The 54634-nt window shown below is 63.1% G+C and carries 59 protein-coding genes and 4 pseudogenes (1 of these 63 cut by a window edge); 27 read left to right on the forward strand and 36 right to left on the reverse strand.

The window, feature by feature from the left end; all coding sequences use genetic code 11:
• The 14 genes from JO965_RS46995 to JO965_RS47060 form a co-directional block, all read left to right on the forward strand.
• Positions 1–200, forward strand: the 3' portion of a protein-coding gene (locus tag JO965_RS46995) for a carboxymuconolactone decarboxylase family protein (RefSeq protein WP_203448103.1). The gene continues 133 nt to the left of window position 1, outside the view; 200 of the gene's 333 nt are visible here — the last part of the coding sequence; its start codon lies beyond the left edge, outside the window; the stop codon is at positions 198–200.
• A 124-nt stretch (positions 201–324) separates the two neighbouring features.
• A complete protein-coding gene (locus JO965_RS47000; protein ID WP_203448105.1) occupies positions 325–702 on the forward strand; it encodes a DUF488 domain-containing protein in 378 nt (125 codons plus the stop codon).
• A gap of 157 nt (positions 703–859) precedes the next feature.
• The gene (locus JO965_RS47005) at positions 860–1552 is read left to right on the forward strand and encodes a CBS domain-containing protein (RefSeq protein WP_203448107.1); all 693 of its coding nucleotides are present in this window, start codon (positions 860–862) and stop codon (positions 1550–1552) included.
• Positions 1553–1776: 224 nt separating this feature from the next.
• Entirely contained in the window at positions 1777–2109 is a 333-nt protein-coding gene (locus JO965_RS47010) for a hypothetical protein (protein WP_203448109.1), read from the forward strand.
• 13 nt (positions 2110–2122) lie between these two features.
• On the forward strand, positions 2123–4627 hold the full coding sequence (locus JO965_RS47015; protein WP_203448111.1) for a vitamin K epoxide reductase family protein: 2505 nt from the start codon (positions 2123–2125) through the stop codon (positions 4625–4627).
• Positions 4628–4741: 114 nt separating this feature from the next.
• Positions 4742–5161: a DUF5602 domain-containing protein gene (locus tag JO965_RS47020; protein WP_203448113.1), complete on the forward strand. Its 420-nt coding sequence runs from the start codon at positions 4742–4744 to the stop codon at positions 5159–5161.
• Positions 5161–5688, forward strand: a complete 528-nt coding sequence (locus tag JO965_RS47025) for a plastocyanin/azurin family copper-binding protein (protein ID WP_203448114.1) — start codon at positions 5161–5163, stop codon at positions 5686–5688. The genes JO965_RS47020 and JO965_RS47025 overlap by 1 nt, the downstream gene beginning before the upstream one ends.
• Positions 5689–5780: 92 nt before the next feature.
• Positions 5781–7580, forward strand: coding sequence for a family 1 glycosylhydrolase (locus JO965_RS47030; protein WP_246777352.1), 1800 nt, complete (start codon positions 5781–5783; stop codon positions 7578–7580).
• Entirely contained in the window at positions 7573–8118 is a 546-nt protein-coding gene (locus JO965_RS47035; protein ID WP_203448116.1) for a hypothetical protein, read from the forward strand. Before JO965_RS47030 ends, JO965_RS47035 begins: the two co-directional genes overlap by 8 nt.
• An 80-nt stretch (positions 8119–8198) precedes the next feature.
• Complete coding sequence (locus JO965_RS47040; RefSeq protein ID WP_203448118.1) at positions 8199–8909, forward strand: RNA polymerase sigma factor; 711 nt, start codon at positions 8199–8201, stop codon at positions 8907–8909.
• A gap of 147 nt (positions 8910–9056) precedes the next feature.
• Entirely contained in the window at positions 9057–9533 is a 477-nt protein-coding gene (locus JO965_RS47045) for a DUF2231 domain-containing protein (RefSeq protein ID WP_203448120.1), read from the forward strand.
• Between the two features lie 40 nt (positions 9534–9573).
• On the forward strand, positions 9574–10014 hold the full coding sequence (locus JO965_RS47050; RefSeq protein WP_203448121.1) for a PAS domain S-box protein: 441 nt from the start codon (positions 9574–9576) through the stop codon (positions 10012–10014).
• Between the two features lie 5 nt (positions 10015–10019).
• Complete coding sequence (locus JO965_RS47055) at positions 10020–10559, forward strand: DUF488 family protein (protein WP_203448123.1); 540 nt, start codon at positions 10020–10022, stop codon at positions 10557–10559.
• 71 nt (positions 10560–10630) lie between these two features.
• Positions 10631–10798 (forward strand): hypothetical protein, encoded by a 168-nt coding sequence (locus tag JO965_RS47060; protein ID WP_203448125.1) that lies wholly within the window; start codon positions 10631–10633, stop codon positions 10796–10798.
• Here the strand turns inward: JO965_RS47060 and JO965_RS47065 are convergent.
• The 7 genes from JO965_RS47065 to JO965_RS47095 form a co-directional block, all read right to left on the reverse strand.
• Entirely contained in the window at positions 10761–11585 is an 825-nt protein-coding gene (locus JO965_RS47065) for a pseudouridine synthase (RefSeq protein ID WP_203448127.1), read from the reverse strand. The two genes, JO965_RS47060 and JO965_RS47065, sit on opposite strands and share 38 nt — an antisense overlap.
• Before the next feature lie 19 nt (positions 11586–11604).
• Entirely contained in the window at positions 11605–12852 is a 1248-nt protein-coding gene (locus tag JO965_RS47070) for a Glu/Leu/Phe/Val dehydrogenase (protein ID WP_203448476.1), read from the reverse strand.
• A gap of 324 nt (positions 12853–13176) precedes the next feature.
• Entirely contained in the window at positions 13177–13842 is a 666-nt protein-coding gene (locus JO965_RS47075) for a 3-oxoacid CoA-transferase subunit B (RefSeq protein WP_203448129.1), read from the reverse strand.
• Positions 13842–14552, reverse strand: coding sequence for a CoA transferase subunit A (locus JO965_RS47080; RefSeq protein WP_203448130.1), 711 nt, complete (start codon positions 14550–14552; stop codon positions 13842–13844). The genes JO965_RS47075 and JO965_RS47080 overlap by 1 nt, the downstream gene beginning before the upstream one ends.
• 227 nt (positions 14553–14779) lie before the next feature.
• Positions 14780–15697 (reverse strand): DUF6282 family protein, encoded by a 918-nt coding sequence (locus tag JO965_RS47085; RefSeq protein ID WP_246777353.1) that lies wholly within the window; start codon positions 15695–15697, stop codon positions 14780–14782.
• 57 nt (positions 15698–15754) lie between these two features.
• Positions 15755–16675 carry a hypothetical protein gene (locus tag JO965_RS47090; RefSeq protein ID WP_203448131.1) on the reverse strand — a complete coding sequence of 307 codons (921 nt, stop codon included), beginning with the start codon at positions 16673–16675 and terminating at the stop codon, positions 15755–15757.
• 59 nt (positions 16676–16734) lie between these two features.
• A complete protein-coding gene (locus JO965_RS47095; RefSeq protein ID WP_203448132.1) occupies positions 16735–17517 on the reverse strand; it encodes an HpcH/HpaI aldolase/citrate lyase family protein in 783 nt (260 codons plus the stop codon).
• A gap of 162 nt (positions 17518–17679) precedes the next feature.
• Here JO965_RS47095 and JO965_RS47100 point away from each other — a divergent pair, with 162 nt between their 5' ends.
• Positions 17680–18468, forward strand: coding sequence for an IclR family transcriptional regulator (locus JO965_RS47100; RefSeq protein WP_203448133.1), 789 nt, complete (start codon positions 17680–17682; stop codon positions 18466–18468).
• Between the two features lie 42 nt (positions 18469–18510).
• On the opposite strand, the gene JO965_RS47105 is transcribed toward JO965_RS47100, so the two are convergent.
• Entirely contained in the window at positions 18511–18744 is a 234-nt protein-coding gene (locus JO965_RS47105; RefSeq protein WP_203448134.1) for a hypothetical protein, read from the reverse strand.
• Positions 18745–18911: 167 nt separating this feature from the next.
• Entirely contained in the window at positions 18912–20249 is a 1338-nt protein-coding gene (locus JO965_RS47110) for an MFS transporter (RefSeq protein WP_203448135.1), read from the reverse strand.
• Positions 20250–20546: 297 nt separating this feature from the next.
• Here JO965_RS47110 and JO965_RS47115 point away from each other — a divergent pair, with 297 nt between their 5' ends.
• The 3 genes from JO965_RS47115 (at position 20547) to JO965_RS47125 (ending at position 22004) form a co-directional block, all read left to right on the forward strand.
• Positions 20547–20741, forward strand: coding sequence for a hypothetical protein (locus tag JO965_RS47115; RefSeq protein WP_203448136.1), 195 nt, complete (start codon positions 20547–20549; stop codon positions 20739–20741).
• A gap of 358 nt (positions 20742–21099) precedes the next feature.
• The gene (locus JO965_RS47120; RefSeq protein ID WP_203448137.1) at positions 21100–21549 is read left to right on the forward strand and encodes a GreA/GreB family elongation factor; all 450 of its coding nucleotides are present in this window, start codon (positions 21100–21102) and stop codon (positions 21547–21549) included.
• A gap of 14 nt (positions 21550–21563) precedes the next feature.
• The gene (locus tag JO965_RS47125) at positions 21564–22004 is read left to right on the forward strand and encodes a GreA/GreB family elongation factor (protein ID WP_246777354.1); all 441 of its coding nucleotides are present in this window, start codon (positions 21564–21566) and stop codon (positions 22002–22004) included.
• A 312-nt stretch (positions 22005–22316) separates the two neighbouring features.
• Here the strand turns inward: JO965_RS47125 and JO965_RS47130 are convergent, their stop codons facing one another.
• From JO965_RS47130 to JO965_RS47160, 7 genes are all read right to left on the reverse strand, one after another.
• A complete protein-coding gene (locus JO965_RS47130; RefSeq protein WP_203448138.1) occupies positions 22317–23042 on the reverse strand; it encodes a uroporphyrinogen-III synthase in 726 nt (241 codons plus the stop codon).
• Complete coding sequence (locus JO965_RS47135; protein WP_203448140.1) at positions 23042–23503, reverse strand: transcription elongation factor; 462 nt, start codon at positions 23501–23503, stop codon at positions 23042–23044. Before JO965_RS47135 ends, JO965_RS47130 begins: the two co-directional genes overlap by 1 nt.
• Positions 23496–24014: a RidA family protein gene (locus tag JO965_RS47140; protein ID WP_203448142.1), complete on the reverse strand. Its 519-nt coding sequence runs from the start codon at positions 24012–24014 to the stop codon at positions 23496–23498. Before JO965_RS47140 ends, JO965_RS47135 begins: the two co-directional genes overlap by 8 nt.
• A 112-nt stretch (positions 24015–24126) precedes the next feature.
• Complete coding sequence (gene speE, locus JO965_RS47145; RefSeq protein WP_203448144.1) at positions 24127–25011, reverse strand: polyamine aminopropyltransferase; 885 nt, start codon at positions 25009–25011, stop codon at positions 24127–24129.
• Positions 25008–25526, reverse strand: a complete 519-nt coding sequence (gene speD / locus JO965_RS47150) for an adenosylmethionine decarboxylase (protein WP_203448146.1) — start codon at positions 25524–25526, stop codon at positions 25008–25010. The genes speE and speD overlap by 4 nt, the downstream gene beginning before the upstream one ends.
• Before the next feature lie 110 nt (positions 25527–25636).
• The gene (rnk, locus tag JO965_RS47155) at positions 25637–26065 is read right to left on the reverse strand and encodes a nucleoside diphosphate kinase regulator (protein ID WP_203448148.1); all 429 of its coding nucleotides are present in this window, start codon (positions 26063–26065) and stop codon (positions 25637–25639) included.
• Between the two features lie 557 nt (positions 26066–26622).
• The gene (locus JO965_RS47160; RefSeq protein ID WP_203448150.1) at positions 26623–27168 is read right to left on the reverse strand and encodes a PTS sugar transporter subunit IIA; all 546 of its coding nucleotides are present in this window, start codon (positions 27166–27168) and stop codon (positions 26623–26625) included.
• A 540-nt stretch (positions 27169–27708) separates the two neighbouring features.
• Here JO965_RS47160 and rnk (JO965_RS47165) point away from each other — a divergent pair.
• Positions 27709–28110: pseudogene (gene rnk / locus JO965_RS47165) on the forward strand (nucleoside diphosphate kinase regulator); the annotation flags it as partial.
• 118 nt (positions 28111–28228) lie between these two features.
• Here the strand turns inward: rnk (JO965_RS47165) and hpf are convergent.
• Positions 28229–28576, reverse strand: coding sequence for a ribosome hibernation-promoting factor, HPF/YfiA family (gene hpf, locus JO965_RS47170; RefSeq protein WP_203448152.1), 348 nt, complete (start codon positions 28574–28576; stop codon positions 28229–28231).
• A gap of 340 nt (positions 28577–28916) precedes the next feature.
• Entirely contained in the window at positions 28917–29105 is a 189-nt protein-coding gene (locus tag JO965_RS47175) for a hypothetical protein (RefSeq protein WP_203448154.1), read from the reverse strand.
• A gap of 647 nt (positions 29106–29752) precedes the next feature.
• On the opposite strand from JO965_RS47175, the gene JO965_RS47180 reads away from it, so the two are divergent.
• From JO965_RS47180 to JO965_RS47195, 4 genes are all read left to right on the forward strand, one after another.
• Positions 29753–30265, forward strand: a complete 513-nt coding sequence (locus tag JO965_RS47180; RefSeq protein ID WP_203448156.1) for a helix-turn-helix domain-containing protein — start codon at positions 29753–29755, stop codon at positions 30263–30265.
• 435 nt (positions 30266–30700) lie between these two features.
• Positions 30701–31600 carry a CBS domain-containing protein gene (locus JO965_RS47185; RefSeq protein ID WP_203448158.1) on the forward strand — a complete coding sequence of 300 codons (900 nt, stop codon included), beginning with the start codon at positions 30701–30703 and terminating at the stop codon, positions 31598–31600.
• A gap of 17 nt (positions 31601–31617) precedes the next feature.
• Positions 31618–31833 carry a hypothetical protein gene (locus JO965_RS47190; RefSeq protein ID WP_203448160.1) on the forward strand — a complete coding sequence of 72 codons (216 nt, stop codon included), beginning with the start codon at positions 31618–31620 and terminating at the stop codon, positions 31831–31833.
• 120 nt (positions 31834–31953) lie between these two features.
• The gene (locus tag JO965_RS47195; protein WP_203448162.1) at positions 31954–32259 is read left to right on the forward strand and encodes a hypothetical protein; all 306 of its coding nucleotides are present in this window, start codon (positions 31954–31956) and stop codon (positions 32257–32259) included.
• 144 nt (positions 32260–32403) lie between these two features.
• Here the strand turns inward: JO965_RS47195 and JO965_RS47200 are convergent, their stop codons facing one another.
• The 7 genes and pseudogenes from JO965_RS47200 to JO965_RS50005 all read right to left on the reverse strand — a co-directional run.
• Positions 32404–33840 carry a homospermidine synthase gene (locus tag JO965_RS47200; RefSeq protein WP_203448164.1) on the reverse strand — a complete coding sequence of 479 codons (1437 nt, stop codon included), beginning with the start codon at positions 33838–33840 and terminating at the stop codon, positions 32404–32406.
• A 716-nt stretch (positions 33841–34556) separates the two neighbouring features.
• Positions 34557–34685: pseudogene (locus JO965_RS47205) on the reverse strand (SDR family NAD(P)-dependent oxidoreductase); the annotation flags it as partial.
• A 110-nt stretch (positions 34686–34795) separates the two neighbouring features.
• Complete coding sequence (locus JO965_RS47210) at positions 34796–35995, reverse strand: ABC transporter substrate-binding protein (protein WP_203448166.1); 1200 nt, start codon at positions 35993–35995, stop codon at positions 34796–34798.
• 163 nt (positions 35996–36158) lie between these two features.
• Positions 36159–37091, reverse strand: coding sequence for a 3-keto-5-aminohexanoate cleavage protein (locus JO965_RS47215; RefSeq protein ID WP_203448168.1), 933 nt, complete (start codon positions 37089–37091; stop codon positions 36159–36161).
• A gap of 327 nt (positions 37092–37418) precedes the next feature.
• Positions 37419–38090 (reverse strand): 3-oxoacid CoA-transferase subunit B, encoded by a 672-nt coding sequence (locus JO965_RS47220; RefSeq protein ID WP_203448170.1) that lies wholly within the window; start codon positions 38088–38090, stop codon positions 37419–37421.
• Positions 38090–38824 carry a CoA transferase subunit A gene (locus tag JO965_RS47225; RefSeq protein ID WP_203448172.1) on the reverse strand — a complete coding sequence of 245 codons (735 nt, stop codon included), beginning with the start codon at positions 38822–38824 and terminating at the stop codon, positions 38090–38092. The genes JO965_RS47220 and JO965_RS47225 overlap by 1 nt, the downstream gene beginning before the upstream one ends.
• 30 nt (positions 38825–38854) lie before the next feature.
• Positions 38855–38938, reverse strand: a pseudogene (locus JO965_RS50005) (4Fe-4S dicluster domain-containing protein); the annotation flags it as partial.
• Between the two features lie 93 nt (positions 38939–39031).
• Between JO965_RS50005 and JO965_RS47235 the strand changes: the two are divergent.
• Both JO965_RS47235 and JO965_RS47240 read left to right on the forward strand, forming a co-directional pair.
• Positions 39032–40126 carry an IS1595 family transposase gene (locus JO965_RS47235; protein ID WP_203448176.1) on the forward strand — a complete coding sequence of 365 codons (1095 nt, stop codon included), beginning with the start codon at positions 39032–39034 and terminating at the stop codon, positions 40124–40126.
• A gap of 381 nt (positions 40127–40507) precedes the next feature.
• A pseudogene (locus JO965_RS47240) lies at positions 40508–40780 on the forward strand (IS3 family transposase); the annotation flags it as partial.
• On the opposite strand, the gene JO965_RS47245 reads toward JO965_RS47240, so the two are convergent.
• The 5 genes from JO965_RS47245 to JO965_RS47265 form a co-directional block, all read right to left on the reverse strand.
• On the reverse strand, positions 40746–41087 hold the full coding sequence (locus JO965_RS47245; RefSeq protein WP_246777355.1) for a GGDEF domain-containing protein: 342 nt from the start codon (positions 41085–41087) through the stop codon (positions 40746–40748). The pseudogene JO965_RS47240 and the gene JO965_RS47245 overlap by 35 nt on opposite strands.
• Before the next feature lie 96 nt (positions 41088–41183).
• Positions 41184–41582 carry a hypothetical protein gene (locus JO965_RS47250; RefSeq protein WP_203448178.1) on the reverse strand — a complete coding sequence of 133 codons (399 nt, stop codon included), beginning with the start codon at positions 41580–41582 and terminating at the stop codon, positions 41184–41186.
• Positions 41583–41776: 194 nt separating this feature from the next.
• Positions 41777–43150 carry an HlyD family type I secretion periplasmic adaptor subunit gene (locus tag JO965_RS47255; RefSeq protein ID WP_203448180.1) on the reverse strand — a complete coding sequence of 458 codons (1374 nt, stop codon included), beginning with the start codon at positions 43148–43150 and terminating at the stop codon, positions 41777–41779.
• Between the two features lie 49 nt (positions 43151–43199).
• Positions 43200–45029, reverse strand: coding sequence for a type I secretion system permease/ATPase (locus tag JO965_RS47260; RefSeq protein WP_203448182.1), 1830 nt, complete (start codon positions 45027–45029; stop codon positions 43200–43202).
• A 32-nt stretch (positions 45030–45061) separates the two neighbouring features.
• Positions 45062–47968 (reverse strand): calcium-binding protein, encoded by a 2907-nt coding sequence (locus JO965_RS47265; protein WP_203448184.1) that lies wholly within the window; start codon positions 47966–47968, stop codon positions 45062–45064.
• A gap of 213 nt (positions 47969–48181) precedes the next feature.
• Here JO965_RS47265 and JO965_RS47270 point away from each other — a divergent pair, with 213 nt between their 5' ends.
• Positions 48182–48337, forward strand: coding sequence for a hypothetical protein (locus JO965_RS47270; RefSeq protein WP_203448186.1), 156 nt, complete (start codon positions 48182–48184; stop codon positions 48335–48337).
• A gap of 68 nt (positions 48338–48405) precedes the next feature.
• Here the strand turns inward: JO965_RS47270 and JO965_RS47275 are convergent, their stop codons facing one another.
• On the reverse strand, positions 48406–48702 hold the full coding sequence (locus JO965_RS47275; RefSeq protein WP_203448187.1) for a hypothetical protein: 297 nt from the start codon (positions 48700–48702) through the stop codon (positions 48406–48408).
• Positions 48703–49046: 344 nt separating this feature from the next.
• On the opposite strand from JO965_RS47275, the gene JO965_RS47280 reads away from it, so the two are divergent.
• Positions 49047–49775, forward strand: coding sequence for a hypothetical protein (locus JO965_RS47280; RefSeq protein WP_203448189.1), 729 nt, complete (start codon positions 49047–49049; stop codon positions 49773–49775).
• A 93-nt stretch (positions 49776–49868) separates the two neighbouring features.
• On the opposite strand, the gene JO965_RS47285 is transcribed toward JO965_RS47280, so the two are convergent.
• The 5 genes from JO965_RS47285 to JO965_RS47305 form a co-directional block, all read right to left on the reverse strand.
• Positions 49869–50192 carry a hypothetical protein gene (locus JO965_RS47285; RefSeq protein WP_203448191.1) on the reverse strand — a complete coding sequence of 108 codons (324 nt, stop codon included), beginning with the start codon at positions 50190–50192 and terminating at the stop codon, positions 49869–49871.
• Between the two features lie 30 nt (positions 50193–50222).
• On the reverse strand, positions 50223–50702 hold the full coding sequence (locus JO965_RS47290; protein ID WP_203448193.1) for a hypothetical protein: 480 nt from the start codon (positions 50700–50702) through the stop codon (positions 50223–50225).
• 48 nt (positions 50703–50750) lie between these two features.
• The gene (locus JO965_RS47295) at positions 50751–51671 is read right to left on the reverse strand and encodes a response regulator transcription factor (RefSeq protein ID WP_203448194.1); all 921 of its coding nucleotides are present in this window, start codon (positions 51669–51671) and stop codon (positions 50751–50753) included.
• A 454-nt stretch (positions 51672–52125) separates the two neighbouring features.
• Positions 52126–52629 carry a response regulator transcription factor gene (locus tag JO965_RS47300; protein WP_203448196.1) on the reverse strand — a complete coding sequence of 168 codons (504 nt, stop codon included), beginning with the start codon at positions 52627–52629 and terminating at the stop codon, positions 52126–52128.
• Between the two features lie 392 nt (positions 52630–53021).
• Positions 53022–54464 carry a calcium-binding protein gene (locus JO965_RS47305; protein WP_203448197.1) on the reverse strand — a complete coding sequence of 481 codons (1443 nt, stop codon included), beginning with the start codon at positions 54462–54464 and terminating at the stop codon, positions 53022–53024.
• Positions 54465–54634: the final 170 nt, after the last annotated feature.

Raw genomic sequence — 54634 nt, forward strand, 5'->3', positions numbered from 1 at the left:
CGAAGCAGTTGATTGCGGTTGCCGTTGCCCATGTCACCCAATGCCCCTATTGCATCCAAGGGCACACCAAGGCCGCTCAGCGGGCCGGCGCCACAGCACAGGAACTGATGGAGGCCGTCTGGGTGGCCGCCGAGATGCGGGCCGGCGGAGCCTTTGCTCACGCCAGCCTCATGATCGCGTCCTTGTCCGAAGATCGGTAAGAAATACGCGATTCCGGTGCTCGACTGCTACCCTTGGGGACCATCTGCGGTTTCTGGGGGCGCAAACCGGAGAGGTGATCCGGTCGTGCCAAGTGCCGCCGATGACCGGCATTGGAGCATACCCATGAGCACACAGGTTCCAGAAAACAATGTTCGGTTGAAGCGGGCTTATGAGCCGTCGTCGGCCGATGACGGGGCCCGCATTCTCATCGACCGGCTCTGGCCTCGTGCGATTTCCAAGCACGCCCTTGCGCTCGATCAGTGGATGAAGGACATCGCGCCGAGCACCGAATTACGCCGCTGGTTTGGGCATGATCCCGGACGATGGCACGAATTCTGCCGCCGCTATGCAGCCGAGGTGCATGAACACCAAGATCTGTTGGAAGAGTTGCGGTCCCGTGCCTGCAAGGCCCGGATTACCCTCGTGTTCTCCGCCCGCGACGAGACGCACAACGATGCCGTTGCCCTCCGGAGCTTTATTCTGCACGGCCTGGTGCATTGAGAAGCAGTCCAAGTGCAAAGAAAGTGATTTGAACCTGCAAATCTATTCGTTTGTCACGGACCCTGTTCACACATACCCTTCTTCTGTCGACCGATGGCGCCGATGACCGGCCTGCCTTCACAAGCCTCTTGTCAGCGCACACCCAGAGGAGGCAGGGATGCTCACCGCCGCGGATTTCATGACGCCTGCCGTCGTCACAGTCAGGCCCGAGACGTCAATCCACGAGATCGCCAAGTTGCTCTGCGACCATCATATCAGCGGCGTTCCGGTGATCGATGACGAGGAGCGGCTGCTCGGCATCGTCAGCGAAGGCGATTTGATCGGGCATGCCCAACTGGCCGGTGAACAGCGTCGATCCTGGTGGCAAACTTTCCTCAATGGCCCGACGGTGCTGGCTCAGCACTACGCCAAATCACATGGCCGGACGGCCAGCGACGTCATGACGAAAGAGGTGGTCACGGTCCTGGAGACCACGTCAGTCGCCGACACGGCCCGCGCCCTGGAGCAACACCGGATCAAGCGTGTGCCCGTGTTGCGGGACGGGAGACTCGTCGGCATCGTGACCAGAAGCAACCTGCTTCAGGTGCTGGCAACCACCGACGCGTCGAAGCCGATGAACGTTGTCGACCGCATCATCCGGGAGCGGCTGAACGACGAACTTGAGGATCAGCCCTGGGCCTGCCTCCTGTCGAAGAATATCGTCGTCGAGAATGGCGTCGTTCGCCTGTTCGGCATTGTCCAGTCAGAGGAGGAGCGACACGCCATCCGCCTCGCTGCGGAAAATCAGGCCGGGGTGAAGGCGGTGGAGGATCACCTCTCGATCGTGCCTGCCGCCGCCTACGTTTTCTAAGCGGCTGAAAGTGGGAAATCACGGAGCCCGCAAGGGAGCTCACGCCAGCCAGATGTGTCCTGCCTCACTCCTCGACGAGGCCGGATTCGCCATGGAACTGCTATTGTTGAGGGTGCTGTCCTTCATGCTCATTCGCCTTGGAAATTGTCGGCCCTTTCAGGTGCTCGGCCCCTGTGGCTCGATGACTCGGCATAATCAGGCTTTCAGAACATAATGGTGTAGACATGACACCGACTCAGAGTGAAACGGCGCTATCACCGACCTTCAAAGCGGTCCTGTATGGCATTGCGCTCACGGCACTTGCCAGGGCTTCTCTTGTGCTGGCCGTCTGCATCATCATGGATGCGTTCGGCGGCCAGGATCTCGGACTGAGTCTGCGGACAGCGGTCCTCGCCTTCGGCCTCCTTGGAGGAGCCGCGCTTGGCCGCGGGCTGAGAGCGGAGCGGGCTTCAGAATTTGATCCGGCAAGCCGTTTCTATGCCCTCGCCCTTGTGAACTACTTCATCTGCTATGCGGCACTGCTGGCTGGTAGCTTCTTGAAACCCGGTGGCACTTGAGGGGTCGCGAGCTTTGCATGGCAGTCACCTCTCGACCTCATCCACCGATCAACGTCCCGTCGTCCTCATCACCGGCGCAACCGGCAATCTGGGCCGCTCTCTTGGCAAGGTGTTCGGTCGCGATTACCGCACCGTTGGTCTCGACCGTGTCGCGGAAGGGGCCGACTTCCCGGTCATCCCAGTCGACTTCACCTCCGACGCGTCGATGCAATTGGCGTTCCGCAAATTCCGCGACATCTTCGGGTCACGCATCGCCAGTGTCATCCACCTTGTCGCTTATTTCGATTTTACGGGTGACGATCACCCTCTCTATCAATCCGTCACGGTCGAGGGCACCCGCCGCCTTCTGCGTACCCTGCAGGAGTTTGATGTCGAGCAGTTCGTCTATTCGAGCACGATGCTGGTGCATGCGCCGTGCCGTCCCGGCGAGCGGATCGACGAACGCCAGCCGATTGATCCGCGCTGGGCTTACCCCAAATCGAAAGCCGCAGCCGAGGAAGTGATCCGAGCGGAGCACAATAAGATCCCCTATGTCATTCTGAGGCTGGCCGGCGTCTATGACGAGCACACCACGGTGCCCACGATGGCGCAGCAAATCGCGAGCGTCTACGAGCGCAACTTCCAGAGCCACTTCTACTCCGGCAGCACGCTCGTTGGACAAGCCATGCTGCACCGGGCGGACATGCTCGATGCGTTCCGTCGTACCGTTGACTGTCGCGAAGCATTGCCGCCCCATACCGAGATTTTGATCGGTGAGGCCGATGCTGTTGGATATGAGGCGCTCCAGGACGAGCTCGGCCGGCTCCTCCACAGCGAAGACAACTGGCCGACGCTGCGTCTGCCAAAGATCGTGGCTGCTGCCGGGGTCTGGGCGCAGGATGAGCTGGAGCCGGTTATCCCGGACCTGATCGACGGAGGCAAGGAGCCGTTCATCAAGCCGTTCATGGTCGCCATGGCCGATGATCACTACGCTCTCGACGTCGGGCGTGCTCGCAAGCTCCTGGGATGGGAGCCCAGGCACCGGCTGAAGGATGAGCTGCCAAGGCTTGCCGATGCCCTTAAATCGGATCCAGCCGGATGGTACAAGGCGAACGGGGTCACACCCCCGGCCTGGCTGAGCGATGCGGCCGATCTGGGGGAAAACCCGGACGAGGTGAGCGCCCGGCACAGCGCGAAGATCGAATCCGAGCATCGTGCCAACCGCTGGGCGCACTTTGCCAATATCGGTCTTGGCACCTGGCTCATCACCCAGCCGGTGCTGATCGATGTTCCGGAGCCACTCCTGCGCTGGAGCGAAATCATTCTGGGCTGCGCCCTCGTCGTGTTCGCGGCGGCGGCCCTGTCCTGGCGGGCGCGGTGGGCCCGTTGGATCTGTGCGGGCATTGGCGCAGCCGTGATGGCGATGCCCTTCCTGTTCTCGACACAAAGTGCCGCCGCCTATCTCTCCGACACGCTTGTCGGCTTCCTGATCTTCGCCTTTGCTGTCGGAACGAAGCCCGAACCCGGGTCCTCAGCCGTCGCCGCACTCACCGGGCCAACCATGCCGCCCGACTGGAGCTACAACCCATCCAGTTGGGTGCAGCGCCTGCCGATCATCATCCTGGCGCTCGTTGGCCTCTACGTCTCACGCTACCTGGCAGCCTACCAGCTCGGTCACATCCCTGATGTCTGGGATCCTTTCTTCTCCGGTGCGCCTTCCGATCCCCAGAACGGAACCGAGGAGATCATCACCTCACCAGTCTCGACGGCATGGCCGGTGTCTGATGCGGCGCTGGGCGGTTACACCTACCTGCTGGAGATCCTCACCGGTTTGGTCGGCTCGCGATGCCGTTGGCGCACCATGCCCTGGTTGGTGATCCTCTTCGGCCTGATGATCGCGCCTCTGGGTGTCGTCTCGATTGTGTTCATCATCATCCAGCCGATCGTCATCGGCACCTGGAGCATCATCGCCCTGATCGGCGCCGCCGCGATCCTGGTCCAGATTCCCTATTCTCTCGATGAGATGATCGCGACGTTCCAGTTCATGCGCCGCCGGATGAAGAGGGGCCGGAACGCGCTCCGCGTGTTCCTCCTGGGCGACACCGATGACATGCAGGAGGCACAGGACACGGATTCGACTGCCGATGAGTTTGCCAGACCACCCGGCACCGTGATCAAGGATATGGTGAGCGGAGGTGTCAGCCTGCCATGGAACCTCGCCCTCTCGGGACTGGTCGGCTTGTCCCTGCTGTTCACACCCATCACGCTCGGGGCGGAAGGCAGCATGGCAAACTCCGATCATTTGATCGGCTCGCTTGTCCTGACCGTGATCTCGCTTGCTGCGGCAGAAGTCGCAAGGCCGTTACGATTCCTCAATATCCCGCTTGGGCTCGCGCTGTTCGCCACCCCGTTCATCTACGGGGCAAGCATGACGGCAACCATAGCCAGCGTCGCCTGCGGCGCCGCCCTTGTAGCACTCAGCATCCGCCGTGGCCCGATCCGGGAGAGGTATGGATCCTGGAGCCGGTTGGTGGTGTAGCAAAATGGTTGGCCCCGGGGCGCGGTTGCTTCTGCCGGGAACCTTTTGGGGTTGCCCCCATCCAATGGGGACGCGCGGGCCGCGGATGGATCCGGCGCGTCACCGGAGGATGTCATGAGAATTGCTTTCGCCACACTCGCCCTGGCTGCCGCCTTCAGCCTGCCGGCGCTAGGCGCCGACCAGGTCGAAAAGGCGCCGCCCACAGGCGCCTATAAGAAGGTGAGCGAACTTGTGAAGATACCCGACTTCCTGCCGGGGCTTGGTCAGCTCTACGTCGATCCGAAAACCCTGCCGGCCGGCCCGTTCCTGGCCTACGACCGCGACGGGCGTCTCGTCAGCACGGTCTACATGCTGCCCATTGAAGACCTTTCGAACAAGGACAAGCGCTTCGACGATCTTTCCGCGCCCGGCGGCAAGGTCGATCATGTCGACGTCTACTTCAACGCTGGGCATCCCGGTGTCGAGAAGCCCCATGCTCACGTGGTCCTGTGGCACGTTCCGAAGGCCGACGAGCAGCGGGTGGCCGCGAAGTGATGGTCTCGCGCAGACATATCCTGCGGATCGGCGGGGGACTCCTCGCCGGTCTCGCATGGCCCCGGCTCCCACTCGCCGCTGAGGCAGTCGAAATCCGGATGCAGGGCAATGCGGACGGCTCGCAGGTCTGGTTCAATCCGATTGGCCTTCGCATCAAGCCGGGTCAGACGATCCGCTGGGTCAACCTGGACCCGGGGAATTCCCATACCGCGACAGCCTACCATCCGAAGAACTTCGAGCGCCCGTTGCGTATCCCTGAGGGTGCCGAGCCCTGGAACTCGGACTACCTGCTGCCGAGCGAGAGCTTCTCGGTCACGGTCAAGGATGAAGGCGTCTACGATTTCTTCTGCGTCCCGCACGAGCATGCCGGCATGGTGGGGCGGATCATCGTCGGTCAACCGGACAGGTCTCCCGCTGCCGACCCGTCGGGGCAAGTGGCCGGCGGGGAGCCCATCCCCGAGATCGCCCTCCGGGCCTTCCCGTCCGTCGCCGAGATCATGCGCCGCGGCATCGTCAGGCCCGCATAGATGCCGCCTCCGCCAGCGGCGGGAACCGTTTGGACTCCCGCCGATCCAATGGTCAGCCACCGAGGCCCCTGACAGACCTAGATGAGGGCGCCATGATCCGCTCAGTTGCCTACGCGAAGGCGGTTCTCGCCGGCATGGCGGGAGCCATCGCCTGGGAGATCGTTGCCCGGCTGCTGATCTGGGCCGGCGTGCCGTTCTTTGACCTTGTCATGACGCTCGGGACTTTGGTCCTCCCCCATGCGCCGGCATGGGAGGCCTGGCTGGCCGGCATGCTGCTGCATCTGTTGGTCGGCGCGATCTGGGCTGTGTTCTACGCCTACTTCTTCTGGTCCGTCCTGCCGCTGCGCCCTGCCCTGCAGGGCTTGGTGTTCGCCTTCGTGCCGATGCCCCTGGCGATCTTCATCATGCATCCGCAGTTCGACCTCATGCATCCGCTCGTCCAAAGCGGCGAGATGCCCTCATCCGGCCTGTTCGGCTTGGGCGGCGGGGCGCACGAGCCGCTCTCCATCGCAGTTGGCCATCTGATCTGGGGCACCGTGCTGGGCCTGCTTTACACCCGGCCTGTCGGCTTGCCGGCAAACCGTTCCCTACGCCTGACCCGCCCGCCTGTCAGATCACATCCATCCTCCAATTTGGCTCCCGATCCGGTCGAGCACAGGTTCATGTTCGCCACCGGCATCGAGTGCAGCTACCCCACCCTGGAGGGCGGGCGGTGGCGCATGGACCAGATGGCGGCCTGCGGCCATTACCGCCATTGGCGCACCGACCTTCACCTCGTGCGGGATCTCGGCCTACGCTACCTGCGCTACGGCCCTCCCCTGCACCTGATCCATCGCGGCGCTGGCCTCTATGACTGGGCCTTCCTCGATGAGGTCGCCGCCGAGATGCAGCGGCTCGGCATCGTGCCGATCATGGACCTGTGCCATTTCGGCCTGCCGGACTGGCTACAAAACTTCCAGAACCCGGAGGTGCCGCAGGCGCTTGCTGACTATGCCCGGGCGTTTGTCCGACGCTATCCCTGGGTGCGGTTCTACACCCCCGTGAACGAGATGTACGTGTGCGCCAAGCTCAGTGCTCTCGAAGGGTTATGGAACGAGCAATGCCGGGACGAGCGCGCCTTCGTCACGGCTGTGCGCCATCTCGCCAAAGCCAACGTCCTGATGATGCAGGCGATAGCGGCCGAGCATCCCGATGCCGTGTTCGTCAACAGCGAGAGCGGCGAGTTCTATCAGCCCTGCTGTCCCGATCCCGAGATCCGCCGCATTGCGGCCTTCGAGAACGAGCGTCGCTTCCTGCCGCTGGATCTCCTATACGCGAGGCCCCTGCACGAGGACACGCGCGCCTATCTCCTCCAGCACGGCATGCCGGCGGAGGAATATGCCTGGTTCATGCAGCAGGATGTGCGAAGGCGGGCAATCCTCGGGGTCGACTACTACGAATGGAACGAGAAGCTCATTGACAGCAATGGCCATGCACAGGCGCTAGGCGAGCTGTTCGGCTGGTATGCCATTGCCGGTCAGTACTACCGCCGTTATCGGCGGCCGATGATGCACACCGAGACCAACCGCATGGACGCCCGCGACGGGCCGCGCTGGCTCTGGCGCCAGTGGCACAACGTACAATTCATCCGCCAGACAGGTGTGCCAGTTGTCGGCTTCACATGGTATTCACTGACCGATCAGGTCGACTGGGACATTGCGCTGCGGGAGCCGCTCGGCAACGTCAATCCTGTCGGCCTGTTCGACCTCAACCGCGATCCTCGAACCGTTGGCCTCGCCTACCAGCACCTCGTGCGGCGCTTCGGGGCCGACCTCAGCGAGGCGCCATCCATCGAGGCGGTGCTGGACGAAGCGTCGAAGGTCGCAGCACAAAAGGTGAGGCTCCATGCTTAGGATGCTGCAGGCCCACGGCCTCGATGCCGGTCCGACCCAACGGCCGCTTCTCGCAGGGGCCATCGCAGGCGTGTCGGCAGCGATCCCGGCCCTGTCGGTCCTGGCCGGCTTTCAGTCCCTGGATGCACCTGCCCGAGCTATCGGCACGTCCGCGGGGGCTGCCGGTCTCGTCTATGCCGGCCTGATGCTTCTCGGCGGGATCTTGTACGGCTGGCTGTTCCAGCGAGCGGCCAATGATCCTCGCGGAGGCTGGCTCTTCGGGATGGCGTTCGGTTTCGTCCTCTGGATGCTCGGGCCCGTCCCGCTGCTGCAATGGCTACCGGACCAGCCCATCCTGCGCGGCTATCCGGCCACCGGACTGCTGTTGGCTCAACTGCTCTGGGGTTTGGCAATGGGGGTGGTGTTCCCCCTCATCCACCGTCACCTCCACGTCAGCCTGGAGAACGGATCAGGCTCCGCATTCCAGTCTACCGGTCCGGAGGCGGTGGCCCCGACGCAGATGCTTCGGCCGCTCCCACCTTCCCAGCGCCCGCGCTGAGACGACCTGCCCATCCCGTCTTTGGCCCGGGAACCTTTGTCCGGATGTCCCATCTAATAGGCAGCAACAGGAGCTTGGCCATGCAGACGGCAACGGTCGCGGCAACACGGTTGGACGGGCTTGATGATGGGGCGCTGGTGGCGTTGGCCCGAAGCCGGGACGGGGCTGCGGTCCGGCTCATCATGCAGAGGCACAACCGTCGGCTCTTCCGGGTTGCCCGCGGCGTCCTGCACGATGATGCTGAGGCGGAGGACGTAGTTCAGGAGACCTACGTTCGCGCCTTCACCCATCTCGACGGCTTCCGCGGCGAGGCGCAGCTCTCGACCTGGCTCACCCGCATTGCGCTCAATGAGGCACTCGGACGACTCCGACGACGGCGCCTTACCGTTGGATTGAAGGACATCGATGCCATCAACGACCAAGGGGGAGCCCGCGTGATCTACCTGCCGTCGGCCCGCCAGGACAGCGATCCGGAAGCCGCCGCCACCCAAGCCGAGGTGCGGCGTCTGCTCGAACGCGCCGTGGACGAACTGCCCGAGCCCTTCCGCATCGTCTTTGTCCTCCGAGACATCGAGGAGATGAGCATCGCGGAGACCGCCGCCCACCTGTCCCTTCGCCCGGAGACAGTCAAGACAAGGCTCCACCGTGCCCGGCATCTCCTGCGTCAGTCCCTCGACCGGACCCTGTCCTCCGCCGTGAGTGATGTCTTCCCGTGCGCCGGCGCCCGCTGTGCCCGGATTACGGAGACCGTGTTGGAACGGCTCGGCTTGTCGGAGCTCTCTGAAGAATGACCGTGTCAAGGACAGAAGCATCACGGGCGTCGGACATTGGACGTCGCGACGATCCTTGCCGGCCCAAAGCCACCAATGGGTCGAGACACCTTTGGATGATGAGGGGCAAAATTACTGCGGAGCTTCCTGCTGAACGAGGAGAATGCCATGCGAGCCGAGAACCCTGTACGAGACCGCAATCCCCAAAGCACCGCACAGATTGCCGGACATCCGCTGCACCCTATGCTGATCCCGTTCCCAGTCGCCTTTCTCGTGGCCACCCTCGTGTGTGACCCGCTCTTCTGGAACACCGGCAACAGCGCTTGGAGCACGGCCTCGCTCTACCTCTTGGGCGCCGCGCTCGTCATGGCGGCCCTCGCAGCTGTTGCTGGTCTGACCGACTTCCTGGGTGACCGGCGCACCCGCGATCTGTCGGCGGCCTGGCACCACATGCTCGGCAATGTGGTTGTGGTCCTCCTCTCCTTTTGGAACTGGTATCGCCGCTACGAGGCCGGCGACGCCGCCGTGCTGCCCATGGGGCTTCTGATCTCGCTCGTCGTCGTTCTCCTCCTGCTCTACACTGGCTGGCGCGGGTGGGAGATGGTCTACCGCCACCGGGTCGCCGTCTCGGACCGGGGAGCCTGATCCAAATGCTCCACTCGGCGAGGACTTGATGGAGCCTGAAATGGATCTGACCCGGCTTGTGGCCGACGCCATTGTCCCCGCGGCCGCCGACGCGGTGGTGGCATCGGACCGCGAAGGGATCATCCGCGTGTGGAACCCAGCCGCAGAGCGGATCTTCGGTCATCGCGCCGACGAGGCGCTGGGGCAATCGCTCGACCTCATCATCCCGGAGCGCCTGCGCCCGCGCCACTGGGACGGCTTCCACCGCGTCATGGCAACCGGTCAGAGCCATTACGGCGCAGGCGACCTCCTGTCGGTGCCGGGCATCCGCAAGGACGGCCAACGCATCTCGCTGGAGTTCACCATCGTGCCGCTCAAGGACGAGCGGGGACAAATGCAGGGCCTCGCCGCGGTGATGCGGGACGTGACCAGCCGGTTCGAGGAGATCAGAGATTTGAAGAAAAAGCTGGCGGATGCAACCGCACCTCCGAGCCCCCACTGACCGGCATGGCAAACCCGTTCTACACCATCGGGCACTCCACCCGCACCATTGCGGAATTCGTGGACCTGCTCCGCGAGGCGCAAGTCGCTCTTGTGGTGGATGTTCGAACGGTTCCACGCTCCCGGGCGAACCCGCAGTTCAACCGTGATGTTCTGCCCGAGAGTCTTGCCGGCTACCAGATCGGGTATGAGCACATCGCCGAACTCGGCGGGCTGCGTGGCAAACAGCATCTGGTTCAGCCCTCACCCAATGCGTATTGGGAGAACACGAGCTTTCGTAACTATGCCGATTACGCCCTGACGGGCCGGTTTCGCGAGGGGCTCGACCGCCTGACCGACCTGGGCGGCCGGAGCGTCACGGCGATCATGTGCGCCGAGGCGGTGTGGTGGCGCTGCCATCGCCGGATCATCGCCGATTACCTGCTCGCCTCCGGCCATGCGGTGTTCCACGTCCTTGGTCCCGGCAAGATCGAGCCGGCGTCGGTCACGCCTGGAGCCCACCCGTCCGGCAACGGGATCCTCTATCCGGCTGCCGTATCCGGATGAGCCCGAGCCGTTGGATTTCCCATGCCCCATCCTATCTCTTGAGGAAACGTGGCCCATAGCTGGAGGAGATCATGAACCCGACCGAGTCCTACTGGTCCTATGAAGCCGTCCAAGCGCTGATTTCCCTGGTCAGGGAAGGGGCGCCCGCCTCGGTGATCAGCCTCAAGCTGAAGCGCTCGATCACAGAGGTCCGGGCCAAGATCAACGACCTTGGATTGACCCCGCTGGCCGAGGCCTGAACAGGCTGGAGGAGGCAAGGACTGGAACATCCAACATCGCCTTCTCAGCGGGCGTGAGGTGCCGGACCGCGCCCCTTGGCAGCTCCCCCAATTGCAGGCCGCCGACTTCGATCCGGACAAGGCGAAGCACGTCCGCTCCCACCGCACCGAGCAGGCGACGGATTTGGCGATTTTTACCTTCGCTGAGGACGACCTCAAGCCATGCGGTCCGGGGACCAGCACGGAGCACGCGGACTGATTTCGCGCCGAGACGCTCGCCGTCGAGCTCCATGCCTGCTTCAAGCCGTTCCAACATGTCCTCGCCCGGCAAGCAGTTAACCTGGACGTGATAGACCTTCTCGACATTCGACGCGGGATCCAGGACACGCTGGGCCCACCGAGTGTCGTTGGTCATGAGCAGCAGGCCCTCGCTCGCCTTGTCGAGCCGACCCACGGGCGCAACGAATGGGAGGTCGAGCCCTTCCAGGCAGTCGTAGACCGTTGCCCGCTCCTGTGGATCGTCGCGGGTCGTGACCAGGCCGCGCGGCTTGTTGAGGATCAGGTAGACCTTGCGCTCGGCCGCGACCGGCTGGCCATCGACGGTGATGCGAGCGCGTGCGGGATCGACACGGAGCGTCACGTTGCGGACAATCCGGCCGTCGACGCACACGCGTCCCTCGGTGATCAGGGTTTCGGCCTGCGTGCGCGAGCAGAACCCGAGCTTCGACAGGGCGCGTGGTAGACTGACCACAGCGCCGTTTTGACGCCGCGGGCTACCCGCGCCCCGCAATCGGGGCGGTGGTTTCATGATGGTGTCGACTCGGACGTCAGCTGGTGAAGAACTGCTGCGTGCCGTGGGCCTCGATGGCGCCCGCAAGCCGCGAGAGCGCGTGCACGTAGGCAGCGCTACGCAGGGGAATGCCTCTGTCCTGGGCAAGCGCCCAGATGGCGTCCCCTTCCCGCTCCATCATCGTCTTCAGCCGTGCATGCACGTCCTCGACGGGCCAGTAGTAGCCTTGCCGGTTCTGCACCCACTCGAAGTACGAAACGGTGACACCTCCCGCGTTCGCCAAAATGTCCGGCAGAACGACGATGTTCCTGGCGGCGAGGATTTTGTCGGCCTCGGGCGTGAGCGGGCCATTGGCGAGTTCGAGAACGACGCGAGCCTTTACACCGGGAGCATTGCCTTCATGGATCATGTCCTCCAGGGCGGCCGGGACGAGCAGTTCGCAGTCGACCGAAACGAGATCGTCGGCGGGAATGGTGGAGATGCCGTCAGTCCCGGCAAGGCTCGTGACGGATCCCTTCCTCTTGCCGACCATCAACTTCTGGATGTCGAGCCCGGAGGCGCAATGGATCGCCCCCTTCGAGTCCGAGACCGCCACGATGCTGTACCCATTGGCCGCCAACAGGCGCGCGATATGCTGGCCCGCATTGCCGAAGCCCTGGATCGCTACCCGTGCTCCCGACTCCAGCCCGAGCTTCAGGGCCAGGCGCTGAACCAGATAATAACCGCCGCGGGCGGTGGCATCGTCACGCCCCAGCGAGCCGCCAAGGGCAATGGGCTTGCCGGTGATCACCGCCGGCGTCGCCTCACCCACGATGGAGGCATACTCGTCGGCCATCCAGCCCATGACCATGGAATTGGTATAAACGTCCGGTGCCGGGATATCCCGGTCGGGCCCGACGATCTTGGAGAAGGCTTGGATGTAGGCGCGGGAAAGACGCTCCAGTTCGGCCTTCGACAGGGTGTGAGGATCGACCTGCACGGCGCCCTTGCCACCACCGTACGGCAGGTTCAAAACCGCGCACTTGAAGGTCATCCAGAAGGCAAGCGTTTCCACCTCCTCCATGGTCGAGTCCGGATGAAAGCGGATGCCGCCCTTGGTCGGGCCGCGGGTATCGTCGTAGCGGCAGCGCCAGGCCATGAAGGATTTGCGCGAGCCGTCATCCATGCGGATCATCAGACGGACCTTGGTGGTCTCACGCGGGTACTTCAATTTTTCGAGAACGTCCGCGTCGAGGTCGAGGTGCCGGGCTGCTTCGTCGAGGCGTGTCAGGGCCTGGTCCAGCATGGAGGCTGCATGCAATTGATCTCACTCCTGTGTGTTTGTTGACTCGATGCAGTTTGCCGCTGGGAAGCCTTCATGGCGGCTCCCGCTACGGAACGCAACATCGTGGTTAAGCGCTGCGTCGATTCTGAGCAGGCTGCGTCCTTTCGCTGTTCTTGCCGGTCGCCGATTCCCTTCGCATACGCGCCTGCAGTGCCAGCAACCTTGCATTCTGCCTTTTCAGACAGCCGATATCGCACGACGGCTTCGATACTGAAGCGAGCTGTCTCAGGTCCCAAAGATGACCCATAATGTGTATTCAACGAACCAAGCTCGGGCCGCGTTGGACTAGGCACCGTTCAGGGCGACCTTGAACTCGGCTTCCGTCTTGGCCTGGATCTCGTCCACGCTCACGCCGTCGGCGAGCTCGATCAGAGTCATGCCGGTGCCGCCCTTCTTGTCGATGGCAAACACGCCCAGATCGGTGATCACGAGATCGACCACCCCGGTGCCGGTGAGCGGCAGGTTGCACGCCGTCAGGAGCTTGGGATCCTCCGAGCCGTCCTTGGCCTTGGCCACATGCTCCATGACCACCACGACGCGCTTGACGCCCGCCACCAGATCCATGGCGCCGCCCATGCCCTTGACCATCTTGCCCGGGATCATCCAGTTGGCGAGATCGCCGTTCTCGGCCACCTGCATGGCGCCCAGGATCGACAGGTCGATATGGCCGCCGCGGATCATGCCGAAGGAATCGGAGCTGGAGAAATAGCTCGTCGTCGGCAGCTCGGTGATCGTCTGCTTGCCGGCATTGATCAGGTCCGCGTCCTCCTCGCCCTCATAGGGGAATGGGCCCATGCCGAGCATGCCGTTCTCCGACTGCAGCTGCACGCGCATGCCCTTCGGGATGTAGTTCGACACCAGCGTCGGAATGCCGATGCCGAGATTGACGTAGAAGCCGTCGCGCAGCTCCTTGGCCGCGCGGGCGGCCATCTGTTCGCGGGTCCAGGCCATCAGACTGTCTCCTCACGCTTGCGGGTCGTGCGTTGCTCGATGTGTTTGACCGGGTTTGGCACATGCACCATGCGCTTGACGAAGATGCCCGGCGTGTGGATGCCATCCGGGTCGATCTCACCGGCTTCGACCAGATGCTCGACCTCGGCGATGGTGAGGCGCGAAGCGGTCGCCATCATCGGGTTAAAGTTGCGCGCAGTCTTGCGGTAGACGAGGTTGCCTTCCCGATCGCCCTTCCAGGCATGGACGATGGAGATATCGGCGAACAGGCCGGTCTCCATGACGTATTGCTCGCCGTTGAACGCGCGCACCTCCTTGCCCTCGGCAATCAGCGTGCCGACGCCGGTCTTGGTGTAGAAGGCCGGGATGCCGGCGCCGCCGGCGCGGATGCGCTCGGCCAGCGTGCCCTGCGGGTTGAATTCCAGCTCCAGCTCGCCGGAGAGGTACTGCTGGGCGAACAGCTTATTCTCGCCCACGTAGGAGGAGATCATCTTGCGGATCTGGCGGGTCTCGAGCAGGCGGCCCAGCCCGATGCCATCCACGCCGGCATTGTTGGAGATGAAGGTCAAATCCTTCGCCCCCGAATCACGGATCGCCTCGATCAGCGTCTCCGGAATGCCGCACAGGCCGAAGCCGCCGGCCATGATGCTCATGCCATCCTTAACAGCCCCAGCCAGCGCGGAGTGCGCATCAACATATACCTTGTTCATGGGTGATCCTCTCCATGGATTCCTGCTTGACGCACAGGGTGACGATCAGCCGGCCAACAAACGAAAAGAGGGAAAATGAGACACCTTTAGGAAGTGACAAAGCCAATCCGCGATAAGTTTTCCCAGAGTCACAATATGGAGAACGGCGAGGTTGACGGTCTCACTCTGGCTACGAGAGCAGTGGGTCAGCCGCGGCCCACGCTATCGCCCTTTGCACAGCCATGGATCTAAAGCCCAAGCATCCGCGCCGCGTTCGACGACACCATCTTGCGGATCTGCTTGTCGTCGTAGCCGAGATCGATGCAAAGCCTGATGCCCCTGCGCAATCCCTCGAGTGGGGTGATCGTCCCAGTCTGGCCCAGATCCGAACACAGCACGGTCTGATCGACGCCGGCCGCGTCGATGTGCTTACGCAGGTCCTCGGCCGAGCATGTCTTGAATTTCGACCCCTCCACGAACATGCAGAGCGAGTGCTCGACAAAGGCGCCCATCGTGGCCATCCCCTTTACGTCATTCATGGAGGCGTCGACGATATCTTCAGGGTGGGTCAGCACGAACTTGGTCACGCCACGCCGCCTGGCCTCCTCAAAGACCAGCCACGTTTCGCTCACGTGAAGATGGCCGCTCGCCAGCACCATGTCATTCTTGGCAACGACATCCAGCACTTCCTTGACGTCATCCCGCACGGTCCCGGTGTTGTCGAGAACCGGGATGCCCACGGCCGGCCGCATTTTCTGGGTGGAGGCCGGGTGAACCCAATTCGACGTCTTTTCCCAGCGCAGGTGGTTCTCCGCCGCCAGGGTCGGCATCCACACGACCTTGCCACCCATCGCTGCTGTGTGCTCGACGGCGTAGGGGTTGAATCCTCCCACCACATTGTTCAGCACGATGCTGGGTAAAATCTTCGTACGCAGTTCAGGATGGTGCTTGGTGATGAGGGCAGCCGTCATGACGCCACTGTAATCATGATCCTTTGTCACGACGGCTGCGACGCCTGCGGCGGAGTACTGCTCGAGCAGCTCCAGGTGGTCGACGCCGCGGGGCGCAATCGACGGGCCACTGTGAACGTGCGGGTCGATCGCTCCCTGCAAGAGGTCGGCGATACGCTCGTCAATCGACTTGGTCATGATGATACCTTGCGTCATGGCTTTTCGGCTCCTTGATTGTGCGCCTTTCCGGGCTTCCGTCGAAGGCCGCTGGCGTTACGCGGCCGAGGCTGACGGGGTCGGCATCGGGTAGTCGTCGGCGTTCAGCACCCAGCCGGGCTTGGCGGAAAAGTCGAGCCGCGGCGGAGAGAAGATGTCGACCAACTGGTTGATCCCCGCGTCCATGCCGCGCGACGTGTGGATCGCCGGGGGCGGGATCACCGTCAGCGACGGCGAGGCGAGGATGGCATGCTCGTCCTCCCGCCATTGGTTCATGTTGGGGGTCCAGGGCCAGCGCAGGTGGTGGGTGAAGGTGCCTTGCAGCGCCAGCGAGCCCTGCTCGAAGTCGTCGTGGTGATGCGGGGACAACTTTGTCACGTCGCGCGGGCCCTGCTGCGGATCCAGCACGTTCACCATCAGCGTGGTGCAGCGGAAGATGCGACCGAAGCGGCCGGGCTCAGCCGGCACGTCCAGGCTGTAGGAGCGGATGCGATAGCCGTCAGGTGGCGCGGGCCACGCCTCGAAGGGCGGGATGTTGGCCCGCGGGTTGAGGTACGACGCCGCATTGGCGCATTTGGCCACAAGATCCGGCGAGCGTGTGGTGAACAGGCGCACGATCTCGCCACCTTGCGGCATAATGATCCGGCTTTCGCCTGGTGGCACGATGATCAGGGAATGACCGTTCACCGTCCTCGCCTCCGCGCCGGCGCTCACCTCGACCGTCGTTTCGGCGCGCGGGATCAGCGCCATGTATTCGTCAGGCTGGCTCGGGCGGCCGAGCACGGCACCCGGTTGGGCCAGGGTGTAGGCGACGATGAAGTTCTGGCCGCGCAGATACCAGGTCCGTTCCTGCGGCGTGCTCTCCTGCGGCGCCTCGTCATAGAACCTGCCATAGTCCGCCGCCGCGAATTCTCCCGGCAGCGCAATCGGCGGGGACGATGAACTGAGGCTGGCGCGTGGATCGGTTGGATCAAACATGTCGCTTTCTCCGTGTGTGGTGGCTCGCCGTGCCGGCGAGTGCCTTGTCCTGGTTCAGCTCAGGCCGCCAGGACCGCAAAATCGGTCAGCGCCTTGGCCGCCGCCTGACGCAGGAAACCCTGGTCGGAGGCGACGATGAAGGCGGTCACGCCCAGCGCCTGCAACGCAGCGGCGTCGGCGGTGCTGCCCGCCATGGCACAGATCGGCTTCCTCGCGGCCCGGGCCGCCTGGGTCACCCGTTCGATCGCCGCGCGCACCGCCGGCGCATCCATCGCATCGGCACCGAGGGCGACTGTCAGGTCGCCGCGTCCAAGAAAAATCCCATCGATCCCCTCGACGGCCACGATCGCGTCGATGCAGTCGAGGGCTTCCGGGTCTTCGATCATGGCAATGACTGTCGTCGCGGCGTCGGCGGCGTCGACATGGGGCCACATCGACAGGGCGCCGTAGCCTCCGGCGCGCGGCGAGTTGGAGAAACCGCGGCGGCCGCCGCGGTAACGGCATGCCTCCGCGATGTCTTTCGCCTTAGCCGGCGAGGAGACGTGGGGGACCAGCACTCCCGCTGCGCCGCTGTCCAACGCCGAGAGGATGTTGGCGGCCGTCGGCTGCGCCACGCGGACAAGCCCGGCGGTGCCCGCGGCACGGGCCGCCAGCAGTCCGACATCAATGGCGCTGCGGTCGAACGGGGCGTGCTCTTCGTCGATCACGACGAAGTCGAACCCGACGCCGCCGAGGATCTCGATCGAATGACAAGTGGGGGTCTTGATGAAAGTCCCGATCAGGTGCTCGCTGCCAAGCAGGCGGCGACGGAACGTGTCAGAGGCAGATATGGCCGGCGTCATCGGCTGTCTCATCCCATTGTTGTTTCGTTAAACGAAACGCCGTATTGAATACCGCAACAAATAGATTTAATATCGCCGGGAGTCAAGCCTTTCGTGCTTGACATCGGTCTCGTATCGGGTCCGCCCGTATGAACGTCGTGTTGAACAGAATGGAGATCGAAGATGCCGCGTATCAGCGGAGAGGCTACCGGAGACGGCGTGCAGGCGGTCGTGCTGGCGTTGCGGATCCTTGAATATCTGGCGGAGCAGGGCAAAGCGGTCGGCGTGACCGCATTGGCGCAGGCGCTGGGAACGACCAAGAGCCGCATCTACCGGCATCTGCGCACGCTGGTGCAGGAAGGTTACATCCAGCAATCGGCCGACACGGACCGCTATCGGGTGGGACCGCGGCTGTTGACCTTGGGGGTCTCGGTTGCTGAGAACTTCGATCTGACCAAGGCTGCCCAAGGCATCCTTCGCGAGTTGCGCGACACTCTGGGGATTTCCTGCGTCGTCTCGCAGGTGGAAGCGGCGGGCGTCAGGGTGCTGGCCACCATCCCCGGCAAATCGGCTTTCGAAATTGGCGTCAAGCCGGGGTCGCTGCTGCATTTCCACAGCTCCGCTCAAGGCAAGATCGCGCTTGCCTTTGGCAGCGACCAGTTGCGTGCCGCGGCCATCGGGCCGAATCTGGAAATGATGACGCCGGACACTGTGGTCGATCCGGAGGTGTTGCAGAGGGAAATCCAGCAGGTGCGGGCCCAGGGCTGGGCCGTTGCCCCGAACCAGGCCGTGACTGGCTTGAACGCGTTGGCGGCACCAGTCTTTGATGCGTCGGGAGATCTGATCGGCACAATCAGCGTCGTCGACTCGATCCAGTTCGTCCCTGAGCACCCCTCGGACGAGCAGATCCGCCGCATCGTTGCCGCCGGACAAGCCATCTCGCATGCGCTTGGCTATTCCGTTCACCGCTGACGCGACGCCAAGCCCGAACTGCACCGGCGCATGCGGCACGGATCACGTGACCGCGATCAGGGCATGCGCCAAGACCACGACGGCGACGGCCAGGGCGGCCCATCCCATCCACTCCGGCCAGGCCAGGGGCTGTTCGGGATGCGGCCGGGGATAGTTGTCCGGGATGGCTCCATAATTCGCAAGCTGGGCGAACCGCAGGTCGTCGAGCACGGGGAGGTTGCCGCGCGTCGCCAGGCTGCCCGCCCTGTCCGGCCGGCCGGGGGGCATGAAAAGCAAGGGCGGCTGTCCAGTGGCCCTCAGGCTTTTCGACCTGCCGCCACCCGGCCAGGCGCGGCAGGAATGGCCGTAGGGAGGATGGGTGGTTGTTGCTCTTATCATGGCTGAGGCTCTCAAATGAGGCAGCCAGCCGGAGGAGTCCGGCTGGCGCGATCGTTTGGGATGGTTCAGGCGGCGGCCACCGGCGCGGCCACAACGGTGGGACTGCGCAATGTGGGCAGGAGCAGCATCAGGACCGCGCCGACGAGCATGGCTGCGGCCATGGTGTAGAGCCCGTACTCGAGGTGACCGGTGGCCTGCTTGACCAAGCCCAGCGTGATCGGCGCGATGTAGCCGCCGAAGTTACCGACGGTCGCCATCAGGGCGATGCCGGCGGCGGCGGCGGCACCGGTAAGGATTATCCCCGGCAGCGCCCACATGACGGCCAACCCGGCCAGCGCCCCTGTCATGGCAAGCGACAGGCCGAGCAATGAGATGATGGGCTGCTGCGCGAAGACGCCACTCAACACGAGCCCGATGGCCCCCAGCACCCCGCAAGCCGCCGTGTGCCACTTGCGCTCCCCGGTGCGATCCGAGTGCTTGCCGATGAGGATCATGCCGACACAGGCCACGGCATAGGGAACGGCGGTGACAATGCCGTTCATCAGGAAGTCTTGGACACCGAGATCCCTGATGATCTGCGGCATCCAGAAGGACACGCCGTAGACGCCGGAGAGCAGCGCGAAGTTGGCGAACGCCAAGAGCCAGACGTTCACGTCTTTGATGGCATGACTGAACTTGTGCCCGACGCCGGCGGCAAGCTTGCGCTGGTTCTCCTCTTCCAGCTCGCCGACCACGAGCGCCTTTTCGCCCGCCGTCAGCCACTTCGCTTGAGCCGGACCGTCATCGAGATAGAGATAGCTCACGACTCCGAAGATGATCGCCGGCGTCCCTTCGAGCAGGAACAGCCACTGCCAACCGTGTAGGCCATAGAGGCCGGCGAACGTATTCATGATCCAGCCGGACAGCGGGCCGCCGATGATCCCGGACAGCGCAATGCCGAGGAAGAAGATGGCGCAGATCTGGGAACGCAATCGCGCCGGATACCAGTAGGTCAGATAGAGAATGATGCCGGGATAGAAGCCAGCCTCCGCGATGCCAAGCAGGAAGCGCATGCCATAGAACTGCCACGGCGTTTGGACGAACAGCATCGCGGTCGAGATGATGCCCCAGACCACCATGATGCGGGCGATCCAGAATTTTGCGCCGAAGCGCTGCAACAGCAGGTTGCTCGGAATCTCGCACAAGCAATAGCCGAGGAAGAAGATGCCAGCCCCAATCCCATAAGCGGCTTCGCTCAACCCGATATCAGCCGACATTTGCAATTTGGCAAAGCCGACATTGACGCGATCGAGGAAGGATATGATGTACAAAAGAAGCAAAAACGGCATCAGCCGCCAGGCGATCTTGTTGTAGACGCGCCATTGTTCTTTGTTATCGAAGTTACTGAGCGAGAGAAAACTCATGAATTCCTCCAATTTAACTAGGGCATACTGAATTACGATTGTTGCACTTCGAACACTGCCAATCTGTGATCTTCGACTGGCGAGAGCGCTCCTTTGAGTGCCTTTGACGCCCCTTGCCTGACCGCCGCGCGTCTCAGGTCGGCCCCGGATGTTTCGTCTAACAGAACATCGTCTTGTTATCCGAAACATTAATTTTGATTAATGTGCTTGTCAAGCGGGGACGGTTGCATGTCGGATCGATTGGTTTGGCAGAGGGGAACGGCCGCCAGGACGGCAGGCCTAGACCTGACGTGGAGGATGACATCACATGCGATCGTCGGGGTGGCCCTCGCGTTTACGAAAGGTGAACTGCCACCGGACGCCATTGACGGGACGATCGTGGGTCTCCTCTGCATGACAGGGATTGGAGCCTCCGATGCTGTTGAACTGACGGCCCGTCCACGCCCTGAACTGGGTCCGGAAACCGCCACATCCAAAGGAGCAATCCTCTGACGAGGGAGTGCTGATCTCGAGAAGCAGAGGCGAGAAATCAGCAAAAAGGTCCGGAGCGAGGCATGCGTCGCCTGCAAGCTTGCATTCGCGGGCAACGGGGCTATCTTGAAGGTGTCATGATCATGCTCGTGAAGAATCTCCGCCTCTTGGTGCACGGGGGCTGCCTCAAAGCAGGCGGGTAAGCCCGAGATCCGGCTGGACCGCTTAGGTCGCCGGGGCTCGGGGACATGAAGTCTTTCTCCATCCATCGTCGAACCGTCGCATGCGCTACCTGGCGCATATCGGTCGGTCGCGTCCGTTCATCCTGCGGGAGTGCGTCTGAGCCTCGTGCAGAATGACTGTTCCTGAGGAGATATTCATGGACACGCAGCACGAGCTCCCCCCGATCACCCTCGCGACCAACGACTATAACCGTCTGCTGTTCACCGTGATGATGCGGCAGAAGCATGATCCCCAAACACCTGACTTCCTGCTCGCCGAACTGCGTCGGGCAGAAGTTTGTCATCCGGCGGTGCTGCCGGAGGACGTCGTCTCCACGAACTGTCGCGTGATCTATCGCATCGACGACGATCCGAAATCGCGGGCGCACCTGCTCGTTCATCCCGAAGATCTGATCTGGACCGGCGCCGAGATCTCTGTGACGACACCACTGGGAACGGCGCTCCTCGGCCTGCGGATCGGCGATCGCATGTCGTTCGTTGAGAAAGAGGGACAGGTCCATGAGGTGTTCGTGGAAGGCATCGGCCTCCGGTTTCTGGACGATGGGCGGATGGTAACCCGCATCCCTGGTGGTATCACTTGGGCTTGAGGCAAGCAGAAGACATGATCATCAAGCAAGACATCCGTCCGCCCGTAACGATCTCGACGAGCGACTATGACCGGCTCGCGTTTCTCGCATCCTTCGGCCTGACCAGTCATCACGACCGCCCTGCGGCAACGATGCTTGCCGACGAGTTGATCCGTGCGACGGTCCTGACACCTCGCGCCATTCCGCCGTCCGTGGCCACGATGCACTCGCGTCTGGAGTTCCGCGATGACGTCACCTGGAATGTCCGGTGTGCCGCGCTGGTTTATCCCGATGAGGATGACGGGGAAGCCGATTGCGTCTCCGTGCTGTCGCCGGAAGGCGCGGCGCTGATCGGCCTCAGCGAGAGGCAATCGATCACGTGGCGGACGGAGAAGGAGTGGCGCAGCCTGACCCTACTCCGCGTCCTGTATCAGCCGCATGGACGCTTCGTCGAGCCATGGAGGGAACTGTCATGACGCCCCTTCAAGCAAAATCACCAAAACCGTCCCGTGCGTCCGATGAACTCCAATCCTTGCCGTTGATGTGCGGGCAGGCAGGAGGCGGATGCCTGCCGGACTGCGGTCCTGGGTCTGCCGGATCATGGATGGAGGACCTGAGATGATGAGCCAGGTACTTTCTTCCCTCGTGCTTATCCTGGCCTGTTTGCTGGTCTATCAAGTGGCCATTCGTTCAGGAACCCCACGGCACCCTGGCGATCGCAATACTCGGGAATGAACGATCGAGCGAGCCGACATCAGACCGGGCCGCTTCAGGACCACGGTGGCGTGTCAGGCATCCTCCGTACCCAGGCGCAGAATGGCCTTGAGGACAGCATCCCTGCTCGGGGATGTGGCGACGACCACCTGACGAAAACCCGCCGGCTGCAGCGCCTGCGCCACCTTGCGGCTGATCGCGACTGCCGTCATGCGGGCGCAGGCGTCCACGAGACCGGATGCAATGATGAGGCTGCAGAACACCGCCGCCGTCCGAGCCGATAGAAACACGGCGGCATGGATGCGGCTTTGAGCGATCCCGTGCATCGCTCCCGGGCTGAGGCGTTCCACCGCAACCGCCCGGTAAACGACCACCCGGTCGACTGCGAACCCGGCTGGGGCAAGGCCGGTGCCGAGGTCGAGCGCGATGTCGCGGCCGCTGAGATGAAGCAGCCGCCCCGCCTGTGGATCGGCGTGACGCTGGATATGGGCGATGAGGCTCACAGCGGTTCCACCGGCAGCCTGCACATTCGAGAATCCAGCGGCCTGGAGCGGCGCCGCCGTGGCCGGCCCGACGGCAAAGACGGGATAATCGCGACGGACACTCGGCACCCGAAGCAGTTCCCGCGATGCATTGGCGGAGGTGACGAGGAGCGCCGCCCTGCCCGCGAGGACGCCGGGATCCCAAGGGACCGGGACGATCCTCAACAGCGGTTCGCCAAGCCACTCGACGCCATGGGCTGAGAGAACCGCCCCGAGCTCCTCGGCTTGCCCCGCTGGGCGCGTGAGCAGAACCCGCATCAGGTCCACCTGTCGCCGGTGCCATCCGGGGGCGCGGTTCCAAGCGGCACGAAGGCGCCGGTCACCCGCGGCCCGACGGCTTCGACCTCGACACAGACATCCGGTGTTCCGGTTGAACCAATCAAGGGCATCCGGTGGCCGGCACGCAGCCCGAGAAGGGATAAGCCGGCCGGGGTCAGGACCGACAGTTCGGCCGGCGGCCACATGCCGTCGTCCGGGTGGATCAGCATGCGCTTGTCCGACGTGTCTTCACCGCCAATCCGGTATGTCACGAACGTATTCAGCGTCACGACATCGTCCGGGAGCTCATCCGCAGGGCATACGGTCGCCCGATGCAGTTCCTGCAGCAGCGGCGCAGCGAGCGGATGGCATTGCTCCGCCAATTCCCGTGCCGTCTGCATCAGGCGGCTATGGTCCCGGGCTGGCATCAGGATCGGGGGCAGCTTCAAAACGTCATTCATAGCGGCCCTCCGTCGTCAGCCGCCCCGAACTCTGGGCGTGGGGGATCGATTCACTCGTCGGGCGGTCGTCCGCGGCAAGCGGGCGACCCGATGGAAGGATGGCTGTCGCCGCAATCTCCACGATGGCAGCCGGCTCAACCAGTCCCGTGACTTCCACCAGCACCATTGCCGGATAATGGCGGCCCATGATCTCGCGGTAGACCAGACCGAGTTCCCGCAGCATGGCCCGGTACTGATCGATATCGAGTACGTACCAGGTCATCTGCGCGATGTGTTCAGGCGCCCCGCCCGCCTCAGCCAGGACTGTCCTGAGGTTCCGTAAGGCTTGGCGTGCCTGAGGAACAAGTCCAAGGGTCGTCACCCGTCCCGCATTGTCGGTGGCGATCTGCCCGCCGACGAACACGAAGGTGCCCGTGCCGGCCATCGCATGCGAATAGCCGCGTGGACACGGCCACTTGGGTGGATTGATCTCGCGCAGCGGGTTCGCCATCGATGGCGGAACGGTGGTCATGGTATCCTCCTGTCGGACTCCGCAACGAGGGCGGAGCCATGATGATCTGAAAAGCAGCCCGGCGATGTCCCCGGGACGGCGGCGCCTGACCGGCCACCGCCGCCCGCGGGGATCAGGATCCTGTTTTCAGGAAACCTACGGGCATTGGATCATCGCGCAGCGAGGCCGGCTCGAACGATGGAGCAAGCGTGAATGCCGCCCGGTGCACCTCGGGCGTGTAATAGCGCGTCTGGCCCTGCAATTGCTCAAACCTCTCGCGAAGGACCTTGACCGGCGGACGCAATGCATCGCGGGACTCGCCGGCAGCGACCAGCGCCAGCATGCCGCCGGCGTAGGTCGGGACAGGAGCCAAGTAGGGCCGTACCCCGGCAAAGGATGCAGCCAGGCGCCCGCACACCGTCTCCAGTTCCTTCGGCTGGAAGAACGGAGCCCCACTCTGGACCACAATCATCCCGCCGGGACGAAGGCGGGTTCGGCAAGCCCGGTAGAAGGCCGCCGTAAACAACGGCTCCCCCGGTCCGATCGGGTCCGTCGAGTCGATGATGATGACATCGAACTTCTCTTGGGTTTCCGCGATGTAACGTGTGCCGTCCATCACCAGCACGTTGGCTCGCGGGTCGGCAAAGGCCCCATCCGAGACCTTGGGCAGGTATCGCCGTGACAGGTCGATCACCTCGCCGTCGAGTTCGACCAGGGTGACCCGCTCGACGGGATGCTTCAGCACCTCCTTCAGCGTACCGCCGTCGCCACCACCGATGATGAGCACATGCCGCGCGGAGCCGTGGGCCGCCATTGGCACATGTGCGATCATCTCGTGGTAGATGTGGTTATCAAGCTCCGTCAGCTGCACGACGCCGTCAAGCACCAGCACCTTGCCAAAGATCGCGTTCTCGAAGATCAGCACGTCCTGGAACTCGGTCCGCCAATGATAGAGCGTGGTATCGATGGAGAGCCTCTGGGCGTGATGCTCATAGAGCTTTTCATGAAACCACGTCATAGGATCACTCCCCGCTTGTGCTCGGCGAGCGTGACCAGCCCTGGCCGGAACACGCCCCGGAGCACCTCGATGGCCTTGTGCGGTTGCGCGGCGCCACACATGAAGACGTCGACGGCCGCGTAGGAGATCTCGGGCCAGGTGTGGATGGAGATGTGGCTCTCGGAAAGGACCGCGACGCCGGAGATGCCGCCGTTCGGCGTGAAATGGTGCAGATCGATGTTGAGCAGCGTCGCGCCGGCGCGGGCGGCGGCGTCCCGCAGCGCCTGCTCGACGATTTGCAGGTCGTCCAGGTTCGTCGCGTGCCAGAGATCGACGATCACGTGCGTTCCGGCAAACAGCATGCCGTCGCGCTTGATGAAATGGTCGAGGCGACCATCGTTGGCCGGCGCATGGTTTGGGGGGAGGATTGCGAGAGGTGTTGTCCGGTCAGCGTGACGGGGACGGCCCTCGAAGCCATGCGCGGCCGGGCGCATGGCGGGGGTGGCAATCACGCTGAGGCGGCTGGTTTCGGCCATTCAGTTCTCCGTTGGCAGGACTTCTGCCGGTTGCAATGCAAGGGTGGGCCACGCGGCTGACAAGGGCCGCGTGGCGTCTTGGTCGTATGGTGTGCACGAGGCATGCGCGTTTACGCGGGTTGGAGCTCCGCGGCAGCAGGCTCACGCACCTGCAGCACCGTGAGCCGCTTGGAGTCCCCGGTGCGCGTGGTCCAATCAATCGACTTGCCGACGGAAAGTCCGATCAGGGCGGTGCCGATGGGCGTGAGCACCGAGATGCGCCCCTTTGAGATGTCGGCCTCGTTCGGGTAGACGAGGATTACCGTCTGTACCCGACCGGTGGTGTCGTCGCGGAAGTCGACCTCGCAGCCCATGCAGACGGTGTCGACGGGCTGGCGTCCCTTGGGCAGCACGTGCGCGCGGTCGAGCTCATCGGCGAGCTCGGCTGCGATCTCGGGCATGGTATGCGCGGCCGCGTTCGCGAGCACCGAGAGCTTCTCGTGGTCATTTGCTGTCAGGGTGATGCGGGGCTTGGCGCCGCCAGTGGTTCTCTTCGTCATCTCTGGTCTCCTGTTCTGTTGTGGACGCCAGCGCTGGTCATGCGGCGCTTGGTCCGGGATCGTCGTCATCGCCCTGCGGCGGATCGGGGAGCCTCTCCGGCGCGGGCCGGCGCCGCGGCGTCGGCTGGACCACCTTTCCGCCCGGCAGCTCCTCTCCGCGCGGGTCGGGCTTGGATGTCGGTTCGTTCGGGGACTGGTGTATGACACGGCCTCCTTTGCGCCGGATGGGGGTGAAGCTGAGGTTGGTCGGAGCGTCCGCGTCAGGAACTCGGGCGCAATGGGCCCCAGCTCCAGATACGACTCTTCCGCCGGCAGATCGGGCTCGGCGCCCGCCGCCAGGAATCGGTTGTGCTCCGCCAAGCGGAACACCAGCCTGAAGGAGCAATAAAGCATACCGCCGCACCGGATGCCTCAGCAGCCGGCCTCACAAGATTTGCAAAGATGGAGGGATCTTGCAGTGCCCCGAACTCGGGGCGCGGATACGCGTCGAGCTCGGGGCTACTGGCCCGCGATGAGGTTACCTGACCGGTGCAGGCCGCGATGATATTGTGCAAAGCTCAACATAATACGCTGATGCTGGTACACATTGCCGTGTTTGTCAAATCGCCGGCGCGCAGTGTGGCGGTATGTCCTGTCCCACGTTCATCATCGGGCTCACGCCAAGCATCGCTCGTCAGCACGACGTGGATGGCCTCCGCATCCTTCGCGGATCTGAGACGCGCCGCAACATCGCGGTCACGCAACCGGCGCACCACGCGAGCCAAGGCCCGCAAATGCATGGGATCATCACCATCAGGGCTCAGCAGCAGAAACACGAGATCGGCGGGAATGTCGTCCGCGGCACCGAAGTCCAGCGCAGGTTTCACACGCGCGAAGGCGCCGAGGGGGCTGTCGAGGCCGGGGATCGCAGCATGCGGGATCGCGACGCCGCGCCCGAAGCCGAAGGTAGACGCCTGGCCACGCTCCAGAACCGCGTGTCGGACCATGTCCTTGTTCAAAGTCGATCCCGCCGCACTACGGGCGAGTTCGTCGACAACATGCCGAATGTCGCGGGCGCGCAGGCGCGGGATCATGCGCGCAGGAGAAATCAGGGATGCCATCATGGTGGGTGCCATCATCAATGCCGGCCGGATCTTGGGCCGCCTCACATTCTCAGGAACAGGACACGGACAACTGCCCCGGGCGGCGTGCGCCGCCCGGGCTTACGCGCCCGTTTGGAGAGGTCCTGTCCGGAACAGCATGTGCTGCATGAGGAAGCGTGCATTCATGACGTTAAGGCAACGCTTGTCAGCGCGGTAAGTTCAAGCTCACACAGGCGGCTATCCTTAAGGTCCGTCCCACGACACATCGCCGTGCAATTACTCCCACGCATAAATGCCATTCGCTTGAACTGGTGCCGATTCAATCTATGGTGAGCACACCATGCCAAGGCTCGTTACCCCTCATCCCACCGACATCCACGCGACCCGCTGCGCCTCAGGCTCCTGAGCCGGGTGCAAGACGCCTGTCTTGCCCCGGGAGCTCTTGCCAACCAGCAATCATGCATCAGCCGATGAACGGCTCCCCGATCCGGATCTCGGCTGATCCCGGAATGTGTCCAGGCACCTGGTCCGCCTGGACGATATCTGCTTCAGGAGTATAAGTTGTCCTCATCCCGCGTTACCCCAACCGTTTCTTCGAGTGACCATCTCCGGCTGCAGAGGATCGCCTCGGCTGGCATGCGGATCCGCAGGGCGCCACCATCCGCGCAGGTCCTCGCCGCGGAGCTCGAACGGGCACGGGTGGTGAGTCCTGCCGGCCTTCCTGCGAACGTGATCTCCATGCACTCGGTTTTTGATTTCCGCGACGGGATCACCGACCAGGTCCGGCGTGCGATGCTGGTTTATCCGGGCGAGGAGGATGCCGGCGCGGGGCGCATCTCCGTGCTGTCGCCGCTCGGCGCAGCACTGATCGGCCTGGCTGAGGGGCAGTCGTTCCAATGGCGCAGCGCCACGGGTGTACGGCGGACGCTGCAGGTCATCCGCGTGGTTCATCAACCCGAGCGCGCGAACGCGTCCAGAGCCCGTCATGAGAGTGAGGCAAAAGCAGCGATACGAAGCGAGCTGGCGTGGAGGTGCCTTAGCGTCGCACCGGGCCGGAGGCATCCTCCGGCCCGGCAAAGGCTTAAGCCAGCGCCGGGGCCGACATCTGGCCGCGGGTGGCATCGATCATCCGGCGCTTCGTTCGGCGCAGCTGCTTGTCGACCTTTCCAAGCGCCAGGTCAAACGCCTGATGGCAGCCGCTGGCGGACGCCTCGGCAATGATCATCCTGAGATTGCTCACCTGGATGTTAATGGTGCAGCAGTACGAGTGCCCATCGCGCGTGAACCCAACCGTCGCATGGTTCAAGCGCCCGAAGTACGTTCCGGCGACATGCAGGAGCTTTTCCTGCACGTAATGAGGCAGGGCCTCACCAAGGTCGATGTTGGTACCGTTGATCTTGATCGCTCTGCTTGCGTCACTTGGCTTCATGGGTGTGCCTCCTTCATGGGATCGCGCGGTGAGAATTCTCCTGATGAGGCGCGCGCCTCATCGACCGCAGCGGGTGCCTGTCGTCCGGACGTCGTGGAGTGTTGGGTCTGGCCGGTTCATCGGTTCCATAGGAACACCAAGGGCACCGGGCCGCAGCCCTTGGCAAACTGCGTTTGCAGATGCTGCAGACGGCCCGACGCACGCGCCTCAGCATCATCACCCTCCTGTCGCGAGCCTTGGCTCGACGAAGTCGTTGTTGTTGTCGTGTGCAGGGGCCGCGGCGGGAAAGCGAACGTTGTCTCGCCATCGTTCATGCACTTCGGGTTCGTGGAAATCCCACCTACAGGCTCCTGCCCGGACGGGACGTGTGCGTCGCGGCGACATAGGCCGCGAGGATCAGCGTGATGGACGCGCAAAGCCCCATGATGCTGATTGACGCCGCGTAGCCGAACGTCTTGCCCAGGCTATCCCAGAAGACGAGTTGCGCAACGGTCAGCGCGATGAAGGTTGCAAGGAATGCGATGGACATGACCTCACCATTCGGCAACCTCAGCGAGGCTGCCGCTCCTGACGCTTTGATCGTATTTGCAAGGAAACCCGCACGCGCCGGATCAATCCACGCGATGGATGACAGTGAGCTTATGGCTGTTCGGGTTTTTGCCGTGTGCCAATCAGCCCCGGACTAAGGACGTCCGGGGCTCAGGATCCCGTCTTGAGACGGCCTGCGCGCAGAGCGGAAACGGTACGGATCGTGGGCATGACCTCATCAATGTCGGTTGCGCCAACTCCAGTGTCAAGGCTGAGGGCCGCGACAGAAGGCAACGTTTGACAAAGCGTCCCGCCGTCTTAAGCTTGCTGCGTTATGTTGACGTTTCCGAGACATCATCGCGGCCTTTGCCGCGCCGGAACCCTGGTCGCAGGCCAGTAACCCCGCGGTCCGGCGCTTAAGACGCGCGGGCCCGGGGTGATGAAACCTATCCGACGTTCAACCAGGCCGAGATCCGGGCGCATCGACGTCCCATGCGATGCCTTGTTCACCGTGCTTGCACGTTGGCTCAGCCATGGGCTGATCTGCGACGCGTCCGATGCGCCTGTCGCGACCGCGCGCCGTCGAAACATGGTTTGGCCAGCCCATGGTGACGTCGAAGATCGGGAGCTGCGGTGCGGCAGAGTGCAATGAGCAAAGAATCGAAGAAGAGATCCTTGAGCTACCGGGTCACCACGCCCGAGGAGCGGGCCAGGCGTCGGGACGAGACCGGGAAGCGGACCGAGCGCATCATGACACTCAAGGCGCAGGGCCTGAACTACGCCACCATCGGGATCCGCCTGGGCCTGAGTCCCAGCACCGTGAGCCGCATTGCGCGGGAATACACCCAGCAGGCGCACGATGAGAGGCTGCTGGCTGCATCAGGCACGCAGATGCCAGGTGCAGCCGGCACCTGTCATCATGTGAAGGAGAGCGATATGTCCAGTCATGCACAACGCTTGTCGAGCCAGCGCACCATGGCGCGCGTGCCGACGGCCGCCGAGGCGCTGGCCCGCGAGCTGTTCAAGCGGGTCTGCCGTGACGACACCTTTGACGACCTCAAGCGGCGCGCCGCGTTCAACCGACAGGATGCGGGTCGGCTCAGGCACTGGATCAGGGCCGCGCACGCCGTGTTGGCGAAGGCGCATCCCTATCGTCCCTGACGCCCGGCATTCAGCAACTCTCCGCGAGGCAGACGAAGCCGAGGCAAGTATTCGACACGCTGTCCAGCAAGGAACGATTCTAATGATCGCCCGAGGCGTGTCATGCATACTCTTCGGTCGCCGCGAATTCATCTACTGGTTCCACGGACATTTCGAAGCAGCTTTCAATACTTGATTTCGTCCAGGATGTACCTACATCAAAGACATCATGATTACGCTGTGTCACCTTTCAAACCTTCGCGCGGGTCGCCTCCAAGCAGGCCACTGAACCCCGAAGGCCGGCCTGCCCCATCGCGGCGGCCGCCATTCGGGGCCATGACGACTCCTGAACAACCCTCGGACCGATGACGCCCCTTTTGAGGGGCCGGCGCGGCATGCGCCCCGTCAGGATCGTCTCTCAGCCTTCTGCATGCTGCGCCGCGCGGAGGAGAAGACATGACCACAAGCTGTCGCCGCTCACCTGAGCCGCTGTCGCCGCACCTGCTGCCATCGCTGGCCCTTGGCCCATCGCCCGTTCCGGACGGCGACGGCCATATCACGCTGTTGCCGTGGCGCCTGAGGCGGGAATCCCTTGGCCGCTCGACGCAGGGCGGGCCCCACGGCGAGGGCTGCAAGTCGCAGCTTCCACCCGTAGGCAAGGCACCGCCCCCGCTCACCGTCGCGGATGTGATGACGCGCGACGTGGTCTCCGTCTCGACGGCCACGCCAGTGAGCGAGATCGCCGGCGCGCTGGCCGGCAAGCGGATCAGCGGCGTGCCGGTGGTCGGCGCCGATGGAAGCCTTCTTGGCATCGTCAGCGAGGGCGACCTGATCCGCCGGGCCGAGATCGGCACCCAGCGCCGGCGTTCCCGGTTGGCCAAGGTCTTTGCCGACATCAGTGCGGAGGCATCCGACTACGTCCGGGCTCACGGCCGCAAGGCGCGGCACGTCATGACATCGCAGGTGGTCACGGCCACCGAGGACATGACGCTCGCGGACGTCGCCGACGTCATGGAGAAGCGGCATCTCAAGCGGCTTCCCGTTGTCCGCGGAGACGTTCTCGTCGGCATTGTCAGCCGCAGCGATCTCGTCAAGGCGGTGGCGCGCCACCGCGCTCCCCTGTTCGCCGACCCTCTCACGGACGACATCATCCTGCGGGACCTGATGGCCCGCGTGAAGGGGCTGACGCCATCTCACCGGCTCATCCACATCTCGGTGCACCGTGGGAACGCGGACATTGCCGGGCTTGTGGACTCGGCGGCCGAACGCGAGGCGATCCTGGTTGCCGCCGAGAACACGCCGGGGATCCGGTCGATTCAAGACCGGATGATCCTGCGACGTCGCTCCATTTCGTGATCCCGGAGGACAATCCGATGACGCGCCTTCGTGCAATCCTCATGGCTGCCATCCTGTTCGGTGGCGTGTGCCTGGTGCTCGGCGCCCTTGGGGCGATGATAATCGAGTCCGGGAGGGTTCTCGGCATCTACGGCATGGCGGTTCTCGGCTTCGCCGCATGGGTGTCCTGGGACACGTTCCAAGGGTGCCGCGCAGGGCAAGGCGCCCCGAGGTCCAGGAGATCGCTGCCATGAGGGTCGCAGCCCCTTGCGTCTGTACCCGCTCGTGGCGGCCGTCTCCGCGGGAGACATCACGCCGGGGATGTCGTGCCTGCCCACAATGCTTGCCCTCCACAGGCACAACCGATGGAGAAGATGATGAAACGTACTGAAACTCGGACAGCCCACGGCAATCCCGCATTGAGCACCACGCCGGTTGAGCGCAGGCCAATGCGTCACGACGTGATCGACGCGACCACCAACAACCCAGCGGATCTCGACCGAAGGCTCGACTCGGCGCTGGAAGAAACCTCCCCGCCAGTGATCCCGTGTCGGTCATGTGTAGTTGACGGCGCGACTTTCATACGCCCCCTCATGCGCTTTTCGGAGCTGCCTGTGCTCGACCGGAGATTATCGAGGCGGATGCTGCGCACCGCGATTCGGCAGGAAATTTGCAGCTAGCAGCTCTTCAGCCGGTCAGCATAGGCAACTCGGGCCACCGACTCGAGAACCGTTCGATCCTAGCCGCACCGGCCGTCGATGTGCTTGCGGCCCTTGGATGCAATGAGCCTCGAGGGCGAGCGCCCTCAAGGTCGGCACCGATGCCTATTGCACCAACACATTCCGGAACTGCCACGGATCCGAGATATCGATATCTTCGGGGAAGAAGCTCGGACGGCCATCAAGCGGCGTCCAATCGGTGTAGACGCCAATCACTGGCCCAAGATAGGGCGTCTGCACTTCAAGGCAGCGGCGAAAGTCAATATCGTCCGCCCCCACGATCCCGGCATCCGGATTTTCCAAGGCCCAGACCATTCCGGCCAGCACGGCGGACGTGATCTGAAGACCGGTCGCATTCTGGTTCGGTGCCAGCTTCCGGGTCTCCTCGATGGAAAGTTGCGAGCCGTACCAGTAGGCATTCTTGCCGTGGCCGTAGAGGAGAACACCCAATTCATCGATACCGTCGACGATTTCGCTCTCGGTAAGGATGTGGAACTTATCCTGGGCGCGCCCAGCTTTTCCGAACATCTCGTGCAGCGACAGGACAGCCTCGTTACAAGGGTGATAAGCATAGTGGCAGGTGGGCCGGTAGACGACCTTGCCGTCCTTACGCACCGTGAAGAAATCCGTAATCGAGATGGCTTCGTTGTGGGTCACCAGAAAGGCATACTGTGCCTGAGCAGTCGGGGTCCAAGAACGCACGCGGGTATCAGCGCCAGGCTGAAGCAGATAGATCCCCGCTTGGCAGCCCTTATCATGGGTGCGCCCGTTCTCCGGCATCCATGTCTCGTGGGTCCCCCAACCGAGTTCTGCCGGCTGAAGGCCCTCCGATACGAAACCCTCTACAGACCACGTGTTTACGAACACACCCATCGGCTTTTCGGAGGTCGCCCGCTGCGTGTCGCGCTCGGCGATATGGATGCCCTTCACGCCGACACGCTGCATGAGACGCGCCCAATCCTCGCGGGATTTCGGCTCTTCGTGCTCAAGACCGGTATCCTTGGCGACGTTGAGCAGGGCCTGCTTCACCAACCATGAGACCATCCCAGGATTGGCGCCGCAGCACGACACGGCTGTGGTTCCGCCGGGGTTGTGGCGGCGGGCATCAAGGATGATCTCGCGCAGCGCGTAATTTGTGCGTGCTTCCGGACCTGCACTCTTGTCGAAATAGAATCCGGCCCAAGGCTCCGCAACTGTGTCGATGTACAGAGCGCCGATCTCCCGGCAGAGTTCCATGATGTCACGCGAGGACGTGTCCACCGACAAGTTCACACAGAAGCCTTGACCGCCGCCTTCCGTCAGAAGGGGCTTTAGCACATCTCGGTAATTGTCGCGGGTCAAGCCCTGATGGACAAAATGAATGCCGTTCTCGTCGAGTATGGGCCGGTAGGCATCATTGGGATCCACGACGAACAATCGTTTCTTCTCGAACTCGAAGTGGCGTTGGATCAGCGGTAACATGCCTTTTCCAATTGATCCGAAACCAATCATGACGACGGGACCATTGATCCCACCGTAAATCGGCCAGGGCTCGTACTTCATCTCGATTTTTATCCATAATTCTCACCCTCCCCTCGGGAGCGGCGATCAAAAAGTTGCGATGCGAGCGCCCGCGGACGAACGTGTCAGAAGAGCTACCTGGAGAAGTGGCAAATCGCTTATCCGTCGATGGATACGGATGCAAAGGCCGCGCGATGCCCCGAATCACATGGCAAAGCGAGAAGAGGGCAGAGCAAAGAAATGCCTGATATGCCAGGATCCAGACGGTTAACAACCGACGCTATCGAATGGGCGGAAGGATCAGGATCTTCAGCACCCGAGCTCGGGTAAAACACTTCGAGCTCGGGGCTAATGGCCCGCGATTAGTTTTCCTGCTCGGTGCAGGCAGCGACGGAAGCGTGCGAAGCGCGACATGACGTGGGGCAACCTAATAGCTTCCACACGAAAGTCAAATGGGCCAAATTCGAACAACGGCGTGCTATCATCGCCTTTCGGCGGGTATCAAGCGTCCTAGCTTTGCACCTAGACATCCTTGGAAGCATAGGCAGTTGCCGCGAAGGCCACTGCGTCTCCTGATGAGCCGGTGTCGGTCGAAGTCTACCATGTCATTTCGGTCGACAATCTGTCGCTGAAATGGAGATGAAGCACGGCACGTGTCAGTTGACATCTTGGAATGAGAGTATCGGGTTTCTAATGGGTCTGGACATCAATAGTAAGACAATGAGCGGTGCATTTTCTCACTTTAGATGTCCATAGGAGGCAGCATCATCGACGTCGCAGATGTGCACCTTTGCGCCCTCACGGACGAAGCTCCTGGCAATCTCCAAGCCGATACCGCCGGCGCCCGCGGTCACGAGAACGCGCAAACCCTGAATACCTAAATCCATTGCTGCCTCTTTCCATTGCCGAAGCGGTCTCTCGTCGTGACGAGCGATCTTGGATGGCTCCGTGAGCAGACGGGACCAGAGTTACCCGGCCCCGTCTGCAACTGCTGCGATCAGCCTTTCACGAGCGGGCAGCCGCCTTCGTTCAGGGGCCGGAAGGCCTGATCGGCCGGGATCGTGGCGAGATGCTTGTATAGGTCCCAAGGCGCCTTGGATTCGCTTGGCTTCTTGACCTCGAACAGATACATGTCGTGGATCTTGCGACCGTCCTGACGGATCATGCCCTTGCCAAACAGCGGATCGTCGGTCGGCATCTCCTTCATCTTGGCCATGACCTTCGCCGTGTCCTTGCCCTTCAGAGCTTCGACAGCCTTGAGGTAATGCAGCGCGCCAGCGTAGACGCCCGCATGGACCATGGTCGGCATCTTGCCGCCGTTCCTGTCGGCGAAGCGCTTCGCCCAGGCCCGGGTTTGGTCAGTCTGATCCCAGTAGAAGGCCTCAGTCATGACCAGACCCTGAGCCACCTGAAGACCGAGCGAATGAACATCGGTGATGAAGACGAGGAGCCCGGCGAGGCTCTGGCCGCCCTGGACGATTCCGAATTCCGCCGCCTGTTTCATCGTGTTGGTGAAATCACCGCCCGCATTCGCAAGACCGATCACCTTGGCTCCCGATGACTGCGCCTGCAGCAGGAACGATGCGAAGTCTTGGCCCGGAAAGGGATGGCGCACCGTGCCGACAATCTTGCCGCCGGCCTTTGTGACCAAGGCCGCCGTGTCACGCTCAAGGGCGTGGCCGAATGCATAATCGGCCGTGACGAAGAACCAGGTATCCCCACCGCGCTTGACCATTGCACTGCCGGTGCCGTTCGCGAGTGCCCAGGTGTCATAGGTCCAGTGAACGGTGTTGGGCGAGCATTGGGATCCAGTCAGGTCCGAGGTGCCGCCGCCTGAATTGATCAGGATCTTGTTCTTCTCCCGGGTAATGCCGTTCACGGCGAGCGCCACGGACGAGGTCGGGACGTCGAGAATGACGTCGACGCCCTCCTGATCGTACCATTGCCGGGCGATGCTGGCACCGATGTCGGGCTTGTTCTGATGGTCTGCCGCGACGATGTCGACCTTGATGCCCTTCTCGGAGGCCTTGAAGTCCTCAGCGGCCATACGCGCCGCGATCACCGATCCTTCGCCGGTCAGGTCCGAGTAGACCCCGGACCGGTCATTCAGGACGCCCAACTTGACAGAGGTTTGCGCCTGCGCCGCCCCTGTCAGGGCTATAGCGACCAGAGCGCTGAGAACGTAACGCGTCTTCATTGTTTCCTCCCTGTTTAGGACATCCATCTTAGGCATGCATGGGAACGATTGAAAAGGCGGGCAACAACCTCGCACCTTGCATTGGCGGCGAAGTGCCTGGGGGCCTGTATGGCCGCCGTCTCTTCTGCGATAGCCCGTTGGCCGCCGGGCTCAGCCACCTCGCTCAGAATGCAGTGTAATCTGGTCCTTTTGTTTGGAGCATACTGCGCGCATCGTCCGGAGTTGCGACGGTGAGGGAGAGCTCTTCCAGGATGCGGCGGATCTTACGGACCTGGTCGGCATTGGATGGCGCGAGCTCGCCCTTGCCCAGATAGAGATTGTCCTCCAGGCCCACGCGCACGTGACCGCCAAGGATGGCGCCCATGGTCACGAACGGCAGCTGGTGGCGGCCGGCGGCCAGGATGGAGAGGTAGTAGTCATTCCCGAAGAGGCGGTCGGCGGTCGCCTTCATGTGCATAAGGTTTTCCGGCTCAGGCCCGATGCCGCCGAGGATCCCGAAGATCGCCTGCACGAAGAAGGGCGGCTGCACGAGCCCACGATCGGCAAAATGGGCGAGATTGTAGAGGTGGCCAACGTCGTAGCACTCGAACTCGAAGCGGGTGCCAAGGGCGCCAAGTTCGGTCATTCCCCGCTCGATTTGCGCGAACGTATTGGACAGGATGAAGTCCTTCGTCATCTCCAGATAGGGCTTTTCCCAATCGTTCTTGAACGATGCGATGCGCCCACTGGCACCCGAAATGTTGAAGTTGAACGATCCCATGTTCATCGAGGCGATCTCGGGCTGCGCCCATTTGGCCGCGGCGAGACGCTCATCGAGTGACATCCCGAGCCCTCCGCCAGTGGTGATGTTCACGATGGCATTGCAGCCCTCCTTGATGGCCGGTAGGAACTGCCCGAACACCTCAGGGCTCTGCGTCGGCCGGCCGGTCTGCGGATCCCGGGCGTGCAGGTGAAGAATCGCAGCACCGGCCTCGGCCGCGTCGATGGCGCTCTCGGCGATCTGCTGCGGCGTGACCGGCAGATAGGGTGACATGCTCGGGGTATGGATGGATCCGGTGATCGCACAGCTGATGATGACTTTATCGGATCGCTTCATTGAAACCTCCCGGGCCGGAAGCCGCCTCGTTGATTAAGAAGGATTGCAAAGGTATGCCGGGCGGCAGGCGCCGGTCCATAGAGTGTTATGACAAGGACGATCCAAGCAGGCTCACAGTTCAAATCTTGCGACGAGGACGGCAACGGAATGGTCTCGAAGAGCCCAGTTGGGTCAGACATTCACATTCCGGTCGCTCGACAAAGGTCGGCTTTTAGGCGCCAAAGCAGACCAAGCTCTTTGGTCCGGGGGTGCCAGAAGGCGACATTCGGGAAAGCTGATCCACATTTTCGAGAAGGCCAACGATGGAACAGCCTACCTTAGGCCATATCATCGCTGGCCGCCGTTCAACGCAACCTTGAACTCGGCCTGGGTCTTGGCCTTGATCTCATCGAGGGTGACGCCGTCGGCGAGCTCGATCAGGGTCATGCCGGTGCCGCCCTTCTTGTCGATGGCAAACACGCCCAGATCGGTGATCACGAGATCGACCACGCCGGTGCCGGTGAGCGGCAGGTTGCACGCCGTCAGGAGCTTGGGATCCTCCGAGCCGTCCTTGGCCTTGGCCACATGCTCCATGACCACGACGACGCGCTTGACGCCCGCCACCAGATCCATGGCGCCGCCCATGCCCTTCACCATCTTGCCCGGGATCATCCAGTTGGCGAGATCGCCGTTCTCGGCCACCTGCATGGCGCCCAGGATCGACAGGTCGATATGGCCGCCGCGGATCATGCCGAAGGAATCCGCAGACGAGAAATAGCTCGTGGTCGGCAGCTCGGTGATCGTCTGCTTGCCGGCATTGATCAGGTCCGCGTCCTCCTCGCCCTCATAGGGGAATGGGCCCATGCCGAGCATGCCGTTCTCCGACTGCAGCTGCACGCGCATGCCCTTCGGGATGTAGTTCGACACCAGCGTCGGAATGCCGATGCCGAGATTGACGTAGAAGCCGTCGCGCAGCTCCTTGGCCGCACGGGCGGCCATCTGGTCACGGGTCCAGGCCATCAGACTTCCTCTCCTGCTCCGGCAGGCGCGGCCTCGGCGCGCTTGCGGGTCGTGCGTTGCTCGATGTGTTTGACCGGGTTCGGCACATGCACCATGCGCTTGACGAAGATGCCCGGCGTGTGGATGCCATCCGGGTCGATCTCACCGGCTTCGACCAGATGCTCGACCTCGGCGATGGTGAGGCGCGAAGCGGTCGCCATCATCGGGTTAAAGTTGCGCGCAGTCTTGCGGTAGACGAGGTTGCCTTCCCGATCGCCCTTCCAGGCATGGACGATGGAGATATCGGCGAACAGGCCGGTCTCCATGACGTATTGCTCGCCGTTGAACGCGCGCACCTCCTTGCCCTCGGCAATCAGCGTGCCGACGCCGGTCTTGGTGTAGAAGGCCGGGATGCCGGCGCCGCCGGCGCGGATGCGCTCGGCCAGCGTGCCCTGCGGGTTGAATTCCAGCTCCAGCTCGCCGGAGAGGTACTGCTGGGCGAACAGCTTATTCTCGCCCACGTAGGAGGAGATCATCTTGCGGATCTGGCGGGTCTCGAGCAGGCGGCCGAGGCCGATGCCGTCCACGCCCGCATTGTTGGAGATGAAGGTCAGGCCCTTCGCCCCCGAATCACGGATTGCCTCGATCAGCGTCTCCGGAATGCCGCACAGGCCGAAGCCGCCCGCCATGATGGTGATGCCGTCCTTGACCGCGCCGGCCAGCGCTGCACGCGCATCGCTGTAAACCTTATCCATTCAATCGTCTCCCGAGGTGTACTAGAATGCTCACATATTCACGTAATTCGGCCCGCCACCGCCCTCGGGCGTGGTCCAGTTGATGTTCTGGTTCGGATCCTTGATATCGCAGGTCGGCATTATCAACCAAAGACAGCTTTTCCTTTGCAGCTAAGCTTTTGCGTGAGATTCTGACCCCGTGATCGTTAGCGGGATCGGGAGGTCAGCATGGATCTGTCTGTACGCGAGGTGCTGGCGAGGATCATCACCGTTCCGGACATGGTGAGAGCCTTCCGGGATGAACACCATTGCCGGCGATTGCTCGAGGCGATGGTCTGGCCCGGTGGTCGAATATGTCCTGCCTGTGGCTATCGCCGCTCTATCGCTCTGACCAGCCGGGAGAGCGGGAAGCGAGCACGGCCCGGACTCTATCAATGCTCGAGTGGCACCTGCCGGTTTCAGTTCACCGTCACGACCCGCACACCTCTGCACGCGACGAAACTCCCTTTGCGGACTTGGCTCTCTGGCCTCTGGCTGATGCTGCAGTCGGACAAGGGGATTTCCTCCATCCGTCTGGCGGAAGCGCTTGGCGTCAGCCAGCCGACGGCCTGGCGTATGGGCCACGCCTTGCGTCTGATGGTCGGACGCGAGCACGCCCTTGATGGTGTGGTCGAGATCGACAGCCTCTATGTGGGCGGCAAGCCGCGGCGGGATCCGAACTATTCTCCACCCGGCCGTGGACGTAAAGGTGAGCCGAAAACCTTGAAAACACCGGCACTCGTGGCCGTGCAGCGGCCGCCGGATGTGAGCGTCGGCGCAAGATCTGGCGAGGTTCGGGCAGCGGTGATTGAGGACCTTTCGCAGTCTGAGGCCGATCGGGTTCTCACGGAGGCGGTCGAGCCCAGCGCACATTTGATGAGCGATGAGTGGAAGGCGTTTGTGTCCCTTGGCAGCGCCTTCGCGGCCCACGACACGGTCCACCATAAGGCTCGCGAGTATGCGCGTGGTTCGGTTCACATCAACTCGGCGGAGGGCTTCAACGACCGGATCCGCCGCACCGTCTCAGGCGTATTCCATCACATCAGTCCGCATTTGGCGGACCTCTACTTCAACGAGATTGGCTTTCGCTGGGCGCAGCGTGTCGTCACGGGCCAAGCACCCCGTCGCACACGCAAGGGGCGGCAGGTCACCAAGACCTTGTGGGCGAGAGTACCGCCTGCACTTCAACTTCCAGCCGTGTTCCGCTCAGCGGTTGGACGCGAGATGCGCCGAACGAAAGCCGGCGGCATCGACCTTCTCTCGAAAGTAGCTGTCTTTGGTTGATAATGCCGGCGTATAATCAGGAACAGATCTTGCGCTGACCCCCCTTTAGCAAGCTCCAGTGCAATATCCTCCCGTTCTCGGAAGGAAAGATAACGCCCCGTTCGCGGCTTCGCCCATGGAGCCAGATGTGTCGGTGGCATTCCTCCTGCACCTCGAAACCAGCGTGGACCGAGCGGGGCGGATACTCCGGCATCCAACGCAGCCTCCTCGCTCGAACGCCCCAAGGCAATAGCTTGCCAGAAACGGACGCGCTCATCACGCTGCCATGCCGATGGACGCCCTGGGGAACGCTCTTTCTCTCGGGTGCATCGATCCGATGCGCGCTTACCAACGGTCATTGCAATCTCCAATTCGTTGGTGTTGCGACGACCGGTTGAATCCGCCCAATACGCGGCTGAGGCGTATGCCCAGCAACTGGCTCGCATGGGCGCCAAGCCATCGATGAGCCGGACCGGCTGCTGCTATGACAATGCCCCGATGGAATCCTTCTTCCATTCCTTGAAGGTCGAGTTGGTCCATCAGCGTCGTTGGACGACCCGCGAGGAGGCACGACGGGACCTGTTCGTTTATATCGAGAGCTACTACAATCGGCAGCGCATCCACTCGGCGCTCGGGTATCTCACACCCGAACAGGCCGAGCGGAAAATGAACTAACCCGGTGTCCGCGCAATCGGGGGAAGATCAGCAGCAGGAATTCCTCGCCGCCGGTCCGGCCCAGATCATCCTGGGCCCGCACCTTCTCTCGGCAGGAGCGCGCGAAATGCTCAAGGACGGCATCGCCCGCCTCGTGCCCATGGGCATCGTTGATAGCCTTGAAGTGGTCGATGTCGATCACGGCAACGCACAAGCCGGATCCCGTATCCTCGTTGGCGGCGAGCGCCTCGTCGAGCAGTCCTAGGATTTGGCGGCAGTTCGGCAATCCCGTGAGCTGATCGGTCTGGGATGCCTTGAGAGCTGGCACACACGGATCACCCCCTCGGGGCAGGCGAAAAGGAGGTCAACGTGAGCGACCCTGCCAAGACCATTCCAACCACATCGGGCCATGGCATCATAGCAATCAACAATCATGATCCCGCGGATATTTTCCTGAAGCTCGACTCACCCGTAGCCGTAACTCTCTTGCGATCATCGACAGTTCGGGCCGCATCTCCGCGAGTTCCCTCTGGATGTTCTCATGCTGGTCGGCAAGCCGATGGAACTTGACCCTAAGTTCGGTGTCTGTCCATCGTTCCCCACCATTGCCACCGCCATTCTCCCTGCGGGTGCCGGAAGGGACGATGATTTCGTACATCCTCGTCAGCGTTTTCGGCCCCATCCCCGGAACCTTGAGCCACTCATGTTCGGGAATGCTGAGAATGTCCCTGGCACTCGGGTTCCGACCGGAGAACTCGTCCAGGATCGACTCCCTCACGGTCTTGGTGAACAAATGTAACGGAAACGGGTCATCCAGCTCCATCTCGGTCCCTCATGGTTCTTGCTCCGACATTCTTGTTGGAGAACGGAACTCCCTGCGGGCAGGGCCGGACCGGGATGCCGCATTCGGTCCGAACGGGCTTCAACTGATTCCGGGTGGATATCGCAACCAGGATGGACGCCCTCGTGCGGCACATGGATTCGCAAAGACGGAGTGCCAACGTAATCAACATCCGATCACACCTCTCTGAAGCTGCGGCGGAAGGCGTCGAAGAACGGCTCGAACAGGTACTGGAACATCGTCCGCTCGCGGGTGACGATAATGACCTCGGCGGGCATTCCAGGAACCAGTTCGAGGCTCGCGTCGAGGCGGCGGAGCTGCTCACGGTCCACCTCCACCCGCGCCAGGTAATAGGCCTGACCCGCCTTCTCGTCGATGACCCGGTCCGCCGACACCGAACGGACTTTTCCCTCGATGCGGGGCAAACCGCGGCTCGAGAACGCCGACAGGTGGATCTGGGCCGAGAGCCCCTCGTGAACGACGTCGATGTCCACCACGGGCACCCGCGCATCAATCAGCAGGGCATCCTCGGATGGCACGACGTCGAGGATCGCCTCGCCTTGGCGTACGATGCCGCCCTCGGTCGTGAACCGCATGTTCACCACGCTGCCCGAGACGGGTGCCGTCACCACCGTGCGCTTCAGGATGTCCTCGCTGGCCGAGAGGCGTTCGCGCACCGATGCCAGCTCGGCCCTGGCCTGCACGAGTTGGGACGCGATCTGGTCGGACCGCTCGGCATCGAGCGACAGGGACTCGAGTTGGGTCTCGCCGATCTGCTGCCTCAAGCGCGCCATGTTGGACAGGTACTCACCGCGACGCCCATCGATCTCGGCCTGCATGCGTTGCAGGCGCAGGACCTCCGGCTTGGCGATGATCTGCTTGCGCTGGAGTTCCTCCTTGCCCTCGAGTTCCTCGGAGATCAATGCGAACTGGCGGGCCGCACTCCCGGCCTGGGCCTCGAACCCCTTGATCTGCTCCTCGAGCTGCTCGATGCGCTGGGCGAGGACGCGCTTCCGCGCCAGGTGGGTTTCCCGGCGCGCCCTGAACAGGTCGCCCTGGGCACGGATCACAAGCGCCGCCCTGGCGTCCTTCATGTCGCCCTGGAACTCCGGCGGGACCGCGAAGGTCGCGCTGTTGGCCTGCTCGGCCTCAAGCCGCAGGACGGTCGCCAGGAGCGTCCGGTACTGCGACGCGAGCATGTCGTGCGTCGCCTTGGGCTGGATGTTCTCGAGCACGAGAAGCGGTTGATCGGCCTTCACCTCGTCGCCGTCGCGGACGAGCAGCTTGCCGATGATCCCGCCCTCCAGGTGCTGGACCGTCTTCCGGCTGCCGTCGGGGCTGATGACCCCCGGGGCCACCGAGCCACCCGCGATCGGCGCGACGGCGCCCCACGCGCCGAAGCCCACGAAGTAGATCAGGCTCAACGCGAAGGCGACCCGGATCGGTCGGCGGATGCCGTCCCGCAATGACGCGGCATCGTCAGCGCGCGCGGAACGGAGCCACCTGACCTGCCGTTCATTCGGGTTCGCAAGAAGCTGTCCAGTGCTCATCCGTCATTTGCCTCGTACAAGAGATTGCGCCGTCCGCTCCGTCTGCCGCCTATGAGGCATCGCTGCGTGTCGCATCGGGTTCATCCGGGGTCGTTTGCAATGCCGAAGCCACGGCGGCCAAGCCATGCCGGGCAACGGCGGCCGGCTTGTGCATCGGGACCGGGGTCGACTTCCCGCCCGTGCTCGCCCCACGCATGCGCTGGAGCACCTCGTCGCGGGGCCCGAAGAGCTCGACCTTTCCGTCGCGCAGCAGCAGGACCTTGGTCGCCTGTGCCAGGGTCGAGGGCCGATGGCCGACGATGATCAGGGCCGCTCCCTGCTCCTTCAGCTCGCTCACGGCCGCCGCCAGCGCGGACTCGCCCGCCTGGTCGAGATTCGCGTTCGGCTCGTCGAGGATGATCAGCCGCGGATTGCCGTAGATGGCGCGGGCAAGGCCGATGCGCTGACGCTGCCCGCCCGAGAGCCTCGCGCCGGCATCGCCGATCTGCGTCTTGTAGCCCTCCGGGAGCTGCTGGATCATCTCGTGGGCATGCGCCAGGGTCGCGGCGGCGATGATGGAGTCATCGTCGGCGTCGGGGTGGAAACGGGCGATGTTCTCCGCCACCGTCCCCGCGAACAGCTCGACGTCCTGTGGCAGGTATCCGATGTGCTGGCCGAGCTGGTCGGGATCCCAATGTCCCAGCTCGGAGCCGTCGAGGCGGATCTTGCCCGCGCTCGGCAGGGCAATCCCGACGAGCAGGCGGCACAGGGTGCTCTTGCCGCCGGCCGATGGACCGATCACGGCGATCGCCTCGCCCGGCCTGGCATTGAACGAGACACCTTGCAGGACCGGAGCCTTCGCATTGGCGGGGCCGTAGCTGACATGGTCGACACTCAGATGCCCGAGCGGGGTCGGCAGGCGGATGCGTTCGCTCTCGGGCGGCAACGCCTGCAACCGCGCCTTGAGGCGGGCGTAGGCGATGCGCGCGTTGCCGAAGTGGCGCCATGAGGTCATCGCGAGTTCCACCGGGGCGAGGGCACGGGAGAGCAGGATCGAGGAGGCGATCATCGCACCGCCCGAGATCTCGCTCTTCAGGACCAGCATGGCGCCGAGGCCGAGGATGGCCGTCTGCACGAAGTACCGGACGAACTTTGTCATCCCCAGCAGGATGCCGCCCCGTTCGGCCGACCGCAGGGTCGCCATCAAGGCCGCCTGGTTGGTCCGGCGCCAGCGCTCGGTGAGCATCGGCAGCATGCCCATGGCCCTGACGACCTCCGCGTTCCTTATCGTTGCCTCGGCCTGCTGCGAGGCCGCGATCTGCGCCACATTGCTGGTGGCGTTCGGCTTCCTAGTGACATACTCGTTGGCGACGCTCAGTCCCAGGAGAACCACGGCCGATCCCGCCGCCATGATCCCGAGTGTCGGATGCAATGCCCAGATGACGAGCAGGAAGACCGGTGTCCACGGGGCATCGAAGAACACCGTCAGTCCCTGCGATGCCATGAACGCCTGGATCTGGGAGATGTCGCGTAGCCCCTGCCCGCCCGAACCTTCTCCGAGAAGCCTGGCGCGCACGCCATTCTCGAGGACGACCGGGCCCAGGCGGTCGTTGAACCAGATGCTCATGCGCGCCGTCACGGTCGACCGCAGCGTGTCGATCGCCGCGAGGAGCATCAGGGACACGGCCGCGATCAGGGTGATCATGGCCAGCGTCTCGAGCCTGCCCGAGGTCAGGACCCGGTCGTAGACCTGGATCATGTACAGCGGGGACGTCAGCATGAGCAGGTTGATGACCAGGCTGAACCCCGCCAGCACCCATGCGGTGGAACGGCAGGCGGCGAGCGCCTGCTGTAGGTCGGTTGCTTGGCGCCGCTGCGCCGTGGATCGTTTCATCGCCATTCATGCATCTCCGAGGCGTTCCCGCTGTGACCTCAGGCGATGAAGTCGAAGTTGGGGTCGATGAAGATGTCGTTCTGGGTGATGTACGCCGCAGCCTGCTGAGCCGTCGCGAGATTGGTGCCCAGATTGACGAAGAGAGTGAAGTCGGCTCCGTTCAATCGGAGCGCATAGGCGCTGTTGAACGTGGTGAGCACGGCGCTGTAGCTGGCATCCACCACGATGTCCTCGCCGATCTGGTAATCGAGGATGTAGTTTGCGCCCGCTTGGATCACGAACGTGTCGATTCCCGCGGTTCCGTTGTTCGCGACCCCTTCGCCGTAAAGCGACCTGACCGAGGTTCCTGGCGTTGCCCCGTTCGCGACCAGGATGTCCGCCGCGCCACCGCCCCGCAGGACGTCGGTACCGCCTCCGCTGATGAGTGTGTTGGCCACGACGTTGCCCTGCAAGGTGTCATTGAAATTCGATCCGATGATGTTCTCGATCGAACTCGAGATGAAGTCGCCCGCGGCATGTCCGCCTTGTCCCAGCGAACCCGAGGTCGGCGTGAAGGTGTTCGAGAGTCCGACGCCGACGGCGGCCGTGGATGTCGAGTAGTCGACCGTGTCGATGCCGTTGCCGCCGAACATGGTGTCGACACCCGCGCCGCCCCTGAGGACGTCGTTGCCATCTCCCCCGTCGAGCTGGTTGTTGCCGTCGTTACCGATGAGGAGGTCGCCGTACGCCGATCCGACCAGGTTCTCGATCGTGCTGAGCAGGTCACCCGCGGCATCACCGCCGACCTGAGGTCCGGTGATGCTCAGGTCGACCGTGACCGCTGCCCCGGACTGGGCATAGCTCGCCGTGTCCGTGCCGTCGCCGCCGATGAGGACGTCAGCGCCTGCCCCGCCGTGAAAGAGGTCGTTGCCGCCTCGCCCCTCCAATCGGTTCCCGATTTCGGTCCCGAACAGGACATCCCCGAAATCCGTGCCGATCACGTTCTCGACGCCGCTGATGATGTCGACGACCGTGCTGCCGTTGAGCCTCGCCAGCGTCTCCGCCGTCGTCGTCGCCCGCACGGAGACACCCTCCGCAAACCCGGAGTAGTCGACCGCATCGATGCCATCCCCGCCGATGACGGTATCGCCACCCTGGCTGCCGATCAGGAGATCGTTGCCGACACCGCCGTCGAGACGGTTCCCGTCGGCACTTCCGCCCAACGTGTCGCCGAAGCCCGAACCGATCAGGCTCTCGATCCCGGTCAGTTGATCCCCTGCGGCCTCGCCGCCGGAGCCGATGGTCGTCCCCGCCGCGTCCAGGATGATGCTGATGCCCGCCGAAGAGGTGGAGTACTCCGCGGTATCGCGTCCGCCATTGCCGGTGAGGACGTCGGCCCCGACACCGCCGACGAGGACGTCGTCAAGCCCGCCTCCGAGCAGGGTATCGGCGAAGGCCGACCCCACCACGCGCTCGATGAGCTGCAACTGGTCCCCTGCCGCATCCCCTCCAACGCCGGTCCCGGCGGCGGTCGGATCCTCGGCCGTGGCATTCAACTGGATCATCACGCCCGCGCCCGATCCCGAGTAGTCCGCGGTGTCGAAGCCTCCCTGGCCGACCAGGCGGTCCGCACCGCCCCCTCCGGTGAGGACGTTGTTGGCGGAATCCCCGAAAATGATGTCGTCGGCTCCGCTTCCGATCACGTTCTCGATGCCGGTCAGCACGTCGCCGGCAGCCGCGCCGCTGACCGCGCCGTTGCCGAGGTCGATCCCGACCGCACCGCCGCCCGTGTAGTCGACCGTATCGATGCCGGCGCCGCCGGTGATGGTGTCAGCACCGGAGCCTCCGTTGATGGTGTCGTCGCCCTCACCGCCATCGATTGAGTCGTTGCCGGCCCCGGCCATGATGGTGTCGTTCCCGGTGCCGCCGAGCACGGTGTCGTCGCCGTCGCCGCTGTTGAGGTCGTCGTTGCCCTCGTCCCCCTGGAGCTGATCATTGCCGCCTGCCCCGTTGAGGGTGTCAGCGCCGTCGCTGCCGACCAACGTGTCGTTGCCGATGCCGCCATAGAGCTGATCGCTGCCGATGCCGCCGTCGAGGAGGTCGTCCTCGTTCGCGCCGTTGAGCATGTCGTCCCCGGCTCCACCGTAGAGGCTGTCGTTGCCGAAGCTGCCGAGCAGCGTGTCGTTGCCGCCCCCGCCATGGAGCGTGTCGTCACCGTTGCCGCCGTCGACGATGTCGTTGCCGCCGACAGGCGAATCATCGCCCGCCACATCGCCGTACAGCTCGTCGTTCCCTTCCATGCCGCGCACGACGTCGTCGCCCAGGCCGCCGACGAGGCGATTGGCCAGCCCGTTGCCGGTGAGGGTATCCTTGTGGGCGGAACCCGTGACGTTCTCGATACCCGAGAGAACATCCCCGGTCGCGTCGCCGCCGCTGCCCCGCGCGGTCATGTTCGGGTTGCTCGGGAGCGTGATGAAGACCGCGGCCGACGAGGCGGAGTAGTCGACCGTGTCGATGCCGTCACCGCCGACGAGGGAGTCCGCTCCGGCGCCTCCGATGAGGGTGTCGTTGCCGGCCCCGCCGCTCAGCGTGTCGTTGCCGACCCCGCCATCGAGAATGTCGTCCGTTGCCGCCGCCGTGAGGCGATCGTTCCCGGTCCCGCCGTCCAGGTAATCGGCTCCCGTGGTGCCCGCCGCGACCGTGATGGTGTCGTTGCCCCCGTTGCCCCGCACCCTGAACGACCCATCCGCCGTGACCTGATGGGTATTGGCCGTATCGCTCAGGACGACGTCCTGGTAGGTCGGCACGGCCAACGTCTGCACCGCCGCGACCGAGGACAGGCGCTGTGCCGGGGCGGCCGCCGAGGCCAAGGATTCATCCGTGACCGGGGCCGGGTTCGGGACTACCGCCGCATCGCTGGCCTTGTCGCCGGACGACTTGCTCACCACTTTGACTTTCTTTGCCATAGCTCGCTTCCCTCATCGCCTTTGCGGCATGCAAGAAAAAATTCTGGGGCATCTTAGGGGCCGGCCTCGGCGCCTATCTACGGCGCTATGAGGTTAGCCATCATCAGGCGTATGCGCCCCGGTTGCGCGCTACGCCCATCCGCCGAAAGGCGTACGCAGACCCGCCCGTCCATCCGCACCTGCCAAGGACCAGCGAGTCCTTGCACGTTCAAGGTGCGCGGTCCTGTCGGCGCTACGCCGATGTCCGGGATCGCGACCTTCTGGTGGGACGCCGAGTGGCGCGTTCCGTTGCCCCTGCCTTTCGGTCGGGCAGGAATCCGGCACGCCCGCTCCGGCACCGCCGGTCCGTCGGTCGAGACCTGCAAGTAAAAAAGGCCCCGGGAGCGGAATCCCGAGGCCCCACGATCGGGCGATCCGGTGATCGGCCCGAAGCGGTGTCAGGCCACGGCCACGACGCCGGACATCGTCAGGCTGACGTAGTCGTCCGTCGCGATGGCGGTCACGGTCGAGTCCACCAGGCCGTCGTCGCCGATCGCCTGGGCGTCGAGGTTGAAGGTCACCTGGTTGCCGTCGATGTCGACGCACACGTCGATGTACGAATCCACGTCGACGTAGCTGTCGTACGAGGTCTCGGTGTCGAAGTCGACGTCGACGAAGACCTCGAAATCCTTGGAGACGTCGATCTCAAGTTCGAATTCTTCGCCGTCGTTATGGCCAGGGAAAGTCCAGCTCATGGTATTCTCCAGTTGTTGTGTTGGATCCGTCCAACGCCTGCTTTGTAGATCCGCAGAGCTTCCGATCGCAAAGGCGCACAAGGACTAAGCGCCAATGTGCTTAGGGTTGGCTGCCGGCGGCCGCACGGCCCTAAGCCCCCGATCCGGATACGCCTTCCGAACCTGTCCATCTGTCGCGCCGACTGGATGAGCCGTGGTTTCCCGTACTCACCGCCGATTGGCGTAGTCCCGGGGCAAGCAAACCCAGCACCACCTTCATTGCAGCCATGCACCGCTTCTGCGCCCGCGCTCTCGTCGGCACGGCTGTTACATTCGCGCCATCACGAACCTGAAGGTTGACGGACATGACCATCAATCGAGGCTTTAACCTGAGTGCCAGCGTAAGTGAGACCGGAACGGATGACGGATCGGGAGAGGCCAGCACGCTCGTCGATACCTACGCTGTCTCCGCGACCGTATCGACGGGTCCGATCGAATCCAATTCGGACGGATTCGGCGCGGTGGTCAGCGCCGACGCGACCGCGATCGGCGAGGACACGTTCTCCTCCGTGTCGGCGTCTGGACATATCAGCGCCGGCGCGGTCGCGACATCGGCCGAAGTGTCGTTGACGACGGAAGCCGTTGCGACATCGGGGGGACAGTCCTACGCGTCAGCGACGGGTTCGGTTGAACTGATCGGCGGAGCGGACTGGTCGTTCAGCCTGAGCTATGACTCATCGACCATCGACCAGGAGGTTGATGGCACGACCGCCATCTCCTCCTCCATCGACTACCTCTACGCGCTGAATATCGACGAATCAGGAATAAGCGTTCCTTCCCCTTCCGACGAGGTCGTGGATGAGGGAATCCCGGCAACAGCGGGGGCAACTCCACCGGTTCAGGATCCCGCCGACTACGACCCCTGTGGTTGCGGGAGCGACTCGGGCATCCCGTTCGATGGCAATGTCGCCGTGTACGATGCCGATTTCGAAGCATTCGCGGACAACGCCGTCATCGAGGTCGACATGTTCGCGCTCGCCGTCGAGGACCAGATGTCGAGCGTAACGCTGGGTTCAATCATCATGATCGGCTGATGGGACTCCACATGGGGATCACGCGCCACGGACCGCAATGCGCGTCCCTTCCATCGATATGTTTTTGGAAAACGGTCATCCCTGCTTGTCATGTCAGTCGCCGCGTTCGTCGACAATGAACAATCGGCAGGGATTGGATTGGTGGGGGACTAGCGATGACGGAAGCAGGCAGGGGAAGGGAATACCGGCTGCCCGAAACACGATGTATTCGAAACCGATCATGGACCCATGCGGGTCGATGAAATGGACCGTGCAGATCTCCTGAAGGTCATCGCTTGCCTGAGGAAGCAGAACGCCCAGCTCAAGATTCTTGCCGAGTATAGATTCGAGCTTCTCATAGAACATTGGGAGACAGGTGCAACAGGGCGCCGATGCGGCAACGGATAACGCGATCAGGTCCGACCTGTCGGGCATCATGAACGCTCCCGAAAGGGATCAGGCACTGGGTCAGTTGACCTGCTCTGCGCCTTCGCTGTTTCCCTCGCCGGCAACCTTCATCTCCGCACCATTCGCTGCCATCATGTCCACGATCTGCGCACGACGGTCCAATGCGTCGAGAAAGGTCCGCGTCTCGTTCCGCAGACGCTCGATCTCCTGATTCTGGGCATCCAGATTTCGCCTCCTGTTTGCCGCCTCGAAGCCGTTCATCGCCACGAGCAGCGCCCCTGAATAGGCAAGCAGTGGAAGTCCGTACCCGCTGGCCTCCCCCTGCGCCAGCAGCACAAAGGTCAGCAGCGTGAGAATGCCCGCCCCGATTGTCCCCACGCCCGAGCGTGAGAGGCCGGCCAAGACAACCGGGGCGGCCAGGATGCCGAGAAGGACGGGGATCGGTAGCGAAGACAGGGTTCGCGGCAAGACTTGTGCAAGGCTCGTGGTCCATTCGAGGAAGTGCAAGCCGGCCTCCTTCGTCACATCAATCCATTTCAACTGAACGTTTCCCGCCAGTAGGCGAGCGGCCCCAGCAGTCTCCAAGCGTCAATGCTTGGACGGCACCCTGGGACGTCCGAGCAACGGAGACCCGTTCTTCAGATGAAACCCATAGGTCGGCGACAGGGTCGCTAGTGGCGCTGCATCGCCAATCTGTTGAGTAGAGGGCGACGTCGCCCCTTTATCGACAGTCTGGACTGCTGGAGAGATATCCGTGTCGGCACTCTCCAGTTCCGCTTGTGATTCCGTCTGTGCCGCATCGGCCAACCGGGTTGCCTCGATCGCGGCCTGGACCCGGTTCTTGACGCCGAGTCTCCGCATGATCTGGCGAATATGCACTTTGACCGTCGCCTCCTGCATGTTCAGCTCGCGTGCGATCTGCTTGTTCGACTTCCCGTGGCGGAGGCAGTCCAGAACCTCCCGCTGCCTCGACGTCAGCCCTCCCGGCACCGTGATCGGACTGCCCGAACGTGAGCTCGTTCGTGCGCCCGCTCCGGTAGATTTGGCGGAGGCCTGCGACAGGTCGGCCAGCGCGTGAGGCGGGAAGAATGTGCCCCCGCACAGGATGAAGCCCAGCGTCCTGAGCGCGACGCCTGGGTCGGTCCCCATGGACATGTATCCTTGAGCTCCCGAATGGAACGCCGCCACGATCTGCCCCGGGTCCTTGTGGTCCGATAGGATGACCAAGCTGGCCTGGGGCGCCAACGCCCGGATCTGCTCGATCCCGGCAGCAACTAACGGTTCATCGACCATAGTTCCGCCGAGGCTCATGATCACCATCCGGAAGCTGTCGCCTCCCTCGGATTCTGCTAACGCCACAGGCGAGGCAAAGGTCGCAAGCACAATGGAGTTGGCCTTTATCCAATCCTCCAGGAGGCAGGCAAGGCCCGCTCGGCGCATCTCCATGTCATCGATCAGGGCAACGTTGCGATCCCCATGTTCCGTAAGGCCAAGAACGTGATTCGGCATTCCCTTCCCCATTTCATTGGACTCTTCTTGAATCGACCGGAAGCGAGTTGGGATAGCCCTTCGGATGCCGTGGGCCTTATTTTAGAATCGTTTTACTTTTGAGAGGTGATCGCGGTTGTATAGCGCCAACAGCGTAGCCACAAGAATCCTTTGGGGGTATGTTCCTTCTTTGGGACTACGCGTTGGAGATGCGAGAACATCTTCCGAGTATTTCCGTCGCTGACTAACCTGTTGAAGCGACCGTGACCTGTCATGAAGCTTGCTTGAACTTGATTCGGCACGGCCCCGCATTGGGTTGTAGGCAACTTTGCCTGGCCAATTGTATGACATTTCCCATTTCCGGTTTCATCCTGCGCCCGAAAGCGACAGCGATTCCGGCAGTCCAGGAACACCGTGGCACAAATCATCGCCATCCAAGGGACATCCCTGGATCATGGTGCCTAATCGGCGATCTTCACGTCAGTGTGGTTGGCCGACGCGCCGTAGGATGCAATCTGTTCCATGCATCCCTCCCCTTCTCCTGCCCGAAGGAAAGGAGGACTGATGGCGGGAAGAACGTGCCGCCGTGTGCAACGAATGTGAGGGCATGGAACGCAAGATCAGGACTCGTGCTCGTCGGTATGAAACCGCTCGCTCCAGCTTCGAAGGCAGCAATCATCGCCTCCGGTTCGTTCCGGTCCGAAAGGATGACATAGGGTACCCGCAGACCCTGCTTACAAAGTCCCTCGATCCATAGAAAGTGATCGGGATCGGAGACGGGTCGCGAGCCGAGATTGATGATGAACATCCGATACTGCGCAGCCTGCGACAAGTCTTCGCCGCTCAAGGGGTGAAGGGACCATCCGAGCGGCCCTGCCCACGGCTCAAGAAAGGCCATCAGGCCGGCTCTCCTGAGGCTCAGCGAATCGACGACCGCAACTGCCGAACCGTTGGTTTCGTTGGGTTCGGGAGCTTCCATTTCCTTCCTCCTTTCACGCCACGGACTCGTCGCCGGGTTGTTTCGAATGGACGTCAGCACCCTAGTTTGGTTTCCGGCCTCTCTCCAAGGCAGTCTCATGTCAGGTCGTCGGGGAAGAAGACGTATGGGAATCCTGCCGACACCATACGCCGGGAGGCGTACGGAGGGACCGCCATGTGCACCAGTACGCCCGAAGTATTGCGTCCACGCGGCGGGCATAAGCCCAGTCCCTGCCTGTCATGGCCAGCATGGTCCTTGGGGCGTGCAGGTACATAGTTATCAGGACGCGATCATGAGAAATCGATCAGCCGGAACGCGGTCAGGCGCGATGATTACTATCCGGCGGCATCCTAACCTTGTATGGGCATCAGGAATCCTCGGCGGCCAGGCGTTCAACCCAAGAGTCCCAGATAGTCGCCGATCGCGAAGTACTCGCCGGACGCATCAGCCAGTGGGTCGTCGGCCCCATCCATGAAGATGTCCTGACGAATCACTTCCTGCTGTGCCGTGGTCAACGCCGCCTTCGAGGATGGAGAGGCGTACCAGGGATTGCACTTGAAGAAGTTGTCCAGGGTCAGGACGGATGCCGTCTTTCCGCTGCCAAGGGTGATGACGAGGTCAAGCGAGTCGCCCTTGGACCTCGCAATCGATGCAGAGCTATCGGAACCGTCCTGCACCACGAGTCGATCACCCTGCCCCGTCGCGAAGCCCCAGACCGTATCGCGCCCGAAGGAACCGTCGAGGAAGAACAGGTCCAGCCCGCGCCCCGTCGTGATCGCGTCGTCCCCGTCGCTTTCCGAGCCTCCAAGGCCCATCCGGATGAGGTTCCGGCCGTCCCCTGTCGAGATCACGTCTTTGCCCATGCCGCCGATGATCACGTCATCCCCGCCGCCCGCGACGATCGTGTCGTTCCCTTCCCCGCCATTGACGATGTTGTTGCCGGATCCGACGGCGATCACGTCCTTGCCGTCTCCGCCGAAGACCCAATCATCGCCGTTCCCGGCTGTGACGGCATCGTTGCCGGTCCCGGCGAGGACCGTGTTGTTCCCCCCTCCCGTGAAGACCAGGTCGTTGCCGGCCCCCGCGATGATCCAGTCGTCTCCCTTTCCGGTCGTGACGAGGTCATTCCCCGCTCCAGCGTCGATGAATGTGTCGACGTCGGAAGCAAGAATGATGTCGCTGCCAGACCCGCGAAGGATGGGTCTCGTCCCGGCAAATGCGCTGCCGACCCCTATCGTTGCGGTGTTCGTGCTGGACGAGAATCCATCGATCGCCATGGACATGCTGTCGGCGTGCACGAAGGAATCGTCACCGTACGCCTTCGCGTCAATTTTGAAGCGCGCCACGTTGCCGTCGACGGCCGGAATCTGCTGACCTGTGCCCACATTCGCTTCAGCGTAGCGGTCGACGGACCCGCCCTGGACATCCCAGCCCACGACGTTCAGGGCGACAAAGTCCGTTTGCGACCGTTCCACAGACCACGACCCACTGGGGCCATCTCCGCCTTCAGTCAACTTCTGGGTCGAGGTGTATGAATAGTCCGCCCCGGCGAACCCGACGTAGCCGTTGGTTGAGGCGTAGGCTGGCTGCCCGGCTGATGACACCGATGCGGCGGCAAGCCACGCGGTACCGAAGGAAACCTGGACGATTCCCCTGTCGTACGCATGTCCGAATAGGGTCGCTTCAGCCGATGTGTTCTCGCCTATCGCGGTGGCCTCGCCGTTCAGGCTGACGGCCAAGTCGCTGTCGTTCCTTACGGGTTGCTCGACCGATGGTATCTGGGGCGAGGAAGATTTCTTCACCTTTTGAGCCGTCTCAGTAGCCTTTCCGAACATTGCCCATCCCTCGTGCTTTCAGGATGGAGTTCCTAGCACGAAGGGATGATGTCTGAAGGAGCGCAATCGGGGATACGCCGACGAGGGAATCACCCCGTTCCGTCCTGCAACCTACGCCTTCTCGTGGATACGCCGAAAGGCGGTGGTAGGCTGCCCAACATGAGCGGCAC

The sequence above is a fragment of the Microvirga sp. VF16 genome, from assembly GCF_016864375.1.
Classification (GTDB): domain Bacteria; phylum Pseudomonadota; class Alphaproteobacteria; order Rhizobiales; family Beijerinckiaceae; genus Microvirga.

What these genes read in the sequence shown, in the direction of transcription:
- JO965_RS47295 (WP_203448194.1), bottom strand. Translation starts at nt 51,671, where the DNA reads ATGCCGAATCACGTTCTTGGCCTTACGGAACATGGGGATCGCAACGTT.
- JO965_RS47135 (WP_203448140.1), bottom strand. Translation starts at nt 23,503, where the DNA reads ATGAATGACGTTTTGAAGCTGCCCCCGATCCTGATGCCAGCCCGGGAC.
- JO965_RS47025 (WP_203448114.1), top strand. Translation starts at nt 5,161, where the DNA reads ATGGTCTCGCGCAGACATATCCTGCGGATCGGCGGGGGACTCCTCGCC.
- JO965_RS47090 (WP_203448131.1), bottom strand. Translation starts at nt 16,675, where the DNA reads ATGTTTGATCCAACCGATCCACGCGCCAGCCTCAGTTCATCGTCCCCG.
- speE (WP_203448144.1), bottom strand. Translation starts at nt 25,011, where the DNA reads ATGACGTGGTTTCATGAAAAGCTCTATGAGCATCACGCCCAGAGGCTC.
- JO965_RS47285 (WP_203448191.1), bottom strand. Translation starts at nt 50,192, where the DNA reads ATGATGCCCGACAGGTCGGACCTGATCGCGTTATCCGTTGCCGCATCG.
- JO965_RS47110 (WP_203448135.1), bottom strand. Translation starts at nt 20,249, where the DNA reads ATGAGTTTTCTCTCGCTCAGTAACTTCGATAACAAAGAACAATGGCGC.
- JO965_RS47060 (WP_203448125.1), top strand. Translation starts at nt 10,631, where the DNA reads ATGAACCCGACCGAGTCCTACTGGTCCTATGAAGCCGTCCAAGCGCTG.
- JO965_RS47305 (WP_203448197.1), bottom strand. Translation starts at nt 54,464, where the DNA reads ATGTTCGGAAAGGCTACTGAGACGGCTCAAAAGGTGAAGAAATCTTCC.
- JO965_RS47220 (WP_203448170.1), bottom strand. Translation starts at nt 38,090, where the DNA reads ATGGCCTGGACCCGTGACCAGATGGCCGCCCGTGCGGCCAAGGAGCTG.
- JO965_RS47070 (WP_203448476.1), bottom strand. Translation starts at nt 12,852, where the DNA reads ATGCTGGACCAGGCCCTGACACGCCTCGACGAAGCAGCCCGGCACCTC.
- JO965_RS47225 (WP_203448172.1), bottom strand. Translation starts at nt 38,824, where the DNA reads ATGGATAAGGTTTACAGCGATGCGCGTGCAGCGCTGGCCGGCGCGGTC.
- JO965_RS47030 (WP_246777352.1), top strand. Translation starts at nt 5,781, where the DNA reads ATGATCCGCTCAGTTGCCTACGCGAAGGCGGTTCTCGCCGGCATGGCG.
- JO965_RS47190 (WP_203448160.1), top strand. Translation starts at nt 31,618, where the DNA reads ATGACGCGCCTTCGTGCAATCCTCATGGCTGCCATCCTGTTCGGTGGC.
- JO965_RS47280 (WP_203448189.1), top strand. Translation starts at nt 49,047, where the DNA reads ATGACCATCAATCGAGGCTTTAACCTGAGTGCCAGCGTAAGTGAGACC.
- JO965_RS47055 (WP_203448123.1), top strand. Translation starts at nt 10,020, where the DNA reads ATGGCAAACCCGTTCTACACCATCGGGCACTCCACCCGCACCATTGCG.
- JO965_RS47210 (WP_203448166.1), bottom strand. Translation starts at nt 35,995, where the DNA reads ATGAAGACGCGTTACGTTCTCAGCGCTCTGGTCGCTATAGCCCTGACA.
- JO965_RS47125 (WP_246777354.1), top strand. Translation starts at nt 21,564, where the DNA reads ATGATCATCAAGCAAGACATCCGTCCGCCCGTAACGATCTCGACGAGC.
- JO965_RS47140 (WP_203448142.1), bottom strand. Translation starts at nt 24,014, where the DNA reads ATGACCACCGTTCCGCCATCGATGGCGAACCCGCTGCGCGAGATCAAT.
- JO965_RS47050 (WP_203448121.1), top strand. Translation starts at nt 9,574, where the DNA reads ATGGATCTGACCCGGCTTGTGGCCGACGCCATTGTCCCCGCGGCCGCC.
- JO965_RS47235 (WP_203448176.1), top strand. Translation starts at nt 39,032, where the DNA reads ATGGATCTGTCTGTACGCGAGGTGCTGGCGAGGATCATCACCGTTCCG.
- JO965_RS47100 (WP_203448133.1), top strand. Translation starts at nt 17,680, where the DNA reads ATGCCGCGTATCAGCGGAGAGGCTACCGGAGACGGCGTGCAGGCGGTC.
- JO965_RS47095 (WP_203448132.1), bottom strand. Translation starts at nt 17,517, where the DNA reads ATGACGCCGGCCATATCTGCCTCTGACACGTTCCGTCGCCGCCTGCTT.
- JO965_RS47045 (WP_203448120.1), top strand. Translation starts at nt 9,057, where the DNA reads ATGCGAGCCGAGAACCCTGTACGAGACCGCAATCCCCAAAGCACCGCA.
- JO965_RS47020 (WP_203448113.1), top strand. Translation starts at nt 4,742, where the DNA reads ATGAGAATTGCTTTCGCCACACTCGCCCTGGCTGCCGCCTTCAGCCTG.
- JO965_RS47040 (WP_203448118.1), top strand. Translation starts at nt 8,199, where the DNA reads ATGCAGACGGCAACGGTCGCGGCAACACGGTTGGACGGGCTTGATGAT.
- JO965_RS47185 (WP_203448158.1), top strand. Translation starts at nt 30,701, where the DNA reads ATGACCACAAGCTGTCGCCGCTCACCTGAGCCGCTGTCGCCGCACCTG.
- JO965_RS47260 (WP_203448182.1), bottom strand. Translation starts at nt 45,029, where the DNA reads ATGGCGATGAAACGATCCACGGCGCAGCGGCGCCAAGCAACCGACCTA.
- JO965_RS47255 (WP_203448180.1), bottom strand. Translation starts at nt 43,150, where the DNA reads ATGAGCACTGGACAGCTTCTTGCGAACCCGAATGAACGGCAGGTCAGG.
- JO965_RS47250 (WP_203448178.1), bottom strand. Translation starts at nt 41,582, where the DNA reads ATGGAGCTGGATGACCCGTTTCCGTTACATTTGTTCACCAAGACCGTG.
- JO965_RS47080 (WP_203448130.1), bottom strand. Translation starts at nt 14,552, where the DNA reads ATGAACAAGGTATATGTTGATGCGCACTCCGCGCTGGCTGGGGCTGTT.
- JO965_RS47175 (WP_203448154.1), bottom strand. Translation starts at nt 29,105, where the DNA reads ATGTCCATCGCATTCCTTGCAACCTTCATCGCGCTGACCGTTGCGCAA.
- rnk (WP_203448148.1), bottom strand. Translation starts at nt 26,065, where the DNA reads ATGACGAAGAGAACCACTGGCGGCGCCAAGCCCCGCATCACCCTGACA.
- JO965_RS47180 (WP_203448156.1), top strand. Translation starts at nt 29,753, where the DNA reads ATGAGCAAAGAATCGAAGAAGAGATCCTTGAGCTACCGGGTCACCACG.
- JO965_RS47120 (WP_203448137.1), top strand. Translation starts at nt 21,100, where the DNA reads ATGGACACGCAGCACGAGCTCCCCCCGATCACCCTCGCGACCAACGAC.
- hpf (WP_203448152.1), bottom strand. Translation starts at nt 28,576, where the DNA reads ATGAAGCCAAGTGACGCAAGCAGAGCGATCAAGATCAACGGTACCAAC.
- speD (WP_203448146.1), bottom strand. Translation starts at nt 25,526, where the DNA reads ATGGCCGAAACCAGCCGCCTCAGCGTGATTGCCACCCCCGCCATGCGC.
- JO965_RS47000 (WP_203448105.1), top strand. Translation starts at nt 325, where the DNA reads ATGAGCACACAGGTTCCAGAAAACAATGTTCGGTTGAAGCGGGCTTAT.
- JO965_RS47160 (WP_203448150.1), bottom strand. Translation starts at nt 27,168, where the DNA reads ATGATGGCATCCCTGATTTCTCCTGCGCGCATGATCCCGCGCCTGCGC.
- JO965_RS47215 (WP_203448168.1), bottom strand. Translation starts at nt 37,091, where the DNA reads ATGAAGCGATCCGATAAAGTCATCATCAGCTGTGCGATCACCGGATCC.
- JO965_RS47035 (WP_203448116.1), top strand. Translation starts at nt 7,573, where the DNA reads ATGCTTAGGATGCTGCAGGCCCACGGCCTCGATGCCGGTCCGACCCAA.
- JO965_RS47200 (WP_203448164.1), bottom strand. Translation starts at nt 33,840, where the DNA reads ATGAAGTACGAGCCCTGGCCGATTTACGGTGGGATCAATGGTCCCGTC.
- JO965_RS47005 (WP_203448107.1), top strand. Translation starts at nt 860, where the DNA reads ATGCTCACCGCCGCGGATTTCATGACGCCTGCCGTCGTCACAGTCAGG.
- JO965_RS47275 (WP_203448187.1), bottom strand. Translation starts at nt 48,702, where the DNA reads ATGAGCTGGACTTTCCCTGGCCATAACGACGGCGAAGAATTCGAACTT.
- JO965_RS47300 (WP_203448196.1), bottom strand. Translation starts at nt 52,629, where the DNA reads ATGGAAGCTCCCGAACCCAACGAAACCAACGGTTCGGCAGTTGCGGTC.
- JO965_RS47130 (WP_203448138.1), bottom strand. Translation starts at nt 23,042, where the DNA reads ATGCGGGTTCTGCTCACGCGCCCAGCGGGGCAAGCCGAGGAGCTCGGG.
- JO965_RS47265 (WP_203448184.1), bottom strand. Translation starts at nt 47,968, where the DNA reads ATGGCAAAGAAAGTCAAAGTGGTGAGCAAGTCGTCCGGCGACAAGGCC.
- JO965_RS47075 (WP_203448129.1), bottom strand. Translation starts at nt 13,842, where the DNA reads ATGGCCTGGACCCGCGAACAGATGGCCGCCCGCGCGGCCAAGGAGCTG.
- JO965_RS47010 (WP_203448109.1), top strand. Translation starts at nt 1,777, where the DNA reads ATGACACCGACTCAGAGTGAAACGGCGCTATCACCGACCTTCAAAGCG.
- JO965_RS47065 (WP_203448127.1), bottom strand. Translation starts at nt 11,585, where the DNA reads ATGAAACCACCGCCCCGATTGCGGGGCGCGGGTAGCCCGCGGCGTCAA.
- JO965_RS47115 (WP_203448136.1), top strand. Translation starts at nt 20,547, where the DNA reads ATGACATCACATGCGATCGTCGGGGTGGCCCTCGCGTTTACGAAAGGT.
- JO965_RS47195 (WP_203448162.1), top strand. Translation starts at nt 31,954, where the DNA reads ATGATGAAACGTACTGAAACTCGGACAGCCCACGGCAATCCCGCATTG.
- JO965_RS47085 (WP_246777353.1), bottom strand. Translation starts at nt 15,697, where the DNA reads ATGACGCAAGGTATCATCATGACCAAGTCGATTGACGAGCGTATCGCC.